Genomic DNA, 57,151 nt, shown 5'->3' with positions numbered 1-57,151 from the left:
CTCGAGGTGTGGCGCGCGGTGCGGGGGCTGGCCGAGCAGGGGCGCACGGTGCTGCTGACCACGCAGTACCTCGACGAGGCCAAGCAGCTCGCCGACCGGGTCGCGATCCTGCACGGCGGCCGGGTCATCGCCGAGGGGACGCCGGCCGAGCTCAAGCGCCTGCTGCCGCCGGCCAGGGTCGAGTACGTCGAGAAGCAGCCGACCCTCGAGGACGTCTTCCTCGCCGTCGTCGGCGGCGAGAGCGCGGAGGGCTGAGACATGGCCAGGCACCCGGTCGCCGACACCACCGCCCTGCTGGGCCGGTCGCTGCTGCACATCGCTCGCAGCCCTGACACCATCATCACGACGGCGGTCATGCCGATCGCCTTCATGCTGCTGTTCGTGTACGTCTTCGGCGGCGCCATCGAGGCCGGCGACGGCCGCTACGTGGACTACCTGCTGCCGGGGATCCTGCTCATCACCATCGCCTCGGGCGTCTCCTACACGGCGTACCGGCTGTTCCTCGACCTGCAGGGCGGCATGTTCGACCGGTTCCGGTCGATGCCGATCGCGCGCTCGTCGGTGCTGTGGGCGCACGTGCTGACCTCGCTCGTGGCCAACCTCGTGTCGGTCGTGGTGGTCGTGCTGGTCGCGGTGCTCATGGGCTTCCGCTCGGGCGCGGGCGTGCTGGCGTGGGTCGCGATCGCGGGGATCCTGGCGCTGTTCACGCTGGCGCTCACGTGGCTCGCGGTGGTCCCGGGGCTGACCGCCGGGTCGGTCGAGGGGGCGAGCGCGTTCTCGTACCCGCTGATCCTGCTGCCCTTCGTCAGCTCGGCCTTCGTGCCGACGGAGAGCATGCCGGGGCCGGTGGCGGCGTTCGCGGAGAGCCAGCCGGTCACGTCGATCGTCGACGCGACGCGCGGCCTGTTCGCGGGCGGCCCGGTGGGCGCGGACACCTGGACAGCGCTCGCCTGGTGCCTCGGGCTGCTGCTCGTCGCGTACGGCGCCGCGATGCTCGTCTACCGCCGCCGGACCGGTTGACGGGCCGGGGAGGCTGGGACCGTGCTGACGATCGGCCAGCTGGCGGCCTACACCGGAGTGACGGTGAAGGCGGTGCGCCACTACCACCGGGTCGGGCTGCTGCCGGAGCCGGAGCGCGACGGCTCGGGCTACCGGGCGTACGACGCGCCGGCCGTCGTGCGGCTCATCCGGATCCGCACCTTGGCCGAGGCGGGCGTGCCGCTGGCCCGGGTGCGCCAGCTGCTCGACGCGGACGAGGCGACGTTCGCCGAGGCGACCGCCGACATCGACCGGCAGCTGCGCGAGCGGCTCCGCGCGCTGCAGGAGCACCGGCGGCGCATCGCGGCCCTGCGCAGCGGCGACACCCTGGCCGTCCCCGCCGAGGTGGTCGACTACCTCGACCGGCTCCGCGCGGTCGGGGCGCCTCCGCAGCTGCTGCAGGCCGAGCGCGACGCCTGGATCCTCGTCGCCGCCCGCTGGCCCGACTCCGTCCCCGCCTTGATGGCCGACAAGGTGGCGCAGCTCGAGGACCCGCAGGTCGTCGAGCTGTACGGCCTCCTCGGCCGCCTCGCCGACGACGGGCAGGACGAGGGCCTGCTGCGGGACATCGCCGACCGGATGTGCGCGCTGTACGAGCGCGCGGCGGCCAGCGGGCATCTGGCCCTGCAGGACGAGGTCATGCCCGACCCGGCGTTCGTCGCGCTCATGGACTCGTTCGCGGAGCAGGCGCACCCGGCCGTCGGGAGGCTGCGGGAGCTCATCGCGGAGCGGGGGTGGACGGGGTGGACGCGGGTCGAGCGGCTCGACGGGGTCGCAGCGGGCTGCTCGCGACGTCCGCTGGGGCCGTCTCGCCTCGCTCCGGCGCCGCCGGGCTGACAGGCGCAGGAGCTCCGAGGCGGGTACGCCGCGGCCGCTCGGACCGTGCGGCTCCGCCGTCCCTGCTCGGTTCTGCATCGAGACGGACGCGCCGCGAAGCGCGGTACGACGCCCTCTTCTGCCGATGAGCGGCCGTTGCGGTATCGCTCGTCGGCGACAGGCTCGCGCTGGCAGGCCAGCGAACCAGAGCCTGGCACAACGACCGGCAACACTGGGCACATGAGCAGGGAGGCACGCCGAACGGCGGGCAGCCCGGCATTACTAGATGTGCTCTTGGCCTGGACCGCTATGCGCTAGGTCCCGTATACCTGTCGCTGGCACACAGGACGACAAAACGGGAGACAGTGACCCACCAGGCCGCTTCTAGGCCGCCCGCCTCGGAGTCACACGGATACGGGCCGGGCGATTGTCGGCAGGCGGCCCAAGGTCGTGATCGGGCTCGTGGGGGCGCTCGGCACCGATCTCGACCCGGTCGAAGCGGCGCTGTCGGACTGGCTGCGGTTGGTCAACTACGAGACCGAGCCGCTCCGGATCAGCGAGCTAATCTCGCGTCTGTACTCAGCAGCGAAGAGCCGATTCGAGTGGAGAGAACCTACTCTTTGTGACGCCGCCCCTTCCTGCGTCTATTCTTCCTTCCATGAACGGGACGCGCAGGCCTTGGTCCGGCACTATCGCCGTGGGCCGGCGACGGGTGAAGTGCTGTTGAGTCGACGGACGAAGCGCTCTCGTCCTTGGCCTGCAGTCGTTCGAGCATAACCCGCACGGATTCGAGAACGGCATTCACCTGCGCCAGAGCTGGCGCTGGACTGCTTCCCATGGTCTCTCCTAGGCGGTGAAGGGCTACTCCATAGGGCCAGACTGCCATCCGAAGTATTATGTATTGCTGTTCGAGTGTCACCACCATGGCGTCCTGCGCCACGGTGAAGTCGTCTAGGCCGTATTCCTCACCATGTGCGAGGGCCGACAGCGCGCGGTAGGCCTCCTCGCCAAGCTCCCGATCCGGGAAACACGCCTCGACCGCGGAAAGGGCGTTCGCCTTCCCCTGCTTCTCGAGGGTAGTAGGCCACTCCTGCTTGTCCCAACCGACGTCATAGCCCTCTGCTGCAAGTCCTTTGGCTTCCTCGCGAGCTATCGACTGCAGTTCGACTTTCATGCTAGGTCGCAGAAGTACGGCGGCTCGCAGGCCGCTCCAGCGGTCGGCGTAGTAGCGAGCCGCTACAAGACGCAGGTCTGCAGGTTGCAGCAACCACATGGCTAGAGCGGAGATTTCAACTACTGACCGAGCCACGGCGAACATGGCACTTACTCGCTTCGCTGCCAGCGCCTCACCAAGAGCCCCGAGCATACCTTCAGCCAAACCAATTCGGCGTCTAGCCAAACGGCGTGCCCCGATGAGCCCTGACCCGCCGTATGTGTCACCCCAGTCTGGCGGGAGAGGGCTCTCCCGCAACGTCGCCAACCCGGTCTCCGGCAGGGATGCCAGGGTCTCGCTGATGGTCTCGGGTGCGTCTGCCAGCCATGGAATTGCTTCTACGGTCTGGCTGATGGCCAAAAGGTCGTGTACGTTATCGTCACCCTCGGGAAGTGTGCGGGACCAACACTCCCGCTTCTCAGCCGTGCTCAACTTCCGCGGCTTGAGGTCCTCCAGCACCCGCAACCGACGTCCAACCAGCCGTACAACGCGTGCCGGATGCCAGTCGTCTTCCTGATTCTCTAATAGGATGCGTCGACGCTGCAGATCCTCCATGGTCATGGGTGTGGCTTCGAGCTCAAAAGCGTAGGTAGCCGGCCCGTGGACCTCATAGCGAGCTGGTGGGATCACGGTCGTCGTTCCACACTCCGCGCATGGCAAGTCCGCGATGGGAACACGAACAACCAGCGTCCTAAGCTCGGCATCAAGGTCCTCGTTACCCTCGGAGAAGTTACTCTCCTGCAAGCGATCGCAGGACGTACAAACCGCTGCTACTCGTGGTCGCACGACAACCTCCGTTGGCTACCGGTTGATGAGATTCGTTGTCGCGGCCGTGAGGATGGCCGTCACGGCTACAGTCGTGCTTACGCGCCAGCGTCTTCTTGCAGTATCGTTGGCGCGGAACTCGGATCGCTTGAACGGCGCGATCAACACCCCCGACACAGAGTGATTCATGAAGGCGGCGACACCCGCCATGGCAGCAAAGCCACTGAGCCAGAGGGGCACCTCGACAACAGGCTTCCCCGTCGTCGTGAAGAACGAGGCGACCGCCATGAAGATGGATAGCGCCGCAAGGAGGGGCAGAAACCAAGCGACGGGCCCTAGAACCGAGTACCAAACCTTCAGGGACCGATCCGTTTGCGTCTGAACGTACGACTTATTATTCTCAGCCGTGGCCATCGCAACTGCATCATCTTTGTTCTGCACAATCACTTGCGCGATCTCCTTGTGCAGCTCTACCCGCACCCGAGTTGTCTCCAGGGTCAGGTTGTTGAGCGCATCCTTAGGCAGGGTTACCAGATCGGCCAAGTCTGCCACGATGATCCGGTTACGAGACTGCTTGACGACATCGAACGGCCTGCGGTAGGGGGCTCTACTAGGAAGTGCACTGAGTAGCAGTCGTTCTCGCAGCGGAAGTCTGCTCCAGTAGGACTCTCCGTCCTCTCGCAACATGGTCACGATCCGCTCCAGGTCCTCGAGGAACAACCTTCTGTTCCTGATTCGCAGATGCTTCGGTCCTGCACCGAACTGAAACGTCGTGTTCCCTGGCTTGGCGTTCCGAATGACCATGCTGCGAAACTAGCACCCACCACCCAGGAGATCGGCGATAGGCGCGGGGCGAGAATTGCTACCACTGCCGCGTTGCGGGCGGCCGCCGCTCGCCCGGTTCTGCCGCGTTGAGGGCGGCTCCGCTCGCCCGGTTCTGCCGCGTTGAGGGCGGCTCCGCTCGCCCGGTTCTGCCGCGTTGAGGGCGGCTACGCTCGCCCGGTTCTGCCGCGTTGAGGGCGGCTACGCTCGCCCGGTTCTGCCGCGTTGAGGGCGGCTACGCTCGCCCGGTTCTGCCGCGTTGAGGGCGGCTACGCTCGCCCGGTTCTGCCGCGTTGAGGGCGGCTACGCTCGCCCGGTTCTGCCGCGTTGAGGGCGGCTACGCTCGCCCGGTTCTGCCGCGTTGAGGGCGGCTACGCTCGCCCGGTTCTGCCGCGTTGAGGGCGGCTACGCTCGCCCGGTTCTGCCGCGTTGAGGGCGGCTACGCTCGCCCGGTTCTGCCGCGTTGAGGGCGGCTACGCTCGCCCGGTTCTGCCGCGTTGAGGGCGGCTACGCTCGCCCGGTTCTGCCGCGTTGAGGGCGGCTACGCTCGCCCGGTTCTGCCGCGTTGAGGGCGGCTACGCTCGCCCGGTTCTGCCGCGTTGAGGGCGGCTACGCTCGCCCGGTTCTGCCGCGTTGAGGGCGGCTACGCTCGCCCGGTTCTGCCGCGGTCCGCGCGGCTACCCGGTTCTGCCGCGTCGTGACCGTGTCCACCAGCAAACACCCTGCCTCGGTCGAGGCCGGCTCACCGCGGCTCAAGGCCGGGGTGGCTGTCGCCCCGAACGGCAAGCGCAACCCGTGCCCCGCCGGTCGCACCGTCGATGACGTCGCGCGGGCGCGATCCGTCACGATGGAGCGTGCATGACACCCGGCGACTGGTCACCTCCATCGATCTCGATGAGGCGGCAGAAGCAGCCCTCGATCAGCATCGTGAAGTGTCGATCTCGGCGCTGCTCGAACTCGAGCTCGTCAGCGGGCGGCGGCTCACCCTCCTCGACGACCGGGGCTGGTCCTCTGGCGGCCCCGACAGCATTTGGTCGCACCTGTCGCTGCAACAGCTGGAGGAGACCGCGCGCGCGGTCGTCGGGCCCGACGAGCCGCCGGAGGGGCGCTCTTACGAAGAGGAAGCTGCGCTGCACTGGGCCCACCTGTCGAAGATCGCGCACAGGCAGGGGGTGCCCGTCCAGGCGGGCGAGCTGGCGGCGCTGCCGCACGACGTGCACATCAGCCCCAGGATCCGAGCGCGGCTGACCCTCTAAGCGTCACGAAGCGGATCGACGGCGTCGCAGCGCGGTCGCCCTTTCGTCATCAACCCCCGCGGCTCGGCCAAGAGGACGATCCTCACAGCGTGAGGGCGACTACACCCGCCCGTCCTGCCGCGGTCAGGGCGGCTCCGCTCACCCCGTTCTGCCGCGTTGAGGGCGGCCCCGCTCGCCCGGTTCTGCCGCTCTGCGGGCGGCTACGCTCGCCCGGTTCTGCCGCTCGACCGACCGCGGCACCTTCGCCCTGGGGTCGTCCTATGCCGCCGAGCAGCCCGTTACCTGGTGCTCCCAGATAACGATGTCTGCGACACGTAGGAGGGTGAGCCGCGGGCCTTCGGGCGGCTGGTGACGGTGCCGCCACGCATCGACGAGAGCCCACTGTTCCCCAAGATCCGACTGAAGCCGGGGCCAGAAGCGTCCGGGCGCCCCCCGCCCGCTGGGCGGGCGACCGAAGTAGAACGCGAAGACCTGACTGTCGTAGACGGGCACGAGGTCGGGTCGCTTTCGATGCAGCACCTTGCTAACTGACACAGCAGTCCACCAAGGCACGTGCTCCGAGGCGATCATCGCTCGACGCACCGTTGCCCATGGGCTGGCGGGGTCAGCGAGGTCGAGTTCGAGAAAATCGACCGGCGGGAGATCGAGCACCGCCTGCATACACCGGCGCAGCTCGGCATGCGGCCCAGCGGGCTGGAAGAGCGGGACGACGTTGTCGAAAGTCAGGCGTAGAGACAGGAGCGTCGGCGCCAAGCAGTCGAGCGGCGTCAACGTGTCAGGCTCGCTCGGCTGGTCGTACGTCCAATAGGCCCGGCCGCCGGTGGGATCGAGGTGGTCGTCGAGGTGGCGGTCGCCGCAGGGTCGGAGTTCGGACACGCTGCGGAGTGCCGACAGTGACATGACTGCCATGGTGCCCGGACTTGGGTGCGCAACGGTGGTGGGCCGGTTTCGGTCCCCCCGGCGTCCCGAGCCGGATGAGCGCTGCGGCTGAGATCTGGCCACGCTTCGGCACCTGAGCGTCAGGCCGCTGACGCAGCGGGCGGACGACGCACGCTCATGCCGCGGTCCGCTCGGCCACCCGGTTCTGCCGCTCTTAGGGCGCCTACCTACTCGTAGGGTCCGTGCCGGCCAGCTTGACGAGGCCCAGACCTTCTTGTCCCTCTACTTCGACATGCAGGGTGTACGACCGGTCACCACGGTGCAGCTCGGCCCACGCGGTCACCTCGTTCACGTCACGAGGTCCTGTGAGGCGCCACTCCTCCGACGACCACCTGGCAAGCTCCAGCGCCGAGGCCTGGGAAACCACGGTCGGCTGCTGCCAGAAGTAGACACGGAAGGCTGGCGAGTCGACCTCCCAGCAGGTGTCGCGAGGGTCAACAGGCGCCGCGTGCATGAGGCGAGCAGGTCACTCTCCTGCCGCGGTCCGCGCGGCTACACGGTTCTGCCGCGGTCCGGGGGCTCCTCGTCCTGCGCGCTCCCATCGTCCCCAGGGCATCCGGTCCTCCCCGGTCGGTGAGCCTGGGTACTCGAGCCGCTCGATCGCGCTGGTCGTGCACGCGCGTGCCCGGTCAGCGGCATGGCGGGCGGATTGTCGAGCATGACGACTTCAAAGAGCACTTCGGCGTTGACCCAGCACTGCTGCGCCTTGCGGTGGCGGCGCACCTCGCGCGGTACAAGGGCGAATCCCGCGCGCACGTCGCGTCCGACCTCAGGATCTACCTGTCCTGGTGCGCGGACCGCGGGACGGACCCGCTCGCTGCGCGTCGGGTGGACCTCGAGCTGTACGCGCGGTGGATGCAGGAGGTGCGCTGCCACCGCCCGTCCACGGTCTCGCGCCGCTTCTCGGTCCTCGCGGGCTTCTACCGGACCTGTGTCATCGACGGCGTACTCGAGCACTCGCCGGCCGAGTACGTCCGCCGGCCGAGCGTCCCGCCCAAGTCACCCACGCTCGGCTTGTCGCACCTGCAGCTGGAGGCGCTGCTGGCCACCGCCAGGGACAGCACCAACGACAACGACTTCGCCCTGGTCTGCCTGCTCGGCCTGCTCGGGCTGCGGGTCTTCGAGGCCTGCGGCCTCCGCTTGAGCGACATCGGCGAGGAGCACGGTCACCGGGTCCTGCGCGTCGTCGGCAAGGGCGGCAGGACCGTGCTGGTGCCGATGCCGCCAGCCGTCGCCCGCGCGGTCGACCGCGCCGCCGCACGACGAGACGCCGGCCCGCTGCTGCGCAACACGCGCAACGGAGCGATGGACCGGCACGCCGCGACCCGCCGACTCCGCGCCCTCGCCAGGACGGCCGGAGTGCAGCTCCCGCGGATGCACCCGCACATGCTGCGACACACCTTCGTCACCACGATGCTCGACGCTGGCGTCGATCTGCGCGACGTGCAGATCGCCGCCCGGCATGCCGACCCGCGCACCACGATGCGCTACGACCGCGCCCGCCGAACCTCGACCGCCACCCGAATTACATCCTGGCCGCCTACATGTCCTCTGGCACCTGACGGGGCAACTCCGGAAGAAGCAGCGCAATCTCACCTGAGCCTGGCCGAGGCTCCGGGAACTCCTTTACGGCCGCGGCCTGCCCTGACGCCCGATCTCAGGCAGGCTGCACATATGCCGGTCGGTGACTGCGAACGCGCCTTCGCTGCGGCGGCGGCCGAGGACGAGGTCGAGCTCGTTCGGAGTCGGTTGCCATGGCTGAATCAGCGCGGCCACCTCGGGCTACCCGTCGAGCTCGACAGCGTCACCCCGGTACTGGAACGGATCTTCCTGGCACTCGGCGGGGTGCTGTCCGAGCAGGCTGGCAAGCGGCTCACGCCGTTGCCGGGCGACTTCCTGCAGCCGCAGTCCGGTGTTCTCGTGGAGATCGACGAGCCTCAGCACTTCACCAGCTACCGCCTACTGACCTTGGAGATGTATCCCGCTGGAGTGGCTCTGGGCTACGACCTCGAGCACTACAAGGCACTGTGCCGTGCGTGGTCCGCGCGCTCGGACAAGTACAGAGCCGCGAAAGCAGCGCCGGCCTTCGGGCCGGCAGGGCGGCAGCGCCAAAGGGCGTACAACGACGCGCTGCGGGACCTCGCCGCCGCCGCGATGTCCACGTGCGTGGTCAGGGCGGATGCCCCAGACCGAGACGGAGCAGCCGCCTACCAACGCGGTCGATCGCGTCTCCGTGCGGAAGTGGGAACGCGGCTGCCCTAGCGTCAACGCTCCTTGCGGAGCGCAAGACCGCGCGGCCACCCGGTCCTGCCGGGGATGGAGACGGGCATGGCGCCTGAACCGTTCGCCATGGAACGTCTCGTCGCGTCGGGCCACGTCCGCAGGACGTGGGGCTCCCGCTCCACCGCTCAACCTGCAGTGCCCCCCAGGCCGGGGAGGGTCGCGGCGCGCAACTGGTCCACCGCCGGGCCGTGGGTGCCCCGGAGCGCCGGTTCGTCGGTGACGCGTGCCGCCTGCACTGGCACCGATCGCGGAGAACGCTGGAACCGGCTGCGGACCTCCTCGATCAGCAAGGGGTGCGAGCCCCACGTGCCTCCCAGGATCACGACGGCCGGGTCGGTGAGCGCGACGACCGCAGCGAGCACACCGCAGACCCCTCGTACGAGGACATCCCGGGCGGCGCTGCTCGTCACCCCCTCGTCGAGGAGCTCGAGGACCCTGTCGACCGCGATGGCCGTCGAGCCGTGCTGGCGCAGGCCGAGGGCGGCGAAGACCTCGGTGAACGCGACCGCCTGCCCGTGAGGTCCCCAGGTCACCAGGTGGGCGACCTCGCCGGCCAGGCCGCGGTGCCCGCGCCGTACGTCGCCGTCGCTGACGACCGCGCACCCGAGGCCCTCGTCGAGGTACAGGTAGACGAAGTCGTCCAGGGGCTCGGGGTCGGCGGCCCGCTCCGCCCGCGCCGCCCAGTTGACGTCGTTGTCGACCAGGACCGGCCCGTCCACCAGCGGGGCGAGCACGTCCGCCGGGGACAGCTCACCGACGAGGAAGGGCGCGTCGGGCAGGTGCACCAGCCGTCCGCTGGCGCGCTCGACCGGGTCGGCGGCGCTGACGACCGCGAGCCGGAGCGGGCCGGGCGCCCCCTCACCCAGTCGCCGTACCGCTGCCCGCAGGCGCTCCGCCACCTCGTCGGGCCGGGCAGGGCGCTGCAGCTCCTCCTCGGCCCTGCCCAGGACCGTGCCGCGCACGTCGAGGAGCTCGGCGACGACCCCCTGCGGCGCGATGCTGATGGCGGCGGCCGTACCGAGGCCGTCGGACAGCGCGTAGTAGGTCCCCACGCGCCCCCGCCCCCGGGTGCGCTCGCCGGTGTCGCGCAGCAGCCCCGCCGCGGTCAGCCGTCGCACGCTCTCCCCGGCCGTGGGCTTGGAGAGCTGCGTCCGCACCGCCACCTCGGCCCGGGTCAGGCGCTCCTCGTCGAGGAAGGCCCGCAGGACCTGGGCGTCGGTCGCCGACCGGACCAGGTCCATCGACGGCCTCGGGGTGCTCACGGACCGACTCTAGTCAAGGGCCTTGCCCAACGCGCCGACCTGGCCTACCGTCGTACCAGTAAGGAGTCCTCACCAAAGGAGCTGGTCGTGACCCTCGCCCCCGAAGCCCCCGGCACGTCACCCTCCTCGCTGCCGCCGCTGCCGCACTGGGAGTCCACCCCGGACGACCTCAAGGGCGCGATCCGCGAGATCAAGAACGCTCTGCGTGCGCGCATCGCCGCGTCCGGCCGCAGCGTCGAGGAGGTCTTCGCCGTCGTCGAGCAGCAGCTCGAGGCCAAGGTCGCGGAGGTGGAGGCCGCCAAGGCCGCCGGTGACAGCGTCTGGCCGGTCATCGACTACGCCGACATCGAGGACGGCACCGTGAGCGCGGACCAGCTGGCCACGCTCCGGGCCCGCGGCTGCCTCGTCGTGCGCGGGCACTTCCCCCGCGAGCAGGCCCTCGCCTGGGACCAGGACATCGTCGACTACGTCGAGAGCAACCACTTCTTCGAGGACTACCGCGGCCCCGGGGACGACTTCTTCGGCAGCGTCGGCTCCAAGCCCGAGATCTACCCGATCTACTGGTCCTCCGCGCAGATGCAGGCCCGGCAGAGCGACCGCATGGCCGCGGTCCAGCGCTTCCTCAACGCGCAGTGGAAGAGCACGTCCGACGGCGTGCAGTGGTTCGACCCGGACCGCGACTCCCTCTACCCCGACCGCATCCGCCGCCGCCCGCCCGGCGCGGACTCCGGGGGCCTCGGCACCCACAACGACCCCGGCACCCTCGACCTGTGGATGACCGCGGCGTACCAGAAGGCGTTCCGGCACCTGTTCGACGGCAGCGTCGAGCAGTACGACCCGTGGGACGCCGCGCACCGCACCGCCGGTCCGCAGTACCCGGGCACCACCATGTGCTCCGCGTTCCGCACCTTCCAGGGCTGGACAGCGCTGTCCGACATGGACCACGACCAGGGCGTCCTGCACACCGTGCCGATCCCCGAGGCGATGGCCTACCTCATGCTGCGCCCGCTGCTGCCCGACGTCCCCGAGGACGACATGTGCGGCGTCACCGTCAACCGGGTGTTCCCCGCGACCCAGAAGTGGCACTCACTGCTCCTGCGCGCCGTCACCACCATCCCCGACGTCACGGCCGGCGACTCCGTCTGGTGGCACTGCGACATGATCCACGGGGTCGCCCCGGTGCAGGACCAGAAGGGGTGGGGCAACGTCATGTACATCCCCGCCGCCCCCTGGTGCCCCCGCAACGAGGAGTACGCCGCGTCCGTGCGCGAGGCGTTCCTGACCGGGTCGAGCCCCAGCGACTTCCCGGAGGAGCACTACGAGCGGGACTGGGACAACCGGTTCAGGCCCGAGGACCTCAACGCCACCGGCCGTCGCGGCCTGGGCCTGGTCTGAGCGACCGCCGGCCGGGTCGCCCAGGAGCAGCGCGAAAAGCAGGTGCCAGCCCTCGTGCCCGGGCCTAGCGTCCGTACGTGCCCTCGCGACTGGCCGCCCTCGCGCTCGACGCGCACGACCCCGCCCGCGTCGCGCGGTTCTGGGCGGCCCTGCTCGACCGCCGGCCGGTCGAGGACGCCCGCGGCGTGCTGCTGCCGGGCTCCGACACCCAGGTCGGGCTCCGCTTCGTCCCGAGCCGGTCCGAGCGCACAGGCCGGGACCGCGTGCACCTGCACCTCACCAGCGCCGCCGACGGCGACCAGCAGCGGACGGTCGAGCGGGCCCTGGCGCTCGGCGGCCGGCACCTCGACGTCGGGCAGCTCCCCGAGGAGGGGCACGTCGTCCTCGCCGACCCCGAGGGCAACGAGCTGTGCGTCATCGAGGCCGGCAACGCCTACCTCGCCGGCTGCGGCCCGCTCGGCGAGCTCGCCTGCGACGGCACCCGCGCGGTCGGGCTCTTCTGGTCCGCTGCGCTGGGGTGGCCGCTCGTGTGGGACCAGGACGAGGAGACGGCCATCCAGTCGCCGTACGGGGGGACGAAGGTCGCGTGGGGCGGACCCCCCGTCGCGCCCCGGCACGGGCGGGACCGGCAGCGGCTCGACCTGGCCGTCGTCGGCGGCGACCTCGCCGGCGAGGTCGAGCGCCTCACCGGCCTGGGCGCGACCCGGCTGCGCGACCTCGACGACGGCACCGTCGAGCTGGCCGACCCCGACGGCGGGGAGTTCGTCCTCGCACCCGACGAGGCGTGAGCATGCCCCCGCCCGGCGTCACCCTACGGCCCATGACGCAGGAGGAGTTCGACGCCTGGCAGGCGGAGGTCGCCCGCGCGTACGCCGACGAGCAGGTCGCCGCCGGCAACTGGCCCGCCGACCGGGCGCTGCAGCTCGCGCAGGAGGGGCAGGCCGGCTTCCTGCCCGACGGCCTCGCGACCGAGGGCATGCTCCTGCTGAACGGCGTCCTGGCCGACGGCACCGTCGTCGGTCGGGTGTGGGTCGGCCTGCGCCACCCGCGCGACGTACCGGACTGCGCCTTCCTCTACGACCTCGAGGTCGACGCCGGGCACCGCGGCCGCGGGCTGGGGCGGGCGCTGCTGGAGGGCGCCGAGCGGGCCGTACGCGCCGCCGGCGTGGGTGCGCTGGAGCTCAACGTCTTCGGGGACAACGCGACCGCGATCTCCCTCTACGCCTCCGCCGGCTACACCGTCACCCAGCAGCAGATGCGCAAGCGCTTGCCGCACTGACCGGCGTCGTGCGTGGCGGTCTTCTCCTCCTGCTCTCACGCTGCTGTCATCCGCCGGGCCCAACCTCAGGGGTGTCAGCGCACCGACACCCCAGGAGCCCCTCCATGCGCACCGTCAGCGTCCTCGCCCTCACCAGCCTCGCCGCCGCCCTGTCGGTCGGCGTCGCCGCACCGGCCGCCGCCGACGAGCGGGTCTGCCGCGGCGCGCTCGGCGCCGTCACCGTCGACGACCTCCGCGTCCCCTCCGGCGCCACCTGCCGGCTCACGAGCACCACCGTGAAGGGCACCGTCAAGGTCGAGCGCGGAGCCACGCTCGACGCGCGCTCGATCCGCGTCGTCGGCAACGTGCAGGGGGAGGGCGCCCGCTCGGTGCGGGTGCTCGGGTCCCGGGTCGGCGGCAGCATCCAGGTCAAGCAGGGCGTCGGCGCGTTCGTGCAGAAGACCCGCATCGACGGCGACCTGCAGTACGACGAGATGCGCGGCCTGCTCACCGCGAACGCCAACACCGTGGGCGGCAACACCCAGATCGTGAAGAACACCGGCGGCGTGCAGGTCACCGGCAACCGCATCGACGGCGCCCTGCAGTGCAAGGAGAACCGCCCCGCCCCCACCGGCTCCGGCAACGTCGCCCGCGAGGGCAAGGAGGACCAGTGCCGGCGGCTCTGAGCTGAGCGGTACCCGCGCGCACCGGCCCGGCAGGGCACGGTCGGGCCGGGCGCGCTACGCCCGCAGGACCTTCTCCATCGCCTTGCCCTTGGCGAGCTCGTCGACGAGCTTGTCGAGGTAGCGGATCCTCTGCATCAGCGGGTCGTCGATCGACTCGACCCGGACGCCGCAGATCGTGCCGGTGATCGCCGACGCCCGCGGGTTCAGCTCCGCGGCGGCGAAGAACTCCTCGAAGGTGGTGCCGGTCGCGAGGTGGTCCTGCAGCGCCGCCTCGTCGAAGCCGGTCAGCCAGGTGATCACCTGCCGGAGCTCGGCCTCCGTACGGCCCTTCCGCTCGACCTTGTGGACGTAGTGCGGGTAGACCGACGCCACGCTCGTCGTGAAGATCCGGTGCACGGCGCGATCGTAGGCCCGGTCGTCACGGCCCGTCCCGGCTCCGGTCACCTCCACGCGCCCGGGCCACGGTGGCGCGGGCCGGCGCGTCGGCCGGCGAGCAGGCGGCCCGCCAGCGCCGGCACGCCGCCGCCGACCGGGCGATCGTCCCCGAGCGCTTGGTCCTGCCCGACCTGCGCAGCCGGGCGAGCATCGACGCCGCCGACCGGCGGTACGCCGCGCGCCAGGCCCGCGACTGACGCCGCCGGGCGGTCTAGCGTGACGGCCGTGACCGCCAGCGACACCCCGTGGGAGCCCCCGCTCGCCGGGACGGAGGCCGAGCACCTGCTCGGCGCGCTCGACCGCCTGCGCACGACGTTCCGGTGGAAGGCCGACGGGCTCGACGCGTCCGGCCTGGCCACCCGGGTCGGGGCCTCCACCCTCACCCTCGGCGGGCTGCTCAAGCACCTCGCCCTCGTCGAGGACTTCACCCTGACCACCAAGCTGCGCGGCGAGGCGCCCGGCGAGCCGTGGCGGAGCGCCGACTGGGACGCCGACCCGCGCTGGGACTTCAGCTCCGCCGCGCACGACACCCCCGACGCCCTGTACGCGCTGTGGGACACCGCCGTCGAGCGGTCCCGGGCCCGGCTCGACGCGGCCCTCGCCGACGGCGGGCTCGACCAGCCCGCGCACGTCGGCGGCCCCGACGGGCGGGCCAGCCTGCGCCGGCTGGTCTGCGACCTCGTCGAGGAGTACGGCCGGCACACCGGGCACGCCGACCTGCTCCGCGAGGCCGTCGACGGGCTCGTCGGGGAGGACCCGCCCGCCGGCTGGGCGCCGTCATCCCCCGCCGACCCTCCGCGCGCCAGGGCGTGACCACCACGGCCGCTCGCTAGAGGACGACCTCGTCGGTGCCCGTGGCCAGGGCGTACGCGACCGCGGCTTCGGTGGTGAGGGAGCGCCCGGCGTCGAGGGTGTCGTCGTACGCGTCGTCGCCCAGCGCGGAGCGGGCGTCCTCGACGGCGCGGGCGCGCAGCGCCTCGTCGGGCAGGTAGTAGCCGTACACCCGCCGCCCGACCTGCTCGCGCAGCGCGTCGGCGGCGCCCACGAGCACGGCGACCCGGTGGTGCCGGGCGCCGGCGGCCTCGACGACGGCGAGCGCCTCGAGGAAGTACGCGAGGTTGGCGAGGTCCGCGGTCTCGGCGCTGAGCCGGATGCCCTCGAGCAGGTGCGCGCGGGCGCCGCCGGGGTCGGCGACGGCGAGGGCGGCCTCGGAGAGGGTGTAGAGCGCGACGTACGCGGCGAGGCGGTCGCCCCGGGCCCGGGCGCGCTCGAGGCCGAGCAGCGCCTGCGCCCGCGCGCCGTCGGGGTCGCCGCCCAGGAGCCGGACCGTGCCGAGCCACGCGTGGACCAGCGACTGCAGCCAGTCGCCCTGCAGCCCCTCGCCCTCCGCGAGCACGAGGGCCTGTAGGAACAGGTCCTCCGCGGCCGCGGCGTCGCCGCCCGCCAGCGCGTTCAGCCCGTGCCCCGCCACCGCCTGCCCGGTGCCGAGGCGGTCGCCGGACGCCTCGGCGGCGGCCTGCGCCGCGGTGTAGTGCTCCTGCGACGCCGCCCGGCGCCCGGCCGCGAACCCCAGGGCGCCCAGCGTCATGTGCGCGCGGACCCGCCAGTACGGCACCAGGTCGTGCCCCAGCGCCCGCTCCGCCGGCTCGGTGCTCAGCGTGAGCCGCCCGCGCAGCCAGCAGTGCAGCCACATCGCCCAGGCGATGCGCGCGGCGGCCTCGCCGTCGCCGTCCTCCAGCGCGATCTCCGCCGCGCACGCGAGGTTCGGCTCCTCCACGACCATGCGCCGCAGCACCGCCACCTGCTCGCCGCGGTAGTACTCCGGGGCCGCCTCCTCGGCGAGCGCCAGGTAGAACGCCCGGTGCGCCGCGCGGACCGCCGCCAGCTCCCCGCCCGAGAGGCGGGCCCGGGCGTACTCCGCCACCGGCTCCAGCAGTAGGTAGCGGGCCCGGCCCTCGTGCACCCCCGCCACGACGAGGCTGTGCTCGACGAGCCCCTCCAGCGCCGGCAGCACGTCGACGCCGAGCGCCCCGCCCACCGCCTCCGCGGCGGCCAGCGAGCAGCCGCCCTGCACCACCGACAGGGCGCGCAGCAGCGCCTGCTGCTCCGGCGGGAGCAGGCCGTGGCTCCAGTCGAGCGTCGCCGTCATCGTGCGCTGGCGGGCCGGCAGGTCGCGCGCCCCGCCGGACGCGGGGGTGGTCTCGGCCAGGCGGGCCAGCAGCTCGCGCGGGGGCAGCGCCCGCGCCCGCGCCGCCGCCAGCTCCAGCGCCAGCGGGATGCCCGCCAGGCGCCGGCAGAGCTCGGCGACCGCGGCCGCGTCGGCATCGCCGAGCGGGCGGTCCGGCGCCACCGCCCGTACCCGCTCGAGGAACAGCGCCCCCGCGGGCGAGGCCTCCACCGCCGCGAGCGACGGGCGCCCGGCCGGCACGTCGAGCGGGCGCAGCGGGTGCTCGGCCTCGTCGCGCACCCGCAGCGGCGCCCGGCTCGTCACCAGCACCGCGAGCCCGGGCGCGGCGGCCACCAGCGCCGCGACCCGCTCCGCGGCCGACCCGTCGCCGAGCAGGTGCTCGAGGTTGTCGAGCACGAGCAGCAGCCGCAGCGGGCGCAGGTGCGCGGACAGCGCCGCCGCGGGGCCCTCGCCCTGGTCGCCGGGCACGCCCAGCGCCGCGGCCACCGCCGGCAGCAGCGCCGAGGGGTCGGGCACCGCGGCCAGCGCGACCGCCGCCGTCCCGTCCGGGTACGACCCCGCGGCCCGCGCCGCCACCGCCGCGGCCAGGCGCGTCTTCCCCACCCCGCCCGTACCGGTCACCGTGACCAGGCGGCGCCCCGCGGCCAGCAGGCCGAGCACCGCGTCGACGTCGGCGTCGCGCCCGACGAGCGGGGTCGACGGCACGTCGAGCGAGGGCAGCGGCGCGCGGGCCTCGCGCTCCTCCGCCGGCGCCGGCCGGGCCGCCGCGAGCAGGGCCGCGCGCTCGGCCGCGTCCGCGCCCAGGGCGTCGAGCAGGGCGCGCAGCGTGTGCGGGTACGGCCGCGTGCGGGTGCCGCGCTCGAGCGCGCTCACCGCGTGGGCCGTGAGGCCGGCGCGCTCGGCGAGCTCCTCCTGGGTGAGCCCGGCACGGCGGCGCAGCGCGCGGAGCTGCCCGCCGAGGCTGGGCTGGGGGGGCCGGGCCACCCGCGCACAGTACTTCGCACGCGCAGCACCCGCCCGCTCCCCGCACGGGGCGCACCCGTGCGGCGGTGTGCGGGTCGTGTGCGGGTCGCTGTCCGTGGCGCGCCGGCCCCCGCCCGGCCAGAGTCGTGGCCACGAGGACGACGGCGGCCGGGGGGAGCACGGGGGACGGGCCGCCGCCGGGGCCTCGGGGGGACGGACCCGGACGGGGGACGGGTCCGCGACGCGCGACGGCGGCGGCCGGCTGGGGGGCCGCCGCCGCCGTCGGCGCAGCCCGACCGGGGAGCGGGCCCTACGCCCGGGCGCCCTCGTGCCGGGCGTCCTTCTCCTTGTGCCGCACGACGACGACCGGGCAGTGGCAGTGCCGCACGCACTGCTCCGCGACCGAGCCCAGCACGAGCGAGGCGAACCCGCCGCGCCCGCGCGAGCCGACGACGACCAGGTCCGCCGTGCGGGACGCCTCGATGAGCGCCTGCGCCGAGGGGCCGTGCACCGCCTGCACGTCCACCAGCACGCCCGGGTCGTCGCCGACCACCTCGGCCACCCGCGCCCGCTCGTGCTCCACGAGCGACGCCTGCAGCTCGTCCACCCCCGGCACGTAGCCCGTCGGCCAGCCGGTGCGCCGGATCTCCGAGGAGATCGACCAGGCCCGCACCACCCGCAGCGCGCAGCCCCAGCGCCGCGCCTCCGCCGCGGCGAAGACCAGCGCCTCACCGGCGCAGTCCGACCCGTCGTCGCCGACGACCACGCCGCCCCGCACGCCCTGCGCCTGCCCCGCCGCGTCCGCCACGTCCGCCTCCTCGCCGCGCGGCCCCGCCCGGCGCGGGGCCCCGCTCCGATCATCCCGCGGCCCGCGGCGCGCGCCAGGGGCGGAGGTCCCGGTCGTGCTCAGGCGCCGGGCGTGCGGCGGGTCTCCACGAGCCGGAGGGCCACGTCGACCAGGCGGGTGTTGCTGTCCTGCGACACCCGGTTGAGCACGTCGAAGGCGCGCCCGGCGTCGATGCCGAAGCGCTCCATGAGCAGGCCCTGCGCCTGGCCGATGAGCCCGCGGGTCTCCAGCGCCCGGTGCAGCTGCTCGTTGGTGCGGGCCCAGCGCAGCGCCACCGCCAGGTGCGCGGCGAACGCCCGGGCCGCCGCAGCGCGCCCGTCGTCGAACGAGCGGGGGCGGGGGGCGTACAGGTTGAGCGCCCCGACCACCCGCTCGCCGGCCCGCAGGCGCAGCGACAGGCTGCTGGCGATGCCGAGCTCGGCGGCCGCGCGGGGCGCCCACCGCGGGTAGCGGGCCTCCGACGGCAGGTCGTCCACGCCCACCTCGGGCTCGTCGCGGGCCGCCGCGAGGCACGGACCCTCGCCGAGGTCGTACTGCAGGAGGTCGGCGCGCAGCGCGACGTCGCCGCTCGCCGCCGGCGTGGAGGGCGCGCTGCGGGGCCCGGTCACCTCGGTGACGCTCGCCCAGCCGTCGGGCACGAGGTGGCGGACCGCGAGGGCCACCCCGCGCTCGAGGCTGCGGGTCGGGTCGACCTCGGGCTCGGCCAGCAGCTGCACGAGGTCCACGAGCGCCTCGCCGCCGAGGCCGCCGGGCCGGGGGGCGCTCACCGGGCGCCGCCGGCAGGACGCGAGGGGGTCAGGCGGTCCGGGCGGGGGTGCGGGGGTCCGGGCACGGGAGCTGGGGACCTCTTCGGAGGGACGGGGGTCGCCCGTCTGCTCGAGCCGGGTCAAGCCTTCCACACGCCCCGGCCGCAGGACGAACGGGGCGCGCGCCCCGGTGCGCCTGCCCCCGCCCCCCGGTGCCAGGCTGATCGCACGCCGCGAGCACGCTCCCGGCGCCGCGCACGACCGCCGCACCCCCAGGAGGACCGATGTCCGGCACCCAGGACGGCCCCGCCCTGCACCCCACCACCCGCGAGCTCGCGGCCGGGCGCAGCTTCGCCGCCATGAGCACCCTGCTGCCCAGCGGGCAGATCCAGACCCAGTACGTGTGGGTGGGCACCGACGGCGAGCGGCTGTCGGTCAACACCGAGGTGCACCGCGCGAAGTACCGCAACCTCCAGGAGGACCCGCGGGTCACGCTGTGCATCCGCGACGAGGCGAACCCCTACCGGTACGCCGAGGTCCGCGGCCGCGTCGTCGGCGAGGTCCGGGGCCAGGAGGCCCGCGACGACATCGACGCGCTGTCGCAGAAGTACGAGGGGCGCCCGTACCCGCCGGAGGCCATCAAGAGCGAGCGGGTCAAGCTCTGGATCGAGCCGGAGCGCCAGACCGTCGCGGAGTGAGCGCGGGGGCCGCCCCGGCCCCCGGGTCTGCCCCTACGGGTGGGGCCACCTGCACCTCGAGGACGCCTGCCTGCCGGGTCGAGGCGGCCCGCCCGCCGCACGACGCTGGCAGCACCAGCCGTCGAGCGCGAGGAGCAGCGCATGGGCACCACCGGCACGACCACCCGCACCACCACCGGCACCAGGACCCCGCGCCGGCGCCGGGGAGCCGTACGGGCCACGGCCCTCGCCGCCGCCGTCGGCGCGGCCGCCGTGCTCGGCCCGGTCGCGGCACCCGCCAGCACCCCGGCCGCCGCGACCGCGGGCACGGGCGCCGAGGTCCGGCCCGACCCCGCCGTGCAGCGGGTCCTCGACCGGCTCGTCACGGAGACCGGGCTGCCGGGCGTCCTCGCGTCGGTGCGCGGGTCCGACGGGCGCGTCCGCACCTACACCGCCGGCAGCGGCGACCTGCGCACCGGCGCCCCCGTCCCCGAGGACGGGCGGGTGCGCATCGCCTCGAACACCAAGACGTTCACCGCCACCGTCGTCCTGCAGCTCGTCGCCGAGGGCGCGGTCGAGCTCGACGCGCCCGTGGAGCGCTACCTGCCCGGCGTGGTCCGCGGGCCCGGCGGCGACGGGCGGCGCACGACCGTGCGGCACCTGCTGCAGCAGACCAGCGGGCTACCCGACTACGACGGCATCGTCATCGAGGCCGGCGGCACGCTGCGCTCGGTCGCGCACACGTACCTCGAGCCCCGCCAGCTCGTCGACGCGGCGCTCGCCGAGCGGCGCACCGGCCGGCCCGGCGGGCGCTGGGAGTACAGCAACACGAACTACGTGCTCCTCGGGCTGCTCGTGCAGCGCGTCACCGGGCGGCCCTTCGGCGAGGAGGTGACCCGGCGCATCATCGAGCCCCTGGGCCTCGAGGACACGTACTGGCCGCGCGAGGGCGAGCAGGGCCTGCGCGGGAGCCACCCCCGCGGCTACCTCGCCGACGGCCCCGGCGGCGCCTGGCGCGACATCACCCGGATGGACCCCTCGCTCGGCTGGGCCGCCGGCCAGCTCGTGTCGACCCCAGAGGACCTCGGCCGCTTCACCGCGGCCCTGCTCGACGGGCGGCTCCTGCCGCCGGCCCAGCTCGCCGCGATGCGCCGCACCGTGAGCGCGCCCGGCTTCGACGCCGAGCCCGGCTGGCGGTACGGGCTCGGCCTGGCGAGCCACCGGCTCGACTGCGGCCCGGTGGGCTGGGGGCACGGCGGGGACGTCCAGGGCTTCCAGACCCGGGGCCTCGCCACCGACGACGGGCGCTGGGCGATGGTCGCCGTCAACGGGCTGCCCACGTCCCTCGAGGAGCTCGCCGACGTCAGCGCCGCCGTCGAGACCGCGCTCTGCCGGTCCTGACGCGGCCCTGACGCGGCCCTGACGCACCCCTGACGGAGCCCGGGCGCACGACGGGCCGGTCACGAGGACCGGCCCGGGGACTGCGTGGTGCGCGAGGGGGGAGTTGAACCCCCACGTCCGAAGACACACGGACCTGAACCGTGCGCGTCTGCCTATTCCGCCACTCGCGCGAGCAGGGTCGAGGCTAGCACGCGGGCGGCACCGCCCCGACCGCCGCCAACGCGCCCACCGGCGCGCTCCCGGCGGTGGGGCGGTGCCGTGGTTACGATCGCGACGGTGCCGGGTACGGCGCCGGGCGTGCGGCGCGGGCAGGGGCCGTACGCGACGTGGCAGCCGTGCGAGGTGGGGCGACCGGGAGGGGCTGAGGGGCGTGGGCGTGCTGCAGCGCTTCGAGCGGCGCATCGAGAGCCTGGTCAACCGCCCCTTCGCGCGGGCCTTCAAGGCCGAGGTGCAGCCCGTGGAGGTCGCCAGCGCCCTGCAGCGCGAGTGCGACGACCGGGCCGCCATCGTCGGGCGCGGGCGCACGATGGTCCCCAACAGCTTCGTCGTCGAGCTCGGGGCGCGCGACCACGCCCGGCTCGCACCGTACGCCGGGCCGCTGGGCGCCGAGCTCGCCGACATGGTCCGCGAGCACGCCCAGGAGCAGCAGTACTCCTTCCTCGGCCCCGTCGAGGTGGTGCTCGAGGAGGTCGACGACCTCGAGACCGGCATCTTCCGGGTGCGCTCCAGCGCCGTGGCCGGGCGCGAGGCCGTAGCGCCGGTGGCGGCACCCGCGCCGCCGCGCCCGCCGGAGCCCGCGCCGCAGGCCGCGGCGCCCCCGGCCCCGCTGCCCGGGCGCGCCCCGGCCTCGGCCGCCACCCGCGTCACCCCGCGCCCCGCCCCCGCGGCGCCGATGCCCTGGCTCGACGTGGCCGGCACCAAGGTGGTGCTGCGCGCGCAGCGCACCGTCATCGGCCGCGGGCTCGACGCCGACCTGCGCCTCGACGACCCCGGGGTGAGCCGGCGGCACGCCGAGGTGCGGGTGCAGGGCGCGCACGGCGTCGTGTCCGACCTCGGCAGCACCAACGGCGTGGTCGTCGGCGGCGAGCGCGTCGACGAGGCCCTGCTCGAGGACGGCACCCGCTTCGAGCTCGGCAGCACCTCGATCGTCTTCCACGCACCGGACGCCGGCGACGGGCGGGCCGGCGCGTGACGTCCGACATCTCCGAGCTCACCCTCACCGTCATCCGGCTGGGCTTCCTCGCCGTCCTCTGGCTCTTCGTCCTCACCGCGGTGTCGGTCATGCGCAGCGACCTCTTCGGCACCCGCGTCGCGACCCGCGGCGGACCCGGGGGGCGCGCCGCCACCCGCCCCAAGGCGCCCAAGGCGGCCAAGGCCCCGCGGGTCGCCCGCCAGCGCGGCAGCACCCTCGTCGTCACCCGCGGCACCCTCGCCGGCACCTCCCTCCGCCTCGGCGAGACCCCGGTGACGGTCGGGCGGGCGCAGGACTGCACCGTCGTGCTCGACGACGACTACGCCTCCGGCCACCACGCGCGGCTCTTCCCGCGCGACGGCGCCTGGTGGGTCGAGGACCTCGGCTCGACCAACGGCACGTACCTCGACCGGCAGAAGGTCACCGCCCCCGTGCAGCTCCCGCTCGGCGTGCCGCTGCGCATCGGCAAGTCGGCCTTCGAGCTGCGGAAGTAGGCGCGGGTGGCACTCGCACTGCGCTTCGCGGCGCGCTCGGACGTCGGGCTGATCCGCGACGGCAACGAGGACAGCGCGTACGCCGGCCCGCGCCTGCTCGTCGTCGCCGACGGCATGGGCGGGCACGCGGCCGGCGAGGTCGCCAGCTCGGTCGCCGTGGCCACCCTGTCCGCCCTCGACGAGGACTCGCCCGGCCCCGACCTGCTCGGGCGGCTCGAGGCCGCCGTCGAGGAGGCCAACGCGCACCTGCGCGACATGGTCGCGGGCGACCCCGCGCTGCGCGGCATGGGCACCACGCTCACCGCGCTGCTGCGCGCCGGCAGCCGCTTCGGGCTCGTCCACGTCGGTGACTCGCGCGCGTACCTGCTGCGCGACAGCCTGCTGCAGCAGGTGACCCACGACGACACGTTCGTCCAGCAGCTCGTCGACGAGGGGCGCATCACCCCCGAGGAGGCGGGTCACCACCCGCAGCGCGCGCTCATCACCAACGCCCTCGACGGGCGCGGTGACGTCGACCCCGACCTGTCCGTGCGCGAGGCCCGCGCCGGCGACCGGTGGCTGCTGTGCAGCGACGGGCTCTCCGGCGTCGTCAGCGCCGACACGCTCGAGGAGACCCTCGCCCGGCACGCCTCGCCCGACGACGCCGCCGACGCGCTCGTGCAGCTCGCGCTGCGCGGCGGGGCCCCCGACAACGTCACCTGCATCGTCGCCGACGTCGTCGACGTCGACAGCGCGCCGCCGGACATCCCGCAGGTCGTCGGCGCCGCCGCCTCCGGCCCGGTCAAGCACCTGCGCGACGACGACCGCGCCCGCACCTCGCCCGCGGCGCGCGCCGCCGCCCTCGCCGCCCGCCCCCGCCCCGACGAGGGGGAGGACGGCGGCGGGGACGGCGCGGCCCACGACGAGGCGCCGCGCCGGCGCTGGCCGCGCCGCCTGCTGACCCTCGGCGTCGTCGCCGTGCTGCTCGCCGCGGCCGGGACCGCGCTGTGGGGCTGGTCGCGCGACCAGTACTACGTCGGCGCCCACGAGGACGAGGTCGCCGTCTTCCAGGGCCTGCAGCAGAGCGTGCTCGGCGTCGGCCTGTCCACCGTGTACGAGGAGGAGCCCATCCCGCTCGCCGCGCTGTCCGACTACTCCCGGCGCCAGGTCGAGGGCGGCATCGCCGCCGACGGCCTGGACGACGCGCGCGAGGTCGTGGCGCGCCTGCAGGAGGAGGCCGCCCGCTGCGAGCAGGAGCCGGCGCCGGCCGCACCCACCCCGCGGGCGACGCCCGGGCGCACCCCGGCGCCGGGCGCGAGCCCCAGGGCGACCCCCGGGGCGACCCCCGGCGCGGCCCCCGGCGCGGCCCCCGCCGCGACCCCCGGCGCGGCCCCCCGCGCGACCCCGGAGGCCACGCCCGGCCCCAGCCCCCGCGCCCCGGGGGCCGGCGAGCGGGCCTGCCCGGAGCCGGCGCGGTGAGCGCGCCCGTCGGGCCCAGCGCCACCACCGTCACCCCCGCCTCGACCGCCAGCCGCCGCAACGCCGAGCTCGGCCTGCTGGTCTTCGCCCTCGCGGTCGCCCTCGCCGCCTTCGCCACCCTCGGGCTCGGCGTCGACGGCGCGGTCCCGGCGCGGATCGGGTCGTACGCCGCCGGCTTCGGCGGGCTGCTCCTCGTGGCGCACCTGGCGCTGCGCCGCTTCGCGCCGTACGCGGACCCCGTCCTGCTGCCGGCCGTCGCGCTGCTCAACGGCATCGGCCTCGTCATGATCTACCGCCTCGACATCGCCGAGGCGGCGTCCGCCGAGCGCGCGGGGCGGCCCGCGCCCGCCCCCGACGCCCTGTCGCAGATCACCTGGACCGCGCTGGGCGTGGTGCTCTTCGTCGCCGTGCTCGTGCTGGTGCGCGACCACCGCGGCCTGCAGCGGTTCACGTACACCGCGATGGCCGCCGGCCTGGTGCTCCTGCTGCTGCCGCTGGTCCCCGGCCTCGGCACGCGGATCTTCGGCGCGCAGATCTGGATCCGGGTCGGGCCGTTCTCCTTCCAGCCCGGCGAGGTCGCCAAGATCGCGCTGACGATCTTCTTCGCCGGCTACCTCGTGCTCAAGCGCGACGTGCTCGCCCTGGCCCGGCGCCGCGTGCTGGGCGTCGACCTGCCCCGCATGCGCGACCTCGGGCCGATCGTCGTGGTCTGGCTCGTGTGCCTCGGCATCCTCGTCTTCGAGCGCGACCTCGGCACCGCCGTGCTGTTCTTCGGCTCCTTCGTCATGCTGCTCTACGTCGCGACCGAGCGCCGGTCGTGGCTCATCCTCGGCACGCTCATGGTGCTCGCCGGCGGCTGGCTGGCGTACCAGGCGTTCGCGCACGTGCGCACCCGCATCGACATCTGGCTCGACCCGTTCGCCGACCCGCAGGGCGCCGGCTTCCAGCTCGTGCAGGGCCTCTACGGCCTCGCCGCCGGCGGCCTGCTCGGCAGCGGCCTCGGGCAGGGCCGGCCCGACCTCATCCCGGTCGCCAAGACCGACTTCATCGTCGACGCGCTCGGCGAGGAGCTCGGCCTCACCGGGCTCATGGCGCTGCTGCTGCTCTACGGCATCGTCGTCGAGCGCGGCCTGCGCACCGCCATCGCCGCGCGCGACTCCTTCGGCACGCTGCTCGCCGCCGGGCTGTCGTTCATCCTCGCGATCCAGGTCTTCGTCGTCGTCGGCGGCGTCACCCGCCTCATCCCGCTGACCGGCCTCACGACGCCCTTCCTGTCGTACGGCGGCTCGTCCCTCGTCGCGAACTGGGCGCTCGTCGCCCTGCTGCTGCGGATCAGCGACGCCGCGCGCCGCCCGGCCCCGCCGCCGGTGCCCGAGACGCAGGAGGCGCTCACCCAGGTGGTGCGCCGGTGAACCGGCCGCTGCGGCGCATGGGCGCCGTCGTCATGCTGCTCTTCGCCGTGCTGCTGGTGAACGTCAACTACCTGCAGGCGTTCCGGGCCGACGACCTGCGCAACCGCCCCGGCAACTCGCGCACGATCCTCGAGGAGTACGACCGCGAGCGCGGCCCGATCCTCGTCGACGGGCGCGCCGTGGCCGACTCGGTCGCCACCGACGACCAGCTGCGCTACCTGCGGCGCTACCCCTCGGGCCCGCTCTTCGCCCACGCCACCGGCTACTACTCCTACGTCTACGGCGCCGCCGGGGTCGAGCGGGCCGAGAACGACGTCCTCGCCGGCAACGACGACCGGCTCTTCGTGCGCCGGCTCGGCAACCTCATCACCGGCGAGGAGGTGCAGGGCGGCGCCGTCTCCCTCACCCTCGACCCGGCCGCGCAGCAGGCCGCCGCGGAGGGCCTCGACGGGCGCAAGGGCGCCGTCGTCGCCCTCGACCCCACGACCGGCGCGATCCTCGCCCTCGTCTCCAGCCCGACGTACGACCCCAACGCGCTGTCCAGCCACGACGGCGGGGCGATCCGCGGGGCGTACGAGCAGCTCACGGCCGACGAGGACCAGCCGCTGCTCGACCGGGCGCTGCGCGAGACCTATCCGCCCGGCTCCACCTTCAAGCTCGTGACGGCGGCCGCGGCGCTCGAGAGCGGGCGCTACGACCCGGACTCCGAGGTGCCCGGGCCCGCCGAGCTCGACCTGCCGCTCACCGACGTCGGGCTGCCCAACAGCGACCGCGCCCAGTGCACCCCCGGCAGCGACACCACCACGCTGACGAACGCGCTGCGGCGCTCCTGCAACTCCAGCTTCGGCGCGGTCGGGCTGGACCTCGGCGCGGACGCGCTGCGCGAGCAGGCGCAGGCCTTCGGCTTCGGCCAGGAGGACCGCACGGTGCCCCTCACCACCGCGACGAGCGCGTTCCCCGAGGACCCCGACGCGCCGCAGACCGCGCAGTCGGCCATCGGCCAGTTCGACGTGCGCGCCACGCCGCTGCAGGTCGCGATGGTCGCCGCCGGCATCGCGAACAACGGGGTCGTCATGGAGCCGTACCTCGTCGACCAGGTGCAGGCCCCCGACCTGTCGGTGCTCGACCGCACGGAGCCGGAGGAGCTGTCCGCCGCCGTCAGCCCCGAGGTCGCCGCGGAGCTGCGGGCCATGATGGTCGAGGTCGTCGAGGAGGGCACCGGCACCAACGGCCAGCTCGACGGCGTCACCGTCGCCGGCAAGACCGGCACCGCGCAGCAGGGCGAGGGCGAGCCGCCGCACGCCTGGTTCACCTCGTTCGCCCCCGCGGGGCCCGGCGAGACCGCCCGCGTCGCGGTCGCCGTGGTCATCGAGGACGGCGGCGGCGAGGCCGAGATCAGCGGCAACCGGCTCGCTGCGCCCATCGCCCAGGACGTCATGGCGGCGGTGCTGGGGGACGGCGGGTGAGCTGCCGATGAGTACGGTGGGTGCCGCTCGGGGGGCGGACGCGCGCGACGAGGACGTCAGGGGAGCCCGGCGGGGCCGGCGGGAGGGAGCGCGATGACGGAGCCGACGACGCTCGGCGGCCGCTACGAGCTGGGGGACGTCCTCGGCCGCGGCGGGATGGCCGAGGTGCACGTCGGGCGCGACACGCGGCTCGGCCGCCAGGTCGCGGTGAAGATGCTCCGCGTCGACCTCGCGCGCGACCCGTCCTCGCAGGCCCGGTTCCGCCGCGAGGCGCAGTCCGCGGCCTCGCTCAACCACCCCTCGGTGGTCGCGGTCTACGACACCGGCGAGGACACGGTCGCCGGCGGCTCGGTGCCCTACATCGTCATGGAGTACGTCGACGGCTCCACGCTGCGCGACCTGCTGAACTCCGGGCGCCGGCTGCTGCCCGAGCGCGCGCTCGAGATCGTCTCGGGCGTCCTCGAGGCGCTGGACTACAGCCACCGCCACGGCATCGTCCACCGCGACATCAAGCCCGCGAACGTCATGCTCACCGAGGCCGGCGACATCAAGGTCATGGACTTCGGCATCGCCCGCGCGGTGTCCGACGCGTCCGCGACGATGACGCAGACCTCCGCGGTCATCGGCACCGCGCAGTACCTCTCGCCCGAGCAGGCCCGCGGCGAGACCGTCGACGCGCGCAGCGACCTCTACTCCACCGGCTGCCTGCTGTACGAGCTCCTCGTCGGCCGCCCGCCGTTCGTCGGCGACTCGCCGGTGTCGGTCGCGTACCAGCACGTGCGCGAGGAGCCGCAGCCGCCGAGCGCGTACGACGCCGACATCCCGCCGGAGATCGACGCCATCGTCCTCAAGGCGCTGGCCAAGGACCGCGAGCAGCGCTACCAGAGCGCCGCCGAGATGCGCGCCGACATCGACCGGGCCCTCGCCGGGCGCCCCGTCGAGGCGCCCGCCCCCGCGCCGGTGACGCAGCGGCTCGCGCCGATCGTCGACCCCACCCCCACGGCCTCCGTCCTGCCGGCCGGCGCCGACGAGGAGCCGCGCCGGCGCACCGGCCTGTGGGTGGGCCTCGGCCTGCTCGCGGTCGCCGTGTTCGTCGGTGCCCTGCTGCTCGGGCTGAACCTCTTCGGCGACGACGAGCAGGCCGGTGCGTCGACCACGGTGTCGGTGCCGAACGTGGTCGGCGAGCAGGTGGCCCGCGCCGAGCAGCTCATCACCGGCGCCGGGCTCACGGTGGACCAGGTGGACAGCGAGCCCAGCGACGACCCGTCGGGCACCGTCCTCTCGTCCTCGCCCGCGGCCGCCACCGAGGTGCAGGAGGGCACGGCCGTCGACCTGGTGGTGAGCGAGGGCCAGGAGACCGCGACGGTGCCGACCCTCGTGGGCTCGACGCTCGACGAGGCGACCGCCGCCCTGGCCTCCAACGGCCTGCTCGTCGGCGACGTCGAGAGCCGCGACGCCGAGGAGGACGAGGGCGAGGTCCTCGAGGCCAGCGTGCAGGCCGGCGAGGAGGTGCCGGTCGGCACCACCGTGGACCTCGTCGTCTCCACCGGGCGCACCGCCGTGCCCGACGTCACCGGGCAGACCGAGGACGACGCGACCGACGCCCTCGAGGGCGCCGGGTTCGAGGTCGACACGACCACCCGCGAGGACGCCACCGCCCCCGAGGGCACGGTCATCGGCCAGTCCCCGGCCGCGGGCACCTCGCAGCGGACCGGCACGACGATCACCCTCACCCTCGCCGTGGCCCCGCCGCCCGAGCCGACGCCCGAGGAGAGCCCGACCGAGGAGCCCACCGAGGAGCCGACCGACGGGCCGACCGGCGCGGAGGAGCCCGCCGACGGCGCCACGCCGGCCGCGGGGGCGACGCCGGCGGGCTGAGCGCCGGCTGCCGGGCTGCTGCCGGGCTGCTGCCGGGCTGCTGCCGGGCCCGCCGGGGCCGCGGCCTCAGGAGGCCGCGGCCTCCCGCAGGTCCAGCTCGGCCCACACGGCCTTGCCGTCGTCGGTGGGACGGATGCCCCAGCGCTGCGCCAGGACGTCGACCATCGCGATGCCGCGGCCGTGCTCGGCCTCGGGGTCCGCGACGAGCCGGCGCGGCGGCACCGGCCGCGCGTCGGCGACCTCGACGACGAGCCGGCGGTCCGAGCGGCGCAGCGTCACGGTCACCGGGGCCGCGCCGTGCACCAGGGCGTTGGCCACGAGCTCGTTGAGCACGACGACCGCCTCCTCGCGCCGCGGCGCGGGCAGCTGCCAGTCCTCCAGCAGCGGCTCGGCCCACCGGCGGGTGGCCCGCGCCTCGTCCGGGTCGCCGGTGAGGGACAGCACGGCGGTGGCGTGCCGGTCGCGCGGGTCGTCCGCCGCCGGCGTCCGCACGACGAGCAGGCCGACGTCGTCGTCGTAGTCGCCGGTCGGGCTCACGCTCGCCAGGACGCGGTCGCACACCTGGGAGACCGTGAGGTCGCCGGTGTCCGTCACCGAGTCCGCCAGGCGGCTGATCCCCTCGTCGATGTCCTCACCGCGCCGCTCGACGAGCCCGTCGGTGTAGAGCACCAGCGTGCTGCCCGCCGGGAAGTCGGTGCGGCCCGAGGCGAAGGTGCCGACGGAGGTGCCCAGCGGGGGCCCCGGCACGTCGACGAGCTCGCGCGGCGCGGCGCCCGGCGCGACGAGGACCGGCGGCAGGTGCCCCGCGTTCGCGTAGGTCAGCGAGTGGTCGCTGGGATCGTAGACCGCGTAGACGCACGTGACGATCGACGACTCGTCGATGTCGGCGACGAGCTTGTCGAGCGTGCTCATCACCTGCGCCGGCGGGAAGTCGACGAGGGCGAGCGCGCGCACGGCGGCGCGCAGCTGGCCCATGACCGCCGCGGCGCGCACCCCGCGCCCCATGACGTCGCCGATGACCAGGGCGGTGCGGGCGGCGCCGAGGGGGATGACGTCGTACCAGTCGCCGCCGACCTGCGTGTCGTGGGCGCCGGACAGGTAGCGCTTGTCGACGTCGAGGCCCTCGACGTGCGGGGGGACGTCGGGCAGCAGGCTCTTCTGCAGCTCCACCGCGAGCTGGTGCTCGCGCTGGTAGAGCCGGGCGTTGTCGACGTTGAGCGCGGCCCGCCGCGCGAGGTCGCAGGCCAGCTCGAGGTCCTCGCCGCCGTACACCCGCCCCGAGGCCGACGTGTAGAGCGTCAGGGTGCCCAGCACCTCGCGGCGGGCCTTGAGCGGCACGCACATGACCGAGCGGGGGGCCAGGCTGGTCCAGAGCTCGCGCTGGTCGGGGCGCACGGTGCGCTCGATGAGCGGCCGGTCCACGTCCGCGACGAGCAGCGGCTCCCCGTCGCGCATCACCCTCGCGACGGGGTGGTCGTCGCCGAGGCGCAGCTCGCGGCCCTCGCCCACCTCGCGCACGACGCGCTCGCGGTCGGGGTCCACGTGCGCGGAGGCGACCGTCTCGACCCTGTCGCCGTCCAGCAGGTCGACCAGGCACCAGTCCGCGAGCGTGGGCACGACGAGCCGGGTGAGCTGCTCGAGCGCCTGCTGCACGTCGAGCGTGCCGGCGAGCAGGCTCGTGGCCTCGGCGAGCAGCCCGACGCGGCGCTGGGCGTCCTCGGCGGCGGCGCGGGCCGCCTGCTCCTCGCGGTTGGCCCGCTCCGCGGCCTCGCGCGCGGCCTGCTCCTCGGCGAGGAGCCGGCGGCGCTCGGCCTCGTCGTGCATGCGCGCCGTGACGTCGGCCTGCACCCCCACGAAGTGGGTCAGCTCGCCGTCGGCGTCGACGATCGGGGACATGCTGATCTCGTTCCAGAACGGCGAGCCGTTCTTGCGGTAGTTCAGCAGCGTGACCGTGACCGAGCGCCGCTCCACGAGCGCCGCGCGCAGCTGCGCGACGACCCCGCGGTCGGAGTCCGGCCCCTGCAGGAACCGGCAGTTGTGCCCGACGACCTCGTCGAAGCCGTACCCCGTGACCCGGGTGAACGCCTGGTTCACCCACACCAGCGGCATGTCGTCCTGGTGCGGGTCGGCGATGGTGAAGCTGATGTCGATCGACCCCAGCGCGCGCAGGTGCAGGTCCTCGCCGAGCTGCTCGGTGGGCCAGTACGGGTCGATCTCGAAGAACGCGACGAGCGCGCGGTCCGAGAGGCCGGTCGCGCCCTCCAGCGGGTACGACGTCACCCACAGCACCCGCTCGTGCCGGCGTTCCTCGCTGTCGAGGTCGGGGACGCCCTCGACCGCCTCCGCCTCGCGGCGCGGCGGGACGAGCACCGCCTCGCCCTCCACGCGCTCGCCCTCGGTCGAGCGGACCACCGGCGACTTCGCGGGGTCGTACGCGGCGCCGTCGGGTTGGCGCAGGCCCGCCGCCCGGCTCCAGTCCTCGGCCGAGGCGGGCAGCTCGAAGTCCTCGGGGACCATGGCGCGGGCCACCGGGTTCGTGTAGATCACCCGGCGGTCGGTCAGGTCCACGAGCAGCACGGCCGCGGGCACGTCGCGCAGCGACCCCGCAAGGGGTCCCTCCTCGCCGCGCTGGACGCGCCGCACCTGCTCGCGGGCGCGCGTGTCGCGCGTCGCGTGCTGGCTCACCTGCACGAGCCTAGCGGCGGATCAGTCGTGCGCCACCACAGGAGCGAGTCCCTCCGCCCGCGCGGTCGCCCCGGTGTCACCGCACGTGACCAACCAGTTGGCCAGCATCCGGTGCCCGCCCTCGGTGAGGACGGACTCGGGGTGGAACTGCACGCCCTCGACCGCGTGCTCGCGGTGGCGCATCGCCATGACCACCCGACCGGCCCGGCCGGTGACCTCCAGCTCGTCGGGCACGGTCGCCGGCTCCACCGCCAGCGAGTGGTAGCGGGTGGCGGTGAACGGCGAGGGCAGCCCCGCGAGCACCCCTCCGCCCTCGTGCTCGACCCGGCTCGTCTTGCCGTGGAGCAGCTCGGGCGCGCGGGCGACCGTGGCGCCGTACGCCACCCCGATCGCCTGGTGCCCCAGGCACACCCCCAGCAGCGGGACGCGCCCGGCGCAGTGGCGCACCATGTCGACGCAGACGCCCGCCTCCTCCGGCGTGCCCGGGCCCGGGGACAGCAGCACGCCGTCGTAGCCCTCGGCGTCCTCGACGCCCACGGCGTCGTTGCGCACGACGGTGCACTCGGCGTCGAGCTGGCCGAGGTACTGCACGAGGTTGAAGACGAAGCTGTCGTAGTTGTCGACGACGAGGATGCGGGCGCCCATGGTGCGCCCCAGGGTACGACGCGGCCCCGGCCCTCGGGCCCCGCGGCCGTCAGTCGCCGAGCACCGCCGCGTCCTCGGGCACCCGGGCGTGCTGCAGGTCGAGCGAGCCCTCGTACCCGGCGAGGGTGGTCGTCCCCTCGGCCGCCACCTCGTAGCCCAGGCCGACCCGCTCGGCCCAGTACCGGTACGCCTGCACGCTCGGCGCCGCCTCGAGCGCGGCGCGCATCCCCGCCACGTCGCCGACCGCCGTCACGCGGTACGGCGGCGAGTAGGTGCGGCCCTGGAGGATGAGGACGTTGCCGACGCAGCGGACCGCGCTGGTGGACACCACCCGCTGGTCCATGAGGCGCATGGCCTCGGCCCCGCCCGCCCACAGCGCGTTCACCACGCCCTGCAGGTCCTGCTGGTGCACCACGAGGTCGTCCGGGACGACGCCCTCGGGCACCTGCTCCGGGTCGTCGTACGGCGCGTCGTCGAGGACCACGGTCAGCGCCTCGCCGGTCACCGGGGTCAGGGCGGCGCGCTCGGCGACCCGCTCGGCGCGCTCGCGGGCGGCCGCGGCACCGGAGTCCGAGCGCGCCGCGGCGGCGGACAGGCGCTCGACCTCCTCGCGCAGCGCCTGCACCCGCAGGCCCTGCTCCTCGACCCGGCGCTGCTCGTCGCGCAGCACCGAGGCCAGGTCCGCGGTCTCCTCCGCGCGCAGGTCGGTGCCGCGCGCGGTGCCCGCGCTGGTGGCGAAGAGCAGCCCGGCCACGACGAGGGCCACGGGGACCAGCAGGCGCCAGCCGGCCCGGCGCGCGGCGCGTCCCACGGCGTCCCTCCCTGCTCCTGCCGACCCGGCGCCCGGCGGCGGGCTCGGCTCGCTCCTGCCGCTCGTCGGCGCTGCTCGTCTACCCTACGGGGAGACGCGCCGGCAGGGTCGGCGTCACGCTCCGTCCCGGGCTCGTCGCTCCGGGCCGCACCATGCACCGAGGAGACAGGCCGTGCCCAGGTCGCCGCAGCGCCGCAAGTCCGCCTACACCCCGCCGCCGGCGAAGGCCCCGGTGTCGGTGACCAGCCCGGCGTGGGTGCCCGCCCTCATGGTGGCGCTCTTCGTCATCGGCCTGCTGTGGATCGTCACCTACTACGTGACGAGCACGGAGTACCCGATCCCCGGCATCGACGTGTGGAACATGCTCATCGGCTTCGGCTTCGTCATCGCGGGCTTCGTCGTCTCCACGCAGTGGAAGTAGCCGCGCCGCACCACGGCTGAGCGGCCCCACCGGGCGCACCTGCCGTCCCCACCCTGTGGAGGAGGGGTGTGGACAGCGGTGAACCACACCGGTGTAGTTCGTCCACACCCGTCGTCCACACTGGGGACGACGCGGCCCGCCGTCCCCAGGGGGGAGGCGGGCCGCGGTGCGCACGGGGTCGTGGTCCGCAGGGTCCGGCCGGGGGCTCAGCCCCCGGCCGCCCCCACGCAGTCGAGGAACGCCTCGCCCGGGTCGAGCGGGGCGGTGACGGTGCACGCGGCCACCCGGGCCGTGCTCGCGCCGTCGAGCTCGGCGGTGCGCCACACCACCGCGGCGACGACCAGCGCCAGCGCGACCGCGAACGCCACCGGGTGCAGGACCCCGCGCAGGCGGCGCGGGACGAGCACCAGCGCCAGCGTGAGCAGCCCGCCCAGCACGAACCCGCCCGCGTGCGCGCGCCAGTCGATGTTCGAGCCCGGCAGGAAGCCGATGACGACGTTGATGCCCAGGAGCACGAAGAGCCCCGAGACCTCGCGCCCGAGCCGGCGCGACACCACGATGTACGCCGCGAAGAGCCCGAAGACGGCCCCCGAGGCGCCGAGCGCGGGCACGTACCGCTCGCCGAAGCCGTAAGAGGCGGCCGAGCCGCCCAGCGCGGACAGCAGGTAGAGCGCGGCGAAGCGCACCCGCCCGAACGCCTGCTCCAGCGGCGGGCCGAACAGCCACAGGGCGTACATGTTGAAGAGCAGGTGCAGCAGCCCGCCGTGCAGGAACGCCGCCGTGACGAGCCGGTAGAGCTCGCCGTCGGCGACGCCCACCGTGGCGAAGCCCAGGCCCTCGTCGGCGACCGGGCCCGCGACGAGCCAGAACCGCCGCTCGAGCGTGGGCTGCACCTGCTGGAGCAGGAACACCGCGACGTTGACGCCGATGAGCACCTTGCTCACCCAGCCCGGGTCGTCGGACACCCGCCCGCCGAACAGGGTGCGCGGCTGGCGCACCCCCTGCCGGCCGGCCCGGGCGTCGTCGGGGCAGAGGAAGCCGACGGCGACCGGGACCATGTCGTCCGGGCAGATCGGCCGCTCGCACCGCACGCAGCGGATGTACGTCTCGCGGTCGGGGTGGCGGTAGCAGTGCGGCGGGCCCGTCGGGCCCGACGCCGCCTGCGGGCCCGGCTCGCTCATCCGCGGGCGCTCAGGCGGGGCGCCGCTCGACCCGCACGGACTCGACGACGACGTCCTCGAGCGGGCGGTCGCGGCCGTCGGTCGGCACCGTGCTGATCGCGTCGACGACCTCGCGGCTGCCCGCGTCGAGCACCTCGCCGAAGATCGTGTGGCGGCGGTTGAGGTGCGGCGTCGGGCCGACGGTGATGAAGAACTGCGAGCCGTTCGTGCCGGGGCCGGCGTTGGCCATCGCCAGCAGGTAGGGCCGGTCGAACACGAGCTCGGGGTGGAACTCGTCGGCGAACCGGTAGCCGGGGCCGCCGGTGCCGGTGCCCAGCGGGTCGCCGCCCTGCACCATGAAGCCCTCGATGACGCGGTGGAAGACCGTGCCGTCGTAGAGGCGGTCGGTCGTCTTCTGGCCGGTGCGGGGGTCGACCCACTCGCGCTCGCCGCTGGCGAGCTCGACGAAGTTGCGCACCGTCTTCGGCGCGTGGTCGGGGAAGAGCTTCACCTCGACGTCGCCGCGGTTGGTCGAGAGGACGGCGTAGAGCTCGTCGGCCACAGGGGGCTACCTTCCAGGGGGAGACCGGTCCCGGTCATCCTCGCACGCGCCCGCCGGCGCCGCCCCGCCCGGCGCAGGCCCCCGCCCGGCCCGGGGGGCCCGCCCCGGCACGGCGGCACCGCATGGCGCGCGCGCGGCGGGGGTAGGCGGGGGACCGGCCCCGCCCCCGACCGCACCCGACCCGCTGGAGGTCCACCGTGCCCCTCACGCTCCGCCGCCGCACCGCCCGGGCGAAGGCCGCCCGCAGGGGTGCCACGCTCGCGACGACGGCCGGCGCCCGCGTCGCCCCGCTCGCGGCCGAGCTCCGGGGGACCGCCGCCGTCCAGGCGGCCGCGGCCCGCGACGCCCTCGACGCGGCCCGCGCGCAGGCGGGCCCCCGCGTGGAGGCCGCCCGCGCCCGGGTCGCCCCCGCCGTGGAGAGCGCCCGCGCCAAGGCCGGGCCCGCCGTGCAGGCTGCTGCCGGCACGGCCCGCGAGCGCGCCGCCGTCGCCGGCACGTCGGCCGCCGGGGCGCTCGCCGCCGCGCAGGAGTGGGCCGGTCCCCGCCTCGAGCAGGCCGCCGACGGCCTGCAGAGCGCCGTGCGCGACGCGGGCGGCGCGGCCGCCAGCGCCCGGGAGGACGTGCTGCCCAGGGTCGCCGCGGCCGTCGGTGCCGCCCTGGCCGCCGCCGAGCCGGCCGCCGCCGAGGCCCGCACCCGCGGCGCCGCCGCCGTGCAGGCGCTCAAGGGCGAGGTCCGCCCGGTCCGGCGCTCGCGCCGCGGGCGCCGCCTGCTGGTGCTCGCGCTCGCCGTCGGCGGTGCCTACGCCGGGTGGCGCGCCTGGTCCTCCTCGCAGGAGGACCCGTGGAGCGACGTCCCGGCCTACACGCCGCCCGCGACCCCGTTCCCCGCCGACGTCCAGCCCGGGCAGGGCCCCTCGGGCAGCGGGTCCGGCACCTCGGGCGCGCCGGCGCCGGACCAGGGGATCGTCGCCGGGCCCTCGGCGAGCGTCGGCTCCGGCGCGGCCGCCCCGGCCGGCAGCGAGCCGCCCGGCCCGGTGCTCGCCGCGGGCACCGCGCCCGAGGGCGACGACGCGGGCGGCGCCTCGCCCGACGAGACCCTCGCCGACGCCTCCAGCAGCCCGACGGCCTCCGAGCGCACCACCGTCGAGCCCGAGCCCACGCCGGTCCCCGACCCGCTCGCGCCGCCGCTCGCGCAGGGCGCGGACCAGGCCGTCGACCCGGCCGGGACCACCGACAGCACGGACGGCACCGGCGAGCGCAAGGGCTCCTGACCGCAGCGCGGGCCCTGCCCGCGGGTGCGCGAGCGCCCGGGTCCCCCGCGGGGGCCCGGGCGCTCGTGCGTCAGGAGGCGGTCGGCCTCACCCGGTCACCCGGGTCACGGGTCAGCGCGCCGGCGGGACCGGCGGCGGCGCCTCGCCGTCCGGCGCGGGCGGCGCCTCGGGGGTGCTCGGAGGGGTGGGGGGCACGGGGGGCGCGTCGGCCTGGGCGGCCGGGTCCACCGGAGCGGCCGGGTCCTGGGGGGCCGTACGGGCCGTCGGTGCCGGCCGCACCGCCTCGCCCTGGACCGTGGGGTGCTCCCCGTGCTCACCGCCGGCCGCGCCGAAGCCGCCGTCCGGGTGCACCGGGTCGTCGGCCGCGGTGCCCACCCAGCTGCGCGCCCGGTCGCGCACCTTGGCCCCGAGCGCCGGGTCGATCTGCCCGGCGAGGTCCGCGAGCATGCGCACGCCGCGGGCCTGCACCTGCGGGTCGTGCAGCCGACCGGCAGCCCCGCCGAAGACGTTCATGAGCCCGTCCACGGACGACCAGGGGTCGCCCGCGCCGCCCGCGCCCGCCGGGCCGCGCCCGGCGCCCGCCCAGGCCTTGGACCGGCCGCCGCCGGGCGGGGCCGGGAACCGGGAGGGCTGGCGCCGCGAGACGACCTGCTGCTCCTCCCAGTCGAGCATCGCGAGGTAGCGGACGCCGTCGAGCTCGTACCGCACGACGAACCCGGCCGCGGCGAGGGCGGCGAGGTCGGCGTCGAGCTCGGACGGCGGGTGCTCCTCCCAGAAGCGGCCCCACAGCAGCCCGTTGAGGGTGCCGGGGTCGTCGAGGCCGCGCCCGGCGTCGTCGAGCGCGAGCGGGAGGAGCAGCAGCGTGCGCTGCTGGGCGAGCGTGAGCTGCGCCGCCCGCGGGTCGTCGAGGACCGGCGGGACGGAGCGTCGGGGGAACCTGGCCACGGTGGCCTCCTGGGTCGGGGCGGCCCCGGGCGCGGGCGCGAGCCCCACGGCGCCGGGCCCCCCGCCGCGGACGGGCAGCGGGTCGAGGAGGTGCCGGGCGCCGTGCGGTCCGCCGGGCGGCCGGGGCGGCCGCTGTGCTGGACACCCCCATCGTGCCCCCGCCCCGGCACGAGCGCCACGGCCGGCCACCCCGGTCCGACCCTGGTCCGACCCTGAGCCCCCCCGAGCCTCCCCGGGCCTCCCCGGGCGCGCCTGGGCCTCCCTGGGCCTGCCCGGCCCCGCCGCGACCCTGCCCTCGACCCCTCGGGCGCCGGCCCTCGACAGCGGGGCCGCCGGTGCCTACCGTGCCGGGGCGTGGCCCACCCGCGGACCTACCGCGACGACGACCCGTACCTCGACGGCGTGCGGGCCGCCTGCCTCGCCCTGCCGGAGACGGCCGAGGTCGAGGCGTGGGGGCGGCCCACGTTCCGCGCGGGCAAGCGGATGTTCGCGGTCTTCGAGCGGCACGACCTGCACCCGTACGCGCTCGCGCTGAAGCCCGACCCCCTGGAGCGGCCGGCGCTCGAGCAGGACCCGCGCTTCTACGTCCCGCCGTACCACGGCCCGTACGGGTGGCTGGCGCTCGACCTCGGCGCCGCCGCCGTGGACTGGGACGAGGTCGCCGAGCTCGTCGAGTCGTCGTACCGGCAGGTGGCGCTGCAGCGGATGCTCAGGGCGCTCGACGCGCGCTGAGGTACGTCGCCGCCATGTCGAGGTCGCCGTGGCCGTCGGCCAGGGCGCGGGCGAACGCCGCCTCGAGCGCCGGGGCGAGCCGCAGGTCCAGGCCGGCCGCGCCGCCCGCCGCGGCCAGCAGCGCGGCGTCCTTGGCCGCGCCGCGCAGCGGGAAGGCCGGGTCGAACGCGGCGCCGAGCATCGCCGCGCCCTTGGACTGCACGTAGGGCGAGTCCAGCGCCCCGCCGCGCAGCGCCTCGAGGACGAGCGCCGGCTCGACACCGAGCCCCTCGGCCAGGGCCAGCGACTCGGCGACGCCCTGCACGGTGGTGAGCACCCAGGCGTTGACGGCGAGCTTGAGCCGGCTCCCGGCACCGGCCGGTCCGACCCAGAGCGTGCGCTGGGCGACGGCGTCGAGGACCGGTCGGACCCGGGCCCGGGCCTCGTCCGGGCCGGAGGCGAGGGCGGTCAGGGCCCCCTGCTCGGCGGGCTGGCGGGTGCCGAGGACGGGGGCGTCCACGAGCACGAGGCCCCGTTCGCGGGCGAGCGCGACGGTGCGTCCGGCGCCGTCCACGCCGACGGTGCTCGTCTGCAGCCACGCCGTGCCGGGGGCCGGGGCGGCCGCGGCGACGGCGTCGAGCACGGCGTCCGCGTCGAAGAGCATCGTCACCACGACGTCGGCGCCGCGGACGGCCGCCGCCGGGTCGTCGAGGACCTCGGCCACGTCCGCGAGCGGCCGGGCGCGCTCCGCGGTGCGGTTCCACACCCGCAGCGGCAGGCCCGCACCGGCGATGCGCCGCGCCATGGGCGCGCCCATCGTCCCGGTCCCCAGCAGGGCGACGACGGGCCGGTCGGGGACGGCGGCGCCCGGGGACGCGGTGGGGGCGGGGCGGTCGTGGGTGCCGGTCATGGACCGGTCCTTCCCCGGCGCGGGGTGGTGGAGACGAGGGGAATCGAACCCCTAACCCCCGCCTTGCAAAGGCGGTGCTCTGCCAATTGAGCTACGTCCCCGGGAGCGGGACCAGGGTACGGCCCCGCGCCGCGGTCAGACCCGGTCGGTGGCCTCGGCCCAGGCGTCGGGGGTCGCGGCGGCGGAGCCGGGGGGCGGCGCGGCGGGACGGACCCGGCGCAGGACCGCGCCGGCGCCGGCCACGGCGGCACCCGCGACGGCGGCACCGACGAGGGTGCGCAGCAGCGGGGTGCGGCCGGTGGCCATGAGGAGCGACGTGCGGGGTGGGCCTAAGTGGACTTGAACCACTGACCTCTTCCTTATCAGGGAAGCGCTCTAACCGACTGAGCTATAGGCCCGCTGACGACGGCGGGGCCGACGTGCGAGCACCGAGGTTACCGCACGGCCGGGGCGGCGGGCGAACCGCCGCCCCCGACCGGGGCGGACCGCGTCAGGCGTCCTCGGACAGCGTGACGTGCAGCCCGCCGACGAGGCTCGTGGCCAGGTTGTAGAGGAACGCGCCGAGCGTGGCCAGCGCGGTGATGAGCACGATGTTGACGCACGCGACGACCCCGGCGACGCCGAGGACGCGGCTCAGGCCGACGTACTCCATGAGGTCGAAGCCCTGGTTCGTCTCCGACGCCGTGACCTCGCGGATCGTCGTGGACAGCGAACTGAACACCTCGAGCCGGTCCAGCACGGACCAGACGACGAAGACCGCGGTGAGCAGGATGATCGCCAGGGCGATGCTCAGCAGGAACGCGAGCTTCATCACGGACCACGGGTCGACCCGCGCCACGACGAGGCGCGCCTTGCGGGTGCGTCCGCGCCGGCCCTTGCGCCCGGGCGCGGGGGCCGCGCCGTCGGCGGCCGGGGCGGTGGCCGAGGTGCCGGGGGCCTGCCCGCCCGGCCCCTCGGGGGCGTCGGCGACCGCCGTCCCGGTGCGCCCGGCCCGCGGCAGGACCTGCGTCGCGTCGTCCGAGCGGGTCTCGCGGGCCGCCCGGCCGGCCGGGGCCGCCGGGGCCGCAGCTCTCGGGGTCCCGGGGGTGCTGCCGGCAGCACCGCCCGCGCCGCGGCGCGTCGTGCCGCGCCCGCCGGCCCCGGCCGCGGGCGTGCCCCCGGCGGCGCGGGAGCCGCCGGTCGGGCGCGTGCCCCCGGTACCGCCGCTGCGGCCGGTGCCGCCGCCGGTCACAGGGCGGCCGGCCCGCCCCGGGCGGGGCGTGTCGGAAGCGCTCATGCGTCGCCGTCCTCACCGTCGTCGTCCCCGGAGCCGTCGGCGGCACCAGGGGTCTGGTCGCCGGCAGCCGCAGCGCCGGCGTCGTCCGCGTCGTCGGGCGGCAGGGCCGCGAGCGCCGTCGGCGACGGCACGTGCGGCTCGACCGACCCGCCCGCCCCGGCGGGACCGTCGCCGCCGACCGGCTGGTCGACGGGCGGCGCCTCCGGGTCGGGGCCGACCTCCGCGACGACCTCGGGGGCCGTCTCGGCGTTGCGCGCGATGGCCACGACGGAGTCGCCGGCGGCCAGGCGCACGAACGTGACGCCCATCGTCGCACGGCCGGTCGGCTTGACCTCGCTCACGGCGCTGCGGGTGACCCCGCCCTGGGCCTTGATGGCGAGCACCTCGTCGCCCTCGCCGACCACCAGCGCGCCGACCAGCGACCCCCGGTCGTCCGAGAGCCGGGCCGCCTGCACGCCCAGGCCGCCGCGGCCCTGCACCCGGTACTCCTCGACCGGCGTCCGCTTGGCGTAACCGCCGTCGGTCACCGTGAACAGCGAGGTGCCGGGGCGCACGACCTCCATGGCGAGGAGCTCGTCCCCCGGCCGGAAGCCCATGCCCTTCACGCCGCTCGTCGCCCGGCCCATCGGCCGCAGCGCCTCGTCGTTCCCCGTGAAACGTACGGACATCCCCTTGCGCGAGACGAGGACGAGGTCGTCCTCGGGGCCGATGAGGCGGGCCGCGATGAGCTCGTCGGCGACCGCGCCCTCCTCGTCGGTGCGCAGGTTGATGGCGATGAGGCCCCCGGAGCGGTTCGAGTCGTACTCGGACAGCCGCGTCTTCTTCACCAGGCCGCTGCGGGTCGCGAGCACGAGGTAGGGAGCCTGCTCGTAGTCGCGCAGGTCGATGACCTCGGCGATCGCCTCGTCCGGCTGGAAGGCGAGCAGGTTGGCCACGTGCTGGCCGCGCGCGTCGCGCCCGCCCTCCGGGAGCTCGTACGCCTTCGCCCGGTAGACCCGGCCCTTGTCCGTGAAGAACAGGATCCAGTGGTGGGTCGTGGTGACGAAGAAGTGGTCGACGAGGTCGTCCTGGCGCAGCTGCGCGCCGCGCACGCCCTTGCCGCCGCGGCGCTGGGCCCGGTAGAGGTCGGTGCGCGTGCGCTTGGCGTAGCCGCCCCGGGTCAGGGTGACGACCACGTCCTCCTCGGGGATGAGGTCCTCGATGGACATATCCCCGTCGTACGGGCGGATCTGCGTGCGCCGCTCGTCGCCGTAGCGGTCGACGATCTCGCGCAGCTCGTCGGCGATGATCGAGCGCTGCAGCTCCTCGCTGGCGAGGATCGCCCGGTAGCCCTCGATCTCGCGCTCGATCTCGGCGAGCTCGTCGACGATCTTCTGCCGCTCCAGCGCCGCGAGCCGGCGCAGCTGCATGTTGAGGATGTGGTCGGCCTGCAGCTGGTCGACCTCCAGCAGGTCGATGAGCCCGGCCCGCGCCTCCTCGACGGTCGGCGAGCGCCGGATGAGGGCGATGACCTCGTCGAGCGCGTTGAGCGCCTTGACCAGGCCGCGCAGCAGGTGGGCCCGCTCCTCGGCCTTGCGCAGCCGGAACTCCGTGCGCCGGCGGATGACCTCGAGCTGGTGGCGCACCCACTGGGACACGAAGCCGTCGATCGACAGGGTGCGGGGCACGCCGTCGACGAGGGCGAGCATGTTCGCGCCGAAGGTGTCCTGCAGCTGGGTGTGCTTGTAGAGGTTGTTGAGCACCACCTTGGCGACCGCGTCGCGGCGCAGCACGATGACGAGGCGCTGCCCCGTGCGCCCGGACGTCTCGTCGCGCACGTCGGCGATGCCGGTGAGCCGGCCGTCCTTGACCAGCTGGGCGATCTTCTCGGCGAGGTTGTCCGGGTTGACCTGGTACGGCAGCTCGGTGATGACCAGGCAGGTGCGGCCCTGGATCTCCTCGACCTCGACGACCGCGCGCATGGTGATCGCGCCGCGGCCGGTGCGGAACATGTCCTCGATGCCGCGCCGGCCCATGATGAGCGCGCCGGTGGGGAAGTCCGGGCCCTGGATGCGCGCGACGAGCGCGTCCTGCAGCTCCTGCTGGGTGGCCTGCGGGTTCTCCAGCGCCCACTGCACGCCGGCCGCGACCTCGCGCAGGTTGTGCGGCGGGATGTTGGTCGCCATGCCGACGGCGATGCCGGCCGAGCCGTTGACCAGCAGGTTCGGGAACCGGGCCGGCAGGACGACCGGCTCCTGGGTGCGGCCGTCGTAGTTGGGCGCGAAGTCGACGGTGTCCTCGTCGATGTCGCGCACCACCTCCATGGCGAGCGGCGCCATCCTGCACTCGGTGTAGCGCATGGCCGCCGGCGGGTCGTTGCCCGGCGAGCCGAAGTTGCCCTGCCCGTCGACGAGCGGGTAGCGCATCGACCAGGTCTGGGCCAGGCGCACCAGGGCGTCGTAGATCGACGTGTCGCCGTGCGGGTGGTACTGGCCCATGACGTCGCCGACGACGCGCGAGCACTTCGAGTAGTTGCGGTCCGGGCGGTAGCCGCCGTCGTACATCGCGTAGATGACGCGGCGGTGCACCGGCTTGAGGCCGTCGCGCACGTCGGGCAGGGCGCGCGCGACGATGACGCTCATCGCGTAGTCGAGGTACGACTGCTGCATCTCCAGCTGCAGGTCGCGGGGCTCGACGCGGTCACCGCCGCCCGGCGGCGTCGTCACCTCGGTCACAGGGTCCTCCCAGCTCGTTGCTCAGCGCTCGGCGCGCTCGTCGGCGTCGGCCGCGGTCGCGGCGGGCCCTGCCTCACACGTCGAGGAACCGGACGTCGCGCGCGTTGCGCTGGATGAAGGTGCGCCGGCTCTCGACGTCCTCGCCCATGAGGGTCGCGAAGACCTCGTCCGCCTGCGCGGCGTTCTCGAGGGTCACCTGCAGCAGCACGCGCCCGTCGGGGTCCATCGTCGTCTCGCGCAGCTCGCGGTGGTTCATCTCGCCGAGGCCCTTGTAGCGCTGGACGCCCTGCTCCTTGGGCAGCCGGCGCCCCGCCTCGCGGCCCGCGGCGATGACGGCGTCGCGCTCGCGGTCGGAGTAGACCCACTCGTCCTCGGCGCCCACCCACTTGATCCGGTAGAGCGGGGGCTGCGCGAGGTAGACGTGCCCCTGCTCGATGAGCGGGCGCATGAACCGGAAGAGCAGCGTCAGCAGCAGCGTGCGGATGTGCTGGCCGTCGACGTCGGCGTCGGCCATGAGGATGATCTTGTGGTAGCGGAGCTTCGACAGGTCGAAGTCCTCCTGGATGCCCGTGCCGAAGGCCGAGATGAGCGCGCGGACCTCCTGGTTCTGCAGCACCCGGTCGATGCGCGCCTTCTCGACGTTGAGGATCTTGCCGCGGATCGGCAGGATCGCCTGGGTGCGCGGGTCGCGGCCCTGCTTGGCCGAGCCCCCGGCCGAGTCGCCCTCGACGATGAAGATCTCGCACTGCGACGGGTCGTTGGACTGGCAGTCCGAGAGCTTGCCCGGCAGCGACGTCGACTCCAGCAGCCCCTTGCGGGTCGCCTCGCGCGCCCGGCGGGCGGCCATGCGCGCCGCCGAGGCCTGGATCGCCTTGCGGACGATGGCCCGGGCCTCGTTGGGGTGGCTGCCGAACCAGTGCTCGAGCTGCTCGCGGACCACGCGCTGCACGTACGCCTTGGCCTCGGTGTTGCCGAGCTTGGTCTTCGTCTGGCCCTCGAACTGCGGCTCGCCGAGCTTGACGGACACGATGGCCGTCAGGCCCTCGCGGATGTCGTCGCCGGTGAGGTTGTCGTCCTTGTCCTTGAGCAGCTTCTGGTCGCGGGCGAACCGGTTGACCAGGCCGGTGAGGGCCGCGCGGAAGCCCTCCTCGTGGGTGCCGCCCTCGTGGGTGTTGATCGTGTTGGCGAAGGTGTAGACCGACTCGCTGTACGCCGCCGTCCACTGCATCGCGACCTCGAGGGACAGCGCGCCCGCGGTGTCCTCGCTCTCGAACCCGATGACCTCGTCGTGCACGACGTCGGACTTCTTGCCGGCGTTGATGTGGTGCACGTAGTCGACGAGGCCGCCGTCGTAGCGGTAGGTGACCGAGCGCAGGCCGCCGTCCTCGTCGAGGTGCTCGGGGCGCTCGTCGGTCAGCGAGATGGTCAGGCCCTTGTTGAGGAACGCCATCTGCTGGAACCGGGTGCGCAGCGTCTCGTAGTCGTACTCGGTCGTCTCGAAGATGTCGGTGCTGGCCCAGAAGGTGACCGTGGTGCCGTTCTCGTCGGTCGGCTCGCCCTGCTCGACCGGGCCGGTCGGGACGCCGACCTCGTACGCCTGGCGCCACACGTGGCCCTGGCGGCGCACCTCCACCTCGACCCGGCGGCTCAGCGCGTTGACCACCGAGACGCCGACGCCGTGCAGGCCGCCGGACACCGCGTACCCGCCGCCGCCGAACTTGCCGCCGGCGTGCAGGACGGTGAGGACGACCTCGAGCGCGCTCTTGCCCTCGGCCGGGATGACGTCGACCGGGATGCCGCGCCCGTCGTCGCGCACGCGGACGCCGCCGTCGGGCGTGATGGTGACGTCGATCGTCGTGCAGTAGCCGGCGAGGGCCTCGTCGACGGAGTTGTCGACGACCTCGTACACGAGGTGGTGCAGGCCGCGCTCGCCCGTCGAGCCGATGTACATGCCCGGGCGCTTGCGCACCGCCTCGAGGCCCTCGAGGACGGTGATGTTGCTGGCGCCGTACGACGGCTCCTCCCGCGGCGCGGGGGCCTCGGGCGCGGTGGGGACGGGGTCGGGGACGCCCTGGTCGGCGGTTCCGTCAGCAGGCCGGTCGGGCGTCTCGTCGACCACGTGGGCGGGTCCCCTTCGTCGTGCGCGCGGGCGGGCGCGCCGCCGGTGCGGCGCGCCGGTGCCCCGGCCGCGCGCTCCTGGTGGGGGTGCCGGGCCGGAACCGTTCGAGTGTACCCGGCGGAGCGTAGGACCCCGCCGAGCGAGCCGCCGGACGCGCCGCAGGAGGCCCCGTGCGCGGCCCTGGACGGCCGCGGGAGGGGCGGGCGGGGGCGGACCCCACCCCCTGTACGGCCCCCCGGCCCCTCCGTGGCTCCTAGGGCCGTCCTGGGACGTGCGGCCTCCCCGGCGCGCACCGCGGGTCGCCGGCGGGTCAGCCGTACGTGTCGCGCGGGCCGCGCCCCGGCACCCGCAGCTGCCCGCGCACCCAGCTCGGCGCCGACGGCCCGCGCACGACGACCCGGGTGACCGTGCCCGCGCCGACCTCCTCGGCCAGGCGCGCGAGCAGCGCCGGCACGAGCAGGCGCACCTGGGTGGCCCACGCCGTGCTGTCCGCGCGCACCGTGAGCACGCCGTCCTCGAACGCCTCCGGCCGGCAGTGCGCCGCGACGTCCTCGCCGACGATCTGGTCCCAGCGGCCCACCACGCCGCCGACCGCGACGTCGACCTCCCACCCGCGCTCGGCGAGCAGGCGCGCGATGGTGCTGCCCAGCGGCTGCGGGTCGCGGTCGTCGGGGTGCGCGCCGCTGCGCCGGGACGCCCCCGCCCGCCGGGCCCGCGCCCCGCGCGGGGCGCTGCCGTCCGCGCCGCGGGCGGGGGAGGCACCGCGGGCGCGGGCCGCGGCGCGGGCCGCCGCCAGCGCCTCGCGCGCCACCTCCAGGCCAGCCGGGCCGCGCGGCACCCGCCGCTCCCGCCCCTGCTCCTGCTCCTGCTCCTGCTCCTGCTCCTGCTCCTGCTCCTGCTCCTGAGGGTCCTGCGCCCCGGGCCCCTCAGCCACGGCGCACCTCCCCGGCGCGCACCTCGACGCGGTCGCCGACCAGGCCCTCCGGGACGTCCTCGTCGACGGCCGCCGTGACGAGCACCTGCTCCGCGGGGGCGACCAGCTCGGCCAGCCGGCGGCGCCGGCCCGCGTCGAGCTCGGCGAACACGTCGTCGAGGACGAGGACCGGCTCGCTGCCCGCGCCGCCGTCCGCGCGCAGCAGGTCGAACGAGGCCAGGCGCAGGGCGAGGGCCAGCGACCACGACTCGCCGTGGCTCGCGTACCCCTTCGCCGGGGCCGCGCCGAGCCGCAGCACGAGGTCGTCCCGGTGGGGACCCACGAGGCTCACGCCGCGCTCGAGCTCGGCCCGGCGCCGACGCGCCACGGCGGCGAGGATCGCCTCGGCGAGCGCCCCCCGGTCGGTGGTGCCGAGGGCGCCGGCCGGGTCGTCCTCCGGGGCTGCCGAGGAGCGGTAGTCCAGCCGCGCCGGGCCGTTGACCACCGCGCCCTCGCGGCTGCCCGAGCCGAGGGAGATCGCCTCGTACGCCTCGTCGACGAGCGGGCGCAGGGCCTCGACGAGCTCCAGCCGCGCCGCGAGCAGCTCGGCACCCGTCGCGGCGAGGTGCGCGTCCCAGACCTCGAGGGTGCGCGCGTCGCCGCGGCCCGAGCGCACGGTCGAGCCGGCCGAGCGCAGCAGGGCGTTGCGCTGCTTGAGCACCCGCTCGTAGTCCTGGCGGACCCCCGCCATGCGCGGCGCCCGCGCCGTGAGCAGCTCGTCGAGGAACCGCCGGCGCTCGGACGGGTCGCCCTTGACCAGCGCGAGGTCCTCGGGGGCGAAGAGCACCGTGCGCAGGACCCCGAGCACCTCGCGCGCCCGCGGCTGCGGGGCCCGGTTGAGGCGCGCCCGGTTCGCCCGCCCCGGCGTCAGCTCGAGCTCGACGAGCGTGCGCCGCCCGTCGCGGACCACGGAGGCGCGCACCACGGCGCGCTCGGCGCCGAACCGGACCAGCGGCGCGTCGGTGGCGACCCGGTGCGAGCCGAGCGTCGCGACGTACCCGACCGCCTCGACGAGGTTGGTCTTGCCCTGGCCGTTCGGGCCGAGGAACGTCGTCGTCCCCGGGGCGAGCGGCAGCTCGACCTGCGGGTAGGACCGGAAGTCGACCAGCGACAGGTGCTCGACGTACACGCGCTCCCGACCCCGCGTCAGCCGCTGAGGCGGACCGGCATGAGCAGGTAGCGGTAGTCGCTCGGGCGCCCCGCGTCGGCGCCCTCCCCGTCGCCGTCGGCCTCGTCCCCGCCGGGGCCGGCCGCGCCGGTGATGACGGCCGGGCGGGTGGGGGCGGTGAACGACATGCGGGCGTACGACGCGTCGATCGCCCCGAGCCCGTCGAGCAGGTAGCCGGGGTTGAAGGCGATGGTGATCGGGTCGCCCTCGAGCGTCGCCTGCAGGCTCTCCGACGCCTGCGCCTCGTCGCCCGTGCCCGCCTCCAGGCGCACCTCCCCGTCGGTGAAGGCGAGGCGGACCGGCGTGTTGCGCTCGGCCACGAGCGCGACGCGCTTGACCGCCTCGACGAGCCCGGCGGTGTGCACCGTGGCGCGCGAGGAGCTCTCGCTGGGCAGCAGCGAGCGGTACTTCGGGAACTCGCCGTCGAGCAGGCGCGACGTGGTGCGGCGCGCGGCGCCGTCGAAGCCGATGAGCCCCTCGCCGCCCGAGCCGGCCGCGAGCGCCACGACGACCTCGTCCGCGGCCGCGAGCGCCTTGGCGGTGTCGGTGAGGGTGCGGGCGGGGACGAGCGCGACCGAGGAGGCGTCGGGCTGCGCCGGCGACCACGGCAGGGTGCGCACGGCGAGGCGGTAGCGGTCCGTCGCCGCGAGGGTCACCGCGTCGCCCTCGATCTCCACCCGCACGCCGGTGAGGACCGGCAGGGTGTCGTCGCGGCCGGCGGCCACGGCGACCTGCGCCACGGCCCCGGCGAAGGCGGCGCCGGTGAACGTGCCGGCCGCGCCGGGCATGTCCGGCAGGGCGGGGTACTCCTCGTCGGGCAGCGTCAGCAGCGTGAAGCGGGCGCTGCCGCAGGTCACGACGACCTTCGTGCCGCCGCCGGCGCCCCCGGAGGACGCGAACTCCACCGGCTGCGGGGGCAGGCTGCGCGCGATGTCGGCCAGCAGGCGCCCGGAGACCAGCGCCCGGCCGTCCTCGCCCACGGAGGCCTCGACCTCGACGCGCGCCGAGACCTCGTAGTCGAAGCTCGACAGCCGCAGCGTGCCGCCGCCGGACCCGTCGGCCTCGAGCAGCAGGCCGGCGAGGACGGGCACGGGCGGCCGCTGCGGCAGGCTCCGCGCCGCCCAGGCCACCGCCTCGGCGAGCACGTCGCGCTCCACCCGGAACTTCACCGGTCACCGCCTCCTGCACGTCGGTCGATCTGGGTCGGGGTCTGGGTCGGGGTCTGGGTCCTGCGAGCGGTCCTGCGCCCCTGGTCCGCCGTCCACACGTCCCCAGGTCCCCTGGAACGGGCCTTGAGCTCCCCCTGGCAGATCCGTGAGGACGTGGTCCTAGGGGCCGTGGATCCTGGGGACGGAGCACGTCGCCGCAGGTCAGCGAGCCGATGCGCGTCCCCGGCGGCTGTGCAGCGGGTGGGGGCGGCGGCACCGGTGCCTGTGCACGAGCGCCGGCCGTCCCGCCCGTCCACCGCCGCGTCCCCCGCCGCGCCGGGGAGGTCCACAAGGTTGTCCCCAGGGTGTGGGCGGGGTGCGGGGGCCGTCGAGGGGGTGCCGGGGGTCACGACTGCCGGGCCTGCGACTTGATCCGGTTGGTCAGCTCGGTGACCTGGTTGTACGTCGAGCGCTTCTCGCCGAGCTGCTGGCGGATCTTCTTGTCCGCGTGCATGACGGTCGTGTGGTCGCGCCCGCCGAACTGCTGGCCGATCTTCGGCAGCGACAGCGACGTCAGCTCGCGGCAGAGGTACATGGCGATCTGCCGGGCCTGCACCAGCTGCCGGGAGCGGGAGGACCCGCAGAGGTCCTCCATGGACAGGCTGAAGTACGCCGCCGTCTGCGCCATGATCGTGGCCGCGGTGATCTCCGGGCCCGAGTCGTCCGGGATGAGGTCCTTGAGGACGATCTCGGCCAGGGCCAGGTCCACGCTCTGCCGGTTGAGGCTCGCGAACGCCGTGACCCGGATGAGCGCGCCCTCGAGCTCGCGGATGTTCGTCGCGATCTTGCTCGCGATGAACTCCAGCACCTCGGGAGGGGCGTCGAGCCCGTCCTGGGCGGCCTTCTTGCGCAGGATCGCGATCCGCGTCTCGAGCTCCGGGGGCTGGACGTCGGTCGTCAGGCCCCACTGGAACCGGTTGCGCAGCCGGTCCTCCAGCGTGACGAGCTGCTGCGGCGGCCGGTCGCTGGAGATGACGATCTGCTTGTTGGCGTTGTGGAGCGTGTTGAAGGTGTGGAAGAACTCCTCCTGCGTCTGCTCCTTGTTCTCGAGGAACTGGATGTCGTCCACGAGGAGGATGTCGACGTCGCGGTAGCGCCGGCGGAAGTACTCCGCCTTGCCGTCGCGGATGGAGTTGATGAAGTCGTTCGTGAACTCCTCCGAGCTCACGTAGCGCACCTTGACCGCGCCGAAGAGGTTCTGGGCGTAGTGCCCGATGGCGTGCAGCAGGTGCGTCTTGCCCAGGCCCGAGCCGCCGTAGATGAACAGCGGGTTGTACGCCTTCGCCGGCGCCTCGGCCACCGCCACCGCCGCGGCGTGGGCGAAGCGGTTGCTCGCGCCGATGACGAAGGTCTCGAAGAGGTACTTCGGGTTGAGGCGGGTCGGCTCGCCGTCGGTGCGTCCCGGCTCGCGTCCGGTGCCCGGGCGCAGGGGCCGCGGGTCCCAGGCCTCGGCGACCGGCGCCGCGACCGGGGTGCCACCCCCGTACGGCGCCGCTACCGCGTGCCGGGGCGCCGGCCCGGCACCCGGCCCGTCGAGGTCGTGGGACGCCGTCGCGGGGGACGGGCCCGGCTCCGCGGGGGCCGGCGCGGCGGTCCGGGGCTCCGGCGGCGCGGGGGTCTGGGGCACCGGGGGCACCGGGGGCGCCGGGGGCGCGGTCTCCGCGCGCCCGTCCGCCGGCTGCTCGGGGCGCGGGGCCGCGTCGAGGTCGAGCGAGCTGTCCACCGTGACGGCCAGGCGCAGCTCACGGCCGATCTCGCGGCTCAGCCAGTCGGTGACGACGGGGCGCAGGTCCTGCTCGAGCTTGTTCTTGACGAAGTCGTTGGGCGCGGCCACCAGGGCGGTGTCGTCGATGAGGCCCAGCGGGCGGGTCAGCCGCAGGAAGGCGCGCTGCTGCGTCGTGAGGACGTCGTCCTCGCCGGTGAGGGCGCGGGTCCAGATGCCGCCGAGGTCGGGTACGGCGCCCTCGTCGGCCATGCCGTCCCCCTCGCCGTGCGCCGTCCGCCTGCCCCGGAGCCCGGTCGCCGGCCAGTGCCGTGCGCCCGGGCGTGCGCCCGGTCCACAGGGATGTCCACATCCTGGGGACGCACGACGCGAACCCTAGCCGCCGGCGGCGCCCGCCGGTCGGGGACGGGCCTTCCCGGTCCGTCGGGCCGGGCGACGACGGGGGACGCTAGCAAGGCCGCGGGGTGCCCGACAAGCGCCCGGCGGGCCCGTGGTGGGGGGCCCGCGCGGCACCCGGTGCGCCGGCGGTGCGCCGGCGGTGCGCCGTGGTGCGCAGCAGGCGGGCGGCCGGTGCGGCCCCCTGCGGAGCCCGGCCCGGCCCGGCCCGGGTGCCGGCCGGGCGCGGAGGGGTGCGCCGTTTGACCCCCCTCGGAGCGGCCCGTACCGTAGACCGGTCTGGCGCTGCGCGACCGGCCTGCACTGCGGTGCGGGTGGGACCCCGCGTCGGGCCCGCCGCCGCGAGGCGGTGCGACCCCGTGGCGGACCGCCACAGCACTCGACCCGCACTCCAGGAGCACCTCGTGAGCAAGCGCACCTTCCAGCCGAACAACCGCCGCCGGTCCAAGACCCACGGCTTCCGGCTGCGGATGCGCACGCGCGCCGGCCGCGCCATCCTCGCCGCGCGCCGCCGCAAGGGCCGCGCCAGCCTCTCCGCCTGAGACCGAGGACCGGTCCCAGGGTGCTCCCCGCCGGCGCCCGCATGCGCCGTCCCGCGGACTTCGCCGCCACCGTAAGGCGCGGTCCGCGCTCGGCGCGGGCGACGCGCGGGAGCGTCGTGGTGCACCTGGCGCCGGCCCCCGCGGCGGACGACGAGGCGGGGGCCAGGGGTCCGCTGGTCGGTGTCGTCGTGAGCCGGGCGGTGGGCGGGGCCGTCGAGCGGAACCTCGTCAAGCGCCGCCTGCGCCACGCGCTGCGCGAGCTGCTCGCGGGGGTCCCGGCGGGGGCGCGCGTCGTGGTGCGCGCCCAGCCGGGCGCCGCCCGCGCCCCCTACGCCGTGCTGCGCGCGGACCTCGCGGCCGCCCTGGAGCGGGTGCTCGCGGGCCCGCGGCGCGGGGCGGCGCACCCGCGATGACGAGCGCGCCGCCCCCGGGCCGCGAGCCGCTGCGCAGCGTCCTCGCCTCCGGGGTCCGCTCCCCGCTGCAGCTGCTGCTGCTCGCGGCCATCCGCGCGTACCAGCTGGCGGTCTCGCCGCTGCTCGGTCCGGTCTGCCGCTTCTACCCCTCGTGCTCGTGCTACGGGTTCGAGGCCGTGCGGGTGCACGGCGCGCTGCGCGGCACCTGGCTCACGGTCCGGCGCCTGCTGCGCTGCCACCCGTGGAACCCTGGGGGCGTCGACCCCGTCCCCCCGCGGCGGAGCCCCCGTCGCAGCCCGACCGCGGCCGGACCGACCGCCGCCCACCCCACCCAGGGAGCCTGACGTGTCCATATCCACCTTCCTCGGCCCGCTGGAGTGGGCCGTCTCGTGGATCATGGTCCAGTTCCACAGCCTCTTCACGGCCCTGGGGCTCGACCCCGCGGGCGGTGCGTCGTGGACGCTGTCGATCGTCGGGCTCGTCATCGTCATCCGGATCCTGCTCATCCCGCTCTTCGTCAAGCAGATCCGGTCGCAGCGCGGGATGCAGCTGCTGCAGCCGAAGATCAAGGAGCTGCAGCAGAAGTACAAGAACGACCGCGAGCGGCAGAGCCAGGAGATGCTCAAGCTCTACCGCGAGACGGGCACGAACCCCCTCGCGAGCTGCCTGCCGATCCTGCTCCAGGCCCCGATCTTCTTCGCGCTCTTCCGCGTCCTCAACGGCGTGGCGAACGACAACGCGCTGGGCGCGATGACGCAGGACCTCGTGGACTCCGCGGCGGACGCGACGATCTTCGGCGCCCAGATCTCCGACACGTTCCTGCGCGCCGACGGCACGTCCACGCAGGTGGTCGCGGCGGTCCTCATCGTCCTCATGTCCGCGGCGATGTTCTTCACGCAGCGCCAGCTCATGACGAAGAACATGCCGGCGGCCTCGCTCGAGGGCCCGTTCGCGCAGCAGCAGAAGATCCTGCTCTACCTCTTCCCGGCGATCTTCCTCGTCACGGGCATCAACTTCCCGATCGGCGTGCTCATCTACTGGACGACCACGAACATCTGGTCCATGTTCCAGCAGCTGTACGTCATCGCGCGGATGCCGGCGCCCGGCTCGCTCGCCGAGCAGCGGTTCAACGAGCGCAAGGCGAAGCGCTCCGGCGCGGCCGGCACCGGCGCGGCCGTCGTGCCCACGGGGTCCGGCACGACGACGGCTGCGGACGCGGGCAGCGCCCCCGACGCGGGGCAGGTCCAGCGGGGCCAGCGCGTGCAGCCGCGCCGCACCACCAAGGGCAAGCGGCAGCCCGGCGGGGCCCGCAAGGCGCCCTCGGGCCCGCGCACCAAGGGGCGCTGAGCGCCCGACCCCCGCGCCCCCGGGCGGTTCGGTCCGCGGTCCGCCGGACCCGCCCGCGCACCGCGCGCCGAGCCCGCCTCGTCGTGCTGCACCCCTGACCACCGGAGCCCGGCTCCGGACCACCACCGGCCCCGGACCACCGCTCCGGACGACCCGAGGAGACACCCGTGACGGACCCGGCCCCGCTGAGCACCGGCGCGAGCGACGAGGCCCCCGCCCGCACCAGCCGCCACGACCCCGCGCGCCTCGAGCGCGAGGGCGACGTGGCGGCCGACTACCTGGAGGGCCTGCTCGACATCGCCGACCTGGACGGCGACATCGACATGGACGTCGAGGGCGGGCGGGCTGCGGTCAGCGTCGTCGGCGGCGACCTGCGCCACCTCGTCGGTCGCGACGGTGAGGTCCTGGAGGCGCTGCAGGAGCTGACTCGGCTGGCGGTGCTGGCGCAGACCGGGGAGCGCAGCCGCCTGATGCTCGACATCGCCGGGCACCGCGCGGCGCGCCGGACCGAGCTCACCGAGCGGGGGCGGCGGGCCGCGGAGGAGGTGCGCACGAGCGGGCAGCGTCTCGTGCTCGAGCCCATGTCGCCGTTCGAGCGCAAGATCGTCCACGACGCGGTCGCCGCCGCGGGCCTCACCAGCGAGTCCGAGGGCGAGGAGCCGCAGCGGCGCGTCGTCGTGCTCCCGTCCTGAGCAGCGGCGTGGCACCCGGGGACGGCGCCGCACCGCCACCCGCCGCAGGTGAGGTGTTCGGGGACCGGCTGCCCCTGCTCGAGCGGTACGCGGGGTGGCTCGCCGGGGCCGGCATCGAGCGCGGGCTGCTGGGGCCGCGGGAGGCCGAGCGCCTCTGGCCGCGGCACCTGCTGAACTGCGCCGGTCTCGCGGACCTCGTGGTGACCGGGGCGTCGGTCTGCGACGTGGGGTCCGGGGCGGGGCTGCCGGGGGTGGTCCTGGCGGCCCAGCGCGAGGACTGCTTCGTGGTCCTGCTGGAGCCGCTGCTGCGCCGGGCGACCTTCCTCGAGGAGGTCGTCGCCGACCTCGGGCTGCGCAACGCGCGGGTGGTCCGCGGGCGCGCCGAGCAGCACACGGCGCGGTACGACGTCGTCACCTCCCGCGCGGTCGCGCCCCTCGACCGCCTCGCCGCGTGGTCCTTGCCCCTCGTCGGGGAGGAGGGCGTCGTCCTGGCGCTCAAGGGGGCCCGCGCGCGCCAGGAGGTCGAGGAGCACGCGGCGGCGCTCGCCGCCCTGGGTGTGCAAGAGGTCGAGGTCGTGGACGCTCCGTCGCCGGAGCCGGAGGCGTCCACCGAGGTGGTCCGCCTGGTGCCCGGACCGCCGCCCCGTCGGGGGCCGGGCCGACCGGGGGCCCGTGGACCGCGGGTGGGACGATCGCCGGGCTCGCGCCCGCGGCGCCCCCCGCGGGCCCGCTGACGCCGGCGCCCTGCCCGGCGACCGGCAGCGGGGACGGCGCGGGGACGGCGCGGGGACGGTACGAGGAGGAGGAGCACGGTGGCGGTGCGGACGACGGGCCTCGGCTGGCCGGAGGGACCTGGTGCTACCAGCACGGTCGGTCGTCCGACAGGCCTCGGCTGGCCCGGAGGCCCCCGCGCGACCACTGCCTCCGCCGAGCCCGGCACCGCCGTGACGGGGATCCGGGACGACTGGACGAAGGGCGACGGCTCGTCGCCGGCCGCCCCTGAGCGCGAAGCCCCGGAGGGTCCCGTGGACGAGTCGCCCCTGCCGTCGCAACCGCCCATGGCGCCCGGGACCGAGGAGCCGGCCCGGGTGGTCGCCGACGACCCGGTCACCGCTGCAGCGAGCGCCGCGGCCACCGCACCCCGACCGCCCGACGGGGGCGAGCCCGGCGCGCTCCGCGCCGCGCTCACGGCTGACGACGTCCCACCAGCCGCGCAGGATCCGGTCGACCCGCCGATCGCGGCGGCTGCGGCCACGGCCGTCCGGGTCCTCGGCGGTGGGCTGCGGGGGAGCCTCGAGCCGCCGCGGGAGACCCGGTTGCTCGCGGTGGCCAACCAGAAGGGTGGGGTCGGCAAGACGACGACGGTGGTGAACATCGCGGCCGCCCTCGCGTTGCACGGGCTCCACGTGCTGGTGCTCGACGTCGACCCGCAGGGCAACGCCTCGACCGCCCTGAGCATCGACCACCACGCGGACGTGCCGAGCGTCTACGACGTCCTCATCGAAGGGCGTCCGCTCGCCGAGGTCGTGCAGCCGGTCGAGGGCATCCCCGGTCTCCTCTGCGCGCCCGCGACGATCGACCTGGCCGGCGCGGAGATCGAGCTCGTCTCGGTCGTCGCGCGCGAGTCGCGGCTGCAGCGCGCAGTGGCCGCGTACGCGAAGGAGCGCGCCGCCCGCGGTGAGCCCCGGCTGGACTTCGTGCTCATCGACTGCCCGCCCAGCCTCGGCCTCCTCACCGTCAACGCCCTGGTCGCCGCGCACGAGGTGCTGGTGCCGATCCAGTGCGAGTACTACGCGCTGGAGGGCCTCGGGCAGCTCTGGCGCAACATCGACCTCATCAAGCAGCACCTCAATCCGGAGCTACACGTCTCCACGATGCTGCTCACGATGTACGACGGCCGCACCCGCCTCGCGGCGCAGGTGGCCGACGAGGTCCGCGAGCACTTCCCGACGCTCGTGCTGAAGACTGCGGTCCCCCGGTCCGTGCGCGTCAGCGAGGCGCCCAGCTACGGGCAGACGGTCATGACGTACGACCCCGCAAGCAGCGGAGCCCTGTCCTACCTCGAGGTCGCGCGGGAACTGGCCGGTCGACCGGCGTCGAGGTAGTCCCGAAGGGGCCCTGTTTCACGTGAAACGGGGGGCGGCGCCCCAGGTGGTGCTCGCGCGGCCGGTCATGGGGCGTCTGCTCGGCGCGGGCAGGCAGGGTCCCGGCAGCATCAGAGTGGCTCCTGAGCCCCCGCCGCGCCGTTTCACGTGAAACAGGCCTCTCGAGGCAAGGCGCGGCCGCTTGAGGTGCGACCACAGAGCGTCGGCAGGTGGGCATCGTCGCCTGCCCAGCGCTGAAGTGCCGCGGCGTGCTCCTGCGTCACCCCCTCCGTGAGGTGCGATGCCCCGGGCGCCGTGCTCGTGGTCCTCAAAGGCCCCCATGTCGAGGGCTCAGCGAAGGCCTACCCCTGGCAAGCGCGTAGCGGCGGGTAGGTGTAGCGCCCAGGGGGCCTCGCTCGGCCTCCTGCCCTCGCTCCTGGCGAGCTGGGCTTCGGCTACGGATGCGCCGCACGAGTGACCGGCACTGCGCGGAGGTGTCGCGCGCATCGTGCTTCGACGGACGTACTGACCCTCAAGTGGACTGCCGCGAGCTTCGCTGCGACTGCCTGCCGCACCGGTCGGCCATCGGCGCACTGTCGCTCCCGGTCCGTCGCCCGCGTCACGCACGCGACCTGATGCGGTGCGCCGCGCCCATCACCCTGCGAGCGACGGGCATCACCCGAGCGCCGTTGGTGCCGGAGTGCCAGCAGGCGACGACCCGTGGTCCTGAGCCCCCGAGGTACGCCTGGTTCGGCGCGATGACGCCGGCGCTTGCTGCAGCCGTGCCGCGTCGGGTGTGGCGCAAGGCCGACGCGTCCGGGGGCGTCGCACTCGTCGAGGGGCTCACCGCTCACGCACCCGGTCGTCGCGCGCAGGCGGTGGTGTCTGGCGGTGGTGTCTGAGGACGAGCCGGTCCGCCGCCTCGGACCCCGGACCACAAGTACTCAGCCGGTCCCCGTAACCCGAGGCGGCGCGCACCTGCGCGAGGGGGCGGCGGACCGCGACGTCGGAGCACGCGCCCCCGGCGTGCGCGTCCGGCTGACTCCCTCAGGTCCACACCGGCGCGGAACGGTCTCGCGCAGCGCGCGTCGCGTCGCCACGCTCGAGCACCGCGGCAGCGTCGACGGGCTGCAGCGTCGACGGCGTGCAGCGGCATCGGGCGGGCCGTCGTGCCCGGCGACCGGTGGGCGTTGCGGGCTTGATGGCGAGGTTCGCGTCTGCTCCCCAGGTCGGGGCGAGGCCCGTCCCCGACGTGGCGGCCGGACGGCTCAACTGTCGTGTGACGGCGATATGAGCGGTGTGACCTTCGTTTCACGTGAAACACGTACTGACCAACGCAGCGGCTCCACCATTACCGCCCCTGCCCAGCGACGGCAGGTAGCGGCGCTCGCTCCGGCAGCACACGGAGAACCTGGCGCTAGCTGTAGTGCCCCGAGACGTTGTTGACGCGGCTGATCGGGGGTTGGCCGTCGAGTGCGGTGTGGG

At 75.1% G+C, this 57,151-nt stretch carries 52 protein-coding genes and 3 tRNA genes (1 of these 55 cut by a window edge); 29 read left to right on the top strand and 26 right to left on the bottom strand.

Annotated elements, in window-relative coordinates:
* The 3 genes in view from D5H78_RS12970 to D5H78_RS12960 are tightly spaced (at most 21 nt apart) and all read left to right on the top strand, a layout consistent with a single transcriptional unit that may run on beyond the window.
* Positions 1-255: the final stretch of an ABC transporter ATP-binding protein gene (locus D5H78_RS12970; RefSeq protein ID WP_119950926.1), read on the top strand. Its footprint begins 534 nt before the window's first position; 255 of the gene's 789 nt are visible here — the last part of the coding sequence; its start codon lies off the left edge, out of view; it ends in the stop codon at positions 253-255.
* A 3-nt stretch (positions 256-258) separates the two neighbouring features.
* Positions 259-1,020 (top strand): ABC transporter permease, encoded by a 762-nt coding sequence (locus D5H78_RS12965; RefSeq protein WP_119950925.1) that lies wholly within the window; start codon positions 259-261, stop codon positions 1,018-1,020.
* A 21-nt stretch (positions 1,021-1,041) separates the two neighbouring features.
* Positions 1,042-1,875 carry a MerR family transcriptional regulator gene (locus tag D5H78_RS12960; RefSeq protein ID WP_119950924.1) on the top strand — a complete coding sequence of 278 codons (834 nt, stop codon included), beginning with the start codon at positions 1,042-1,044 and terminating at the stop codon, positions 1,873-1,875.
* A 592-nt stretch (positions 1,876-2,467) separates the two neighbouring features.
* Here the strand turns inward: D5H78_RS12960 and D5H78_RS19105 are convergent.
* Together D5H78_RS19105 and D5H78_RS12955 are read right to left on the bottom strand one after the other, a co-directional pair.
* Positions 2,468-3,811, bottom strand: a complete 1,344-nt coding sequence (locus tag D5H78_RS19105) for a hypothetical protein (protein WP_133412059.1) — start codon at positions 3,809-3,811, stop codon at positions 2,468-2,470.
* A 57-nt stretch (positions 3,812-3,868) separates the two neighbouring features.
* Positions 3,869-4,552, bottom strand: a complete 684-nt coding sequence (locus D5H78_RS12955) for a hypothetical protein (RefSeq protein WP_119950923.1) — start codon at positions 4,550-4,552, stop codon at positions 3,869-3,871.
* Positions 4,553-5,508: 956 nt separating this feature from the next.
* On the opposite strand from D5H78_RS12955, the gene D5H78_RS12950 reads away from it, so the two are divergent.
* Positions 5,509-5,910, top strand: coding sequence for a hypothetical protein (locus D5H78_RS12950; protein WP_218566572.1), 402 nt, complete (start codon positions 5,509-5,511; stop codon positions 5,908-5,910).
* A 258-nt stretch (positions 5,911-6,168) separates the two neighbouring features.
* On the opposite strand, the gene D5H78_RS12945 is transcribed toward D5H78_RS12950, so the two are convergent.
* Complete coding sequence (locus tag D5H78_RS12945; RefSeq protein WP_119950921.1) at positions 6,169-6,810, bottom strand: DUF6308 family protein; 642 nt, start codon at positions 6,808-6,810, stop codon at positions 6,169-6,171.
* Positions 6,811-7,470: 660 nt separating this feature from the next.
* Between D5H78_RS12945 and D5H78_RS19795 the strand changes: the two genes are divergently transcribed.
* A complete protein-coding gene (locus D5H78_RS19795; RefSeq protein WP_218566571.1) occupies positions 7,471-9,111 on the top strand; it encodes a tyrosine-type recombinase/integrase in 1,641 nt (546 codons plus the stop codon).
* Between the two features lie 146 nt (positions 9,112-9,257).
* Here D5H78_RS19795 and D5H78_RS12925 read toward each other — a convergent pair whose 3' ends face one another.
* A complete protein-coding gene (locus D5H78_RS12925) occupies positions 9,258-10,394 on the bottom strand; it encodes an ROK family transcriptional regulator (protein WP_119950918.1) in 1,137 nt (378 codons plus the stop codon).
* Positions 10,395-10,481: 87 nt separating this feature from the next.
* On the opposite strand from D5H78_RS12925, the gene D5H78_RS12920 reads away from it, so the two are divergent.
* The 4 genes from D5H78_RS12920 to D5H78_RS12905 all read left to right on the top strand — a co-directional run bounded on the left by D5H78_RS12920 (position 10,482) and on the right by D5H78_RS12905 (position 13,733).
* The gene (locus D5H78_RS12920) at positions 10,482-11,789 is read left to right on the top strand and encodes a DUF1479 domain-containing protein (protein ID WP_218566570.1); all 1,308 of its coding nucleotides are present in this window, start codon (positions 10,482-10,484) and stop codon (positions 11,787-11,789) included.
* A gap of 77 nt (positions 11,790-11,866) precedes the next feature.
* A complete protein-coding gene (locus tag D5H78_RS12915) occupies positions 11,867-12,577 on the top strand; it encodes a VOC family protein (protein WP_119950917.1) in 711 nt (236 codons plus the stop codon).
* A gap of 32 nt (positions 12,578-12,609) precedes the next feature.
* On the top strand, positions 12,610-13,068 hold the full coding sequence (locus tag D5H78_RS12910; RefSeq protein ID WP_218566569.1) for a GNAT family N-acetyltransferase: 459 nt from the start codon (positions 12,610-12,612) through the stop codon (positions 13,066-13,068).
* Positions 13,069-13,172: 104 nt separating this feature from the next.
* On the top strand, positions 13,173-13,733 hold the full coding sequence (locus D5H78_RS12905; RefSeq protein WP_119950915.1) for a hypothetical protein: 561 nt from the start codon (positions 13,173-13,175) through the stop codon (positions 13,731-13,733).
* A 54-nt stretch (positions 13,734-13,787) separates the two neighbouring features.
* Here the strand turns inward: D5H78_RS12905 and D5H78_RS12900 are convergent, their stop codons facing one another.
* Positions 13,788-14,129, bottom strand: coding sequence for a DUF2200 domain-containing protein (locus tag D5H78_RS12900; protein ID WP_119950914.1), 342 nt, complete (start codon positions 14,127-14,129; stop codon positions 13,788-13,790).
* 68 nt (positions 14,130-14,197) lie between these two features.
* Here D5H78_RS12900 and D5H78_RS19380 point away from each other — a divergent pair, with 68 nt between their 5' ends.
* Both D5H78_RS19380 and D5H78_RS12895 read left to right on the top strand, forming a co-directional pair.
* Positions 14,198-14,365 (top strand): hypothetical protein, encoded by a 168-nt coding sequence (locus D5H78_RS19380; protein WP_165865728.1) that lies wholly within the window; start codon positions 14,198-14,200, stop codon positions 14,363-14,365.
* A 28-nt stretch (positions 14,366-14,393) separates the two neighbouring features.
* Positions 14,394-14,981, top strand: coding sequence for a mycothiol transferase (locus D5H78_RS12895; protein WP_119950913.1), 588 nt, complete (start codon positions 14,394-14,396; stop codon positions 14,979-14,981).
* 16 nt (positions 14,982-14,997) lie between these two features.
* Here the strand turns inward: D5H78_RS12895 and D5H78_RS12890 are convergent, their stop codons facing one another.
* The 3 genes from D5H78_RS12890 to D5H78_RS12880 form a co-directional block, all read right to left on the bottom strand.
* Positions 14,998-17,340 (bottom strand): ATP-binding protein, encoded by a 2,343-nt coding sequence (locus D5H78_RS12890; protein ID WP_165865727.1) that lies wholly within the window; start codon positions 17,338-17,340, stop codon positions 14,998-15,000.
* Between the two features lie 289 nt (positions 17,341-17,629).
* Positions 17,630-18,127, bottom strand: coding sequence for a universal stress protein (locus tag D5H78_RS12885; protein WP_218566568.1), 498 nt, complete (start codon positions 18,125-18,127; stop codon positions 17,630-17,632).
* Between the two features lie 98 nt (positions 18,128-18,225).
* Positions 18,226-18,933, bottom strand: a complete 708-nt coding sequence (locus D5H78_RS12880; RefSeq protein WP_133412058.1) for a GAF and ANTAR domain-containing protein — start codon at positions 18,931-18,933, stop codon at positions 18,226-18,228.
* Between the two features lie 263 nt (positions 18,934-19,196).
* Between D5H78_RS12880 and D5H78_RS12875 the strand changes: the two genes are divergently transcribed.
* Both D5H78_RS12875 and D5H78_RS12870 read left to right on the top strand, forming a co-directional pair.
* On the top strand, positions 19,197-19,610 hold the full coding sequence (locus D5H78_RS12875; RefSeq protein ID WP_119950910.1) for a PPOX class F420-dependent oxidoreductase: 414 nt from the start codon (positions 19,197-19,199) through the stop codon (positions 19,608-19,610).
* Between the two features lie 141 nt (positions 19,611-19,751).
* Positions 19,752-20,990, top strand: a complete 1,239-nt coding sequence (locus D5H78_RS12870) for a serine hydrolase domain-containing protein (RefSeq protein ID WP_119950909.1) — start codon at positions 19,752-19,754, stop codon at positions 20,988-20,990.
* Between the two features lie 85 nt (positions 20,991-21,075).
* Here D5H78_RS12870 and D5H78_RS12865 read toward each other — a convergent pair.
* A tRNA-Leu gene (locus D5H78_RS12865) sits at positions 21,076-21,160 on the bottom strand.
* 200 nt (positions 21,161-21,360) lie between these two features.
* On the opposite strand from D5H78_RS12865, the gene D5H78_RS12860 reads away from it, so the two are divergent.
* From D5H78_RS12860 to pknB, 6 genes are all read left to right on the top strand, one after another.
* On the top strand, positions 21,361-22,182 hold the full coding sequence (locus D5H78_RS12860; RefSeq protein ID WP_119950908.1) for an FHA domain-containing protein: 822 nt from the start codon (positions 21,361-21,363) through the stop codon (positions 22,180-22,182).
* Positions 22,183-22,190: 8 nt separating this feature from the next.
* Positions 22,191-22,676 (top strand): FHA domain-containing protein FhaB/FipA, encoded by a 486-nt coding sequence (locus D5H78_RS12855; RefSeq protein WP_119951111.1) that lies wholly within the window; start codon positions 22,191-22,193, stop codon positions 22,674-22,676.
* 6 nt (positions 22,677-22,682) lie between these two features.
* Positions 22,683-24,134 (top strand): PP2C family protein-serine/threonine phosphatase, encoded by a 1,452-nt coding sequence (locus tag D5H78_RS12850; protein ID WP_119950907.1) that lies wholly within the window; start codon positions 22,683-22,685, stop codon positions 24,132-24,134.
* A complete protein-coding gene (locus D5H78_RS12845; RefSeq protein ID WP_177891238.1) occupies positions 24,131-25,546 on the top strand; it encodes an FtsW/RodA/SpoVE family cell cycle protein in 1,416 nt (471 codons plus the stop codon). Before D5H78_RS12850 ends, D5H78_RS12845 begins: the two co-directional genes overlap by 4 nt.
* The gene (locus tag D5H78_RS12840) at positions 25,543-27,012 is read left to right on the top strand and encodes a peptidoglycan D,D-transpeptidase FtsI family protein (RefSeq protein WP_119950906.1); all 1,470 of its coding nucleotides are present in this window, start codon (positions 25,543-25,545) and stop codon (positions 27,010-27,012) included. Before D5H78_RS12845 ends, D5H78_RS12840 begins: the two co-directional genes overlap by 4 nt.
* A 93-nt stretch (positions 27,013-27,105) precedes the next feature.
* A complete protein-coding gene (gene pknB / locus D5H78_RS12835; protein WP_119950905.1) occupies positions 27,106-28,890 on the top strand; it encodes a Stk1 family PASTA domain-containing Ser/Thr kinase in 1,785 nt (594 codons plus the stop codon).
* Positions 28,891-28,956: 66 nt separating this feature from the next.
* Here the strand turns inward: pknB and D5H78_RS12830 are convergent, their stop codons facing one another.
* The 3 genes from D5H78_RS12830 to D5H78_RS12820 are packed head-to-tail and all read right to left on the bottom strand — an operon-like array spanning position 28,957 to position 33,031.
* Positions 28,957-31,575, bottom strand: coding sequence for a SpoIIE family protein phosphatase (locus D5H78_RS12830; protein WP_119950904.1), 2,619 nt, complete (start codon positions 31,573-31,575; stop codon positions 28,957-28,959).
* 21 nt (positions 31,576-31,596) lie between these two features.
* Entirely contained in the window at positions 31,597-32,220 is a 624-nt protein-coding gene (locus D5H78_RS12825) for an aminodeoxychorismate/anthranilate synthase component II (protein ID WP_119950903.1), read from the bottom strand.
* Positions 32,221-32,269: 49 nt separating this feature from the next.
* Positions 32,270-33,031, bottom strand: a complete 762-nt coding sequence (locus D5H78_RS12820) for a DUF881 domain-containing protein (protein ID WP_119950902.1) — start codon at positions 33,029-33,031, stop codon at positions 32,270-32,272.
* 172 nt (positions 33,032-33,203) lie between these two features.
* On the opposite strand from D5H78_RS12820, the gene D5H78_RS12815 reads away from it, so the two are divergent.
* Positions 33,204-33,452 carry a cell division protein CrgA gene (locus D5H78_RS12815; RefSeq protein ID WP_119950901.1) on the top strand — a complete coding sequence of 83 codons (249 nt, stop codon included), beginning with the start codon at positions 33,204-33,206 and terminating at the stop codon, positions 33,450-33,452.
* Positions 33,453-33,658: 206 nt separating this feature from the next.
* Here D5H78_RS12815 and D5H78_RS12810 read toward each other — a convergent pair whose 3' ends face one another.
* Complete coding sequence (locus D5H78_RS12810) at positions 33,659-34,633, bottom strand: rhomboid family intramembrane serine protease (RefSeq protein WP_119950900.1); 975 nt, start codon at positions 34,631-34,633, stop codon at positions 33,659-33,661.
* A 10-nt stretch (positions 34,634-34,643) separates the two neighbouring features.
* The gene (locus D5H78_RS12805) at positions 34,644-35,174 is read right to left on the bottom strand and encodes a peptidylprolyl isomerase (protein WP_119950899.1); all 531 of its coding nucleotides are present in this window, start codon (positions 35,172-35,174) and stop codon (positions 34,644-34,646) included.
* 197 nt (positions 35,175-35,371) lie between these two features.
* On the opposite strand from D5H78_RS12805, the gene D5H78_RS12800 reads away from it, so the two are divergent.
* Entirely contained in the window at positions 35,372-36,445 is a 1,074-nt protein-coding gene (locus D5H78_RS12800) for a hypothetical protein (RefSeq protein ID WP_119950898.1), read from the top strand.
* A gap of 111 nt (positions 36,446-36,556) precedes the next feature.
* Here D5H78_RS12800 and D5H78_RS20315 read toward each other — a convergent pair whose 3' ends face one another.
* Positions 36,557-37,390 (bottom strand): hypothetical protein, encoded by an 834-nt coding sequence (locus tag D5H78_RS20315; RefSeq protein ID WP_133412057.1) that lies wholly within the window; start codon positions 37,388-37,390, stop codon positions 36,557-36,559.
* A gap of 354 nt (positions 37,391-37,744) precedes the next feature.
* Between D5H78_RS20315 and D5H78_RS12790 the strand changes: the two genes are divergently transcribed.
* The gene (locus D5H78_RS12790; RefSeq protein ID WP_119950896.1) at positions 37,745-38,122 is read left to right on the top strand and encodes an MmcQ/YjbR family DNA-binding protein; all 378 of its coding nucleotides are present in this window, start codon (positions 37,745-37,747) and stop codon (positions 38,120-38,122) included.
* Here the strand turns inward: D5H78_RS12790 and D5H78_RS12785 are convergent.
* The 11 genes from D5H78_RS12785 to dnaA form a co-directional block, all read right to left on the bottom strand.
* Positions 38,100-39,011 (bottom strand): NAD(P)-dependent oxidoreductase, encoded by a 912-nt coding sequence (locus D5H78_RS12785; protein ID WP_119950895.1) that lies wholly within the window; start codon positions 39,009-39,011, stop codon positions 38,100-38,102. The two genes, D5H78_RS12790 and D5H78_RS12785, sit on opposite strands and share 23 nt — an antisense overlap.
* Before the next feature lie 25 nt (positions 39,012-39,036).
* Positions 39,037-39,112, bottom strand: a tRNA-Ala gene (locus D5H78_RS12780).
* A gap of 34 nt (positions 39,113-39,146) precedes the next feature.
* Positions 39,147-39,317, bottom strand: coding sequence for a hypothetical protein (locus D5H78_RS19375; RefSeq protein ID WP_165865726.1), 171 nt, complete (start codon positions 39,315-39,317; stop codon positions 39,147-39,149).
* Between the two features lie 18 nt (positions 39,318-39,335).
* Positions 39,336-39,409, bottom strand: a tRNA-Ile gene (locus D5H78_RS12775).
* A gap of 92 nt (positions 39,410-39,501) precedes the next feature.
* Complete coding sequence (locus tag D5H78_RS12770; protein ID WP_119950894.1) at positions 39,502-40,287, bottom strand: DUF3566 domain-containing protein; 786 nt, start codon at positions 40,285-40,287, stop codon at positions 39,502-39,504.
* Entirely contained in the window at positions 40,284-42,935 is a 2,652-nt protein-coding gene (gene gyrA / locus D5H78_RS12765; RefSeq protein ID WP_218566624.1) for a DNA gyrase subunit A, read from the bottom strand. The genes D5H78_RS12770 and gyrA overlap by 4 nt, the downstream gene beginning before the upstream one ends.
* A 139-nt stretch (positions 42,936-43,074) precedes the next feature.
* On the bottom strand, positions 43,075-45,120 hold the full coding sequence (gene gyrB / locus D5H78_RS12760) for a DNA topoisomerase (ATP-hydrolyzing) subunit B (protein ID WP_119950892.1): 2,046 nt from the start codon (positions 45,118-45,120) through the stop codon (positions 43,075-43,077).
* A gap of 310 nt (positions 45,121-45,430) precedes the next feature.
* Positions 45,431-46,054 carry a DciA family protein gene (locus tag D5H78_RS12755; protein WP_119950891.1) on the bottom strand — a complete coding sequence of 208 codons (624 nt, stop codon included), beginning with the start codon at positions 46,052-46,054 and terminating at the stop codon, positions 45,431-45,433.
* Entirely contained in the window at positions 46,047-47,222 is a 1,176-nt protein-coding gene (gene recF, locus D5H78_RS12750) for a DNA replication/repair protein RecF (RefSeq protein ID WP_119950890.1), read from the bottom strand. The genes D5H78_RS12755 and recF overlap by 8 nt, the downstream gene beginning before the upstream one ends.
* A 17-nt stretch (positions 47,223-47,239) precedes the next feature.
* Positions 47,240-48,430 carry a DNA polymerase III subunit beta gene (gene dnaN / locus D5H78_RS12745; RefSeq protein WP_119950889.1) on the bottom strand — a complete coding sequence of 397 codons (1,191 nt, stop codon included), beginning with the start codon at positions 48,428-48,430 and terminating at the stop codon, positions 47,240-47,242.
* Between the two features lie 385 nt (positions 48,431-48,815).
* Positions 48,816-50,444, bottom strand: a complete 1,629-nt coding sequence (gene dnaA, locus D5H78_RS12740) for a chromosomal replication initiator protein DnaA (protein WP_119950888.1) — start codon at positions 50,442-50,444, stop codon at positions 48,816-48,818.
* 548 nt (positions 50,445-50,992) lie between these two features.
* Between dnaA and rpmH the strand changes: the two genes are divergently transcribed.
* From rpmH to D5H78_RS12705, 7 genes are all read left to right on the top strand, one after another.
* Positions 50,993-51,130 (top strand): 50S ribosomal protein L34, encoded by a 138-nt coding sequence (gene rpmH, locus D5H78_RS12735; protein WP_119950887.1) that lies wholly within the window; start codon positions 50,993-50,995, stop codon positions 51,128-51,130.
* A 41-nt stretch (positions 51,131-51,171) separates the two neighbouring features.
* Positions 51,172-51,543 carry a ribonuclease P protein component gene (gene rnpA / locus D5H78_RS12730; RefSeq protein WP_245941667.1) on the top strand — a complete coding sequence of 124 codons (372 nt, stop codon included), beginning with the start codon at positions 51,172-51,174 and terminating at the stop codon, positions 51,541-51,543.
* Positions 51,540-51,887 carry a membrane protein insertion efficiency factor YidD gene (yidD, locus tag D5H78_RS12725; protein WP_119950885.1) on the top strand — a complete coding sequence of 116 codons (348 nt, stop codon included), beginning with the start codon at positions 51,540-51,542 and terminating at the stop codon, positions 51,885-51,887. Before rnpA ends, yidD begins: the two co-directional genes overlap by 4 nt.
* A 1-nt stretch (position 51,888) precedes the next feature.
* Entirely contained in the window at positions 51,889-52,890 is a 1,002-nt protein-coding gene (gene yidC / locus D5H78_RS12720; RefSeq protein WP_218566567.1) for a membrane protein insertase YidC, read from the top strand.
* A gap of 185 nt (positions 52,891-53,075) precedes the next feature.
* Positions 53,076-53,582: a Jag family protein gene (locus D5H78_RS12715; protein ID WP_342782466.1), complete on the top strand. Its 507-nt coding sequence runs from the start codon at positions 53,076-53,078 to the stop codon at positions 53,580-53,582.
* Positions 53,583-53,590: 8 nt separating this feature from the next.
* A complete protein-coding gene (gene rsmG, locus D5H78_RS12710; RefSeq protein ID WP_119950884.1) occupies positions 53,591-54,316 on the top strand; it encodes a 16S rRNA (guanine(527)-N(7))-methyltransferase RsmG in 726 nt (241 codons plus the stop codon).
* A gap of 324 nt (positions 54,317-54,640) precedes the next feature.
* Positions 54,641-55,687 carry a ParA family protein gene (locus D5H78_RS12705; protein WP_119950883.1) on the top strand — a complete coding sequence of 349 codons (1,047 nt, stop codon included), beginning with the start codon at positions 54,641-54,643 and terminating at the stop codon, positions 55,685-55,687.
* The last annotated feature ends 1,464 nt before the right edge of the window (positions 55,688-57,151 follow it).

Origin of the sequence: Vallicoccus soli, from assembly GCF_003594885.1 — a bacterium.
GTDB lineage: Bacteria > Actinomycetota > Actinomycetes > Motilibacterales > Motilibacteraceae > Vallicoccus > Vallicoccus soli.
This window is presented reverse-complemented; position numbering and strand designations above follow the sequence as displayed.

What these genes read in the sequence shown, in the direction of transcription:
- D5H78_RS12945 (WP_119950921.1), bottom strand. Translation starts at nt 6,810, where the DNA reads ATGTCACTGTCGGCACTCCGCAGCGTGTCCGAACTCCGACCCTGCGGC.
- D5H78_RS12965 (WP_119950925.1), top strand. Translation starts at nt 259, where the DNA reads ATGGCCAGGCACCCGGTCGCCGACACCACCGCCCTGCTGGGCCGGTCG.
- pknB (WP_119950905.1), top strand. Translation starts at nt 27,106, where the DNA reads ATGACGGAGCCGACGACGCTCGGCGGCCGCTACGAGCTGGGGGACGTC.
- D5H78_RS12770 (WP_119950894.1), bottom strand. Translation starts at nt 40,287, where the DNA reads ATGAGCGCTTCCGACACGCCCCGCCCGGGGCGGGCCGGCCGCCCTGTG.
- D5H78_RS12875 (WP_119950910.1), top strand. Translation starts at nt 19,197, where the DNA reads ATGTCCGGCACCCAGGACGGCCCCGCCCTGCACCCCACCACCCGCGAG.
- D5H78_RS12905 (WP_119950915.1), top strand. Translation starts at nt 13,173, where the DNA reads ATGCGCACCGTCAGCGTCCTCGCCCTCACCAGCCTCGCCGCCGCCCTG.
- D5H78_RS12825 (WP_119950903.1), bottom strand. Translation starts at nt 32,220, where the DNA reads ATGGGCGCCCGCATCCTCGTCGTCGACAACTACGACAGCTTCGTCTTC.
- dnaA (WP_119950888.1), bottom strand. Translation starts at nt 50,444, where the DNA reads ATGGCCGACGAGGGCGCCGTACCCGACCTCGGCGGCATCTGGACCCGC.
- D5H78_RS12810 (WP_119950900.1), bottom strand. Translation starts at nt 34,633, where the DNA reads ATGAGCGAGCCGGGCCCGCAGGCGGCGTCGGGCCCGACGGGCCCGCCG.
- yidD (WP_119950885.1), top strand. Translation starts at nt 51,540, where the DNA reads ATGACGAGCGCGCCGCCCCCGGGCCGCGAGCCGCTGCGCAGCGTCCTC.
- D5H78_RS12870 (WP_119950909.1), top strand. Translation starts at nt 19,752, where the DNA reads ATGGGCACCACCGGCACGACCACCCGCACCACCACCGGCACCAGGACC.
- rnpA (WP_245941667.1), top strand. Translation starts at nt 51,172, where the DNA reads ATGCGCCGTCCCGCGGACTTCGCCGCCACCGTAAGGCGCGGTCCGCGC.
- D5H78_RS12910 (WP_218566569.1), top strand. Translation starts at nt 12,610, where the DNA reads ATGACGCAGGAGGAGTTCGACGCCTGGCAGGCGGAGGTCGCCCGCGCG.
- gyrA (WP_218566624.1), bottom strand. Translation starts at nt 42,935, where the DNA reads ATGCAGCAGTCGTACCTCGACTACGCGATGAGCGTCATCGTCGCGCGC.
- D5H78_RS12705 (WP_119950883.1), top strand. Translation starts at nt 54,641, where the DNA reads ATGGCGCCCGGGACCGAGGAGCCGGCCCGGGTGGTCGCCGACGACCCG.
- D5H78_RS19375 (WP_165865726.1), bottom strand. Translation starts at nt 39,317, where the DNA reads ATGGCCACCGGCCGCACCCCGCTGCTGCGCACCCTCGTCGGTGCCGCC.
- D5H78_RS12785 (WP_119950895.1), bottom strand. Translation starts at nt 39,011, where the DNA reads ATGACCGGCACCCACGACCGCCCCGCCCCCACCGCGTCCCCGGGCGCC.